The following is a 57,571-nucleotide window of genomic DNA, read 5'->3' as shown; positions in this document are numbered from 1 at the left end:
TTTTTTGTTATAAGGAGGTGCGAATTCCAATTCGCACCATTTTTTGAAAGAAGCAAAGCCGGACGGACCACATGCAAACTCTCAATCCTCAACCCTCAACCCTCGTTAGGGGAGGCCCATCCCTCTCCCTGGGAGGGGCTGTGGGAGGCCCTTTTTCCGGAAAAACCTTATCTTAGTAATCTCATTATTAAATCTTCTAATTTCTGACCATGACCGATTCATCAAAAGGATTGTTATATGCTATAACTACAGCCTCTTTATGGGGCGCGCTGGCTATTGTTTTAAAGATTTCTCTCAATTTTTTTGATCCCTATACTGTTGTTTGGTGGCGATTTACCATGGCCTTTAGTGTGCTCGCGGGTTGGTTTTTGATAAGGAAGCCCGGTTACTTAAGAATTTTGAAGCGACCTCCTCTTAAGTTGTTGCTGGCCGGTTTTCTACTTGGGGTAAACTATATTGGTTTTATGCAGGGCGTTCATTTTACAGGTCCTGCAGTTACTCAGGTAATGATCCAGGTTGGACCTTTAACTCTTGCTGTTATTGGATTTTTATTTTTTAATGAAAAACTATCCTGGTTAAGGGCAGTCGGTTTTTTGTTGGCTATTGTTGGATTTGTTTTTTTTTATTATCAGCAATTCCAGAGAATGCTGGGTGATACAGATCTTTTAAATCAAGGGGTTTTATGGATTTTATTTGGAGCGTGGGCCTGGACCGGCTATGCTGTTCTGAATAAAATCCTTGTGAAAACCATTCCGTCTGCTCAGATAAACCTTGTTTTATATGGTGTTCCTGCACTTCTGTTCATTCCTTTGGCCGATTTTTCCTCTTTGGCCTCGGTTAATTCAATTTGGGTTGCAGGGATATTGCTTTTTATGGGAGGGAACACTCTCGCTGCCTATGGCGCGTTATCGCTTGCTTTAAAATATACTGAGGCTAATAAAATTAGTATTATAATTACCTCCAATCCTGTTATTACTTTTGTTTTGCTGGAGGTGTTATTATGGGCTGATGTGGGATGGTTTGATGTTCCTTCAGTGGGTCTTCTTTCTTATGTTGGGGCCGTTATGGTTTTAGTAGGTGCCGTTTTGGCTATAGGCGTATTTTCAAAAAGAAAGAGAAGGAACAAGCATAAAACTTTGACTTCTTAATTCAATTGTATGAATTTATTTATTGCGTCAGGTTAAAATATGAACCATGATTTATTAAAATGAAACCGTTTGCATCCGGTATTTCCCAGTATTAAAAATCATTTTTTCTGCGGCTTTTTTTTTCTGAATGTTTCTTTTTAGCATCCAGACGTCTTTTCTTAGATGCTTTTGAAGGTTTCGTAGGAACTCTTTTTTTCACGGGCCTCAATCCCCATTCCAGCATATTGTAAAATCTTTTTACAGCTTGTTCCTTATTCCTGAGTTGGGAACGTTCAGTTTCTGCCTCAATGATGAGTTCACCTTTATGCGTTAATTTTGCTGCCAAACGGGATCTGAGCAATTCTTTTTCCCTGTTGGTCAGAATGGTTGAATCCTGAACAGAAAATCGTAACTCAACTTTCGAATTTACTTTATTTACATTTTGCCCTCCTGCTCCACTGCTTCGTTTGGCAGAGAAGGTTAATTCTTTTGTAAAATCTCTGGATGTGAGGTCTTTATCCATACTGTTTCGAATATATTATTGATATTGTAAAGTAAAATAAAATAAAAATAAATATTTACCATATTAAATTACAATTAAAATGTATAATTTAGGAAAACTAAAATGGTTTTCTGAATGTTGTTTGTTTTAAAATATCTGGAATTTTTCTTTTTTGGAGGAGTTCTTCTGGTTCTGGTTTTTTTGTTTTTTAATCGGAGGAAGGCCTTTAGGTTAGAAGGTGGAAACTGGTCGTTAAGTACAGCCAATTTACCTTATTTGGGAGCCAGATTTGGTGGCATATTTGCTTCGTTAATAATTGTGATAGGAGGATTTTGGGTTACCCGGGAAGCTGTTAATGACAGGGAAAATATAATTGAACAGCACCTTCAGAACAATACCCTTAACTTGGTAAGATCTTTTCATGCTGAGCATATCAATAAATTAAAATTTTCTCCTGGAGATGTTGAGTCTCCTTATTATCAAAGAATCTCCGAACAGTTAAAGAATTATTCATACTATTCCGGAATTGATGGTATTTATACGATAAAGCAAAAAGATTCACATTTCTTTTTTGGTCCCGGCAGCTATATGCCTGATGATGCGATGTATCGCGAAAGTGGTTCAGAATATCTTGATCCTCCGAATGAACTTCCAAAGGTTTTTGCTGAGAAGATTTCCTTAATAAGTGAATCCCAAAATAAGGAGAGGGATGATTATATTAGTTGTTATGCTCCCATGCTCACTGTTGACCGCTCCGAGGTGATGATGGTTTTGGGGCTGGATGTGGACAGAAAGGAATGGGAATATCAGGTTCATCGGGTGAAAATTTTGCCAATCGCTGCTTCGTTGGGTTTATTGATAATTGTGTTTGCCGGTTTCAGTCTTGTTTATCTTCGTAATAAACGAAAAGCAATATTTCCAAAAGAAAAGCTCCATTATTGGGAAGGGATTTGGGTATTTTGTGCAAGTTTGGTTATAACAGGTTACTCTGTAATTTCTTCGGTTAATGACGAAAAACTGTTTCAATACGGGGTGTTTTCACAAGTTGTTTCTTCCGAGGCAGAGTCTATCTCCGGAGCTCTTGATATGATAAGGCATACCATGCATGGAAGTGCTCAGTTGTTTGCCTCCAGCGACAGTGTTTCTGGCAAGGAATTTGGTTCCTATGTGAGTTATCTTCTTGAGTATCCGATGGTCCGGTCTGTGGGTTGGGTTAAAGAGCTATCCGGACGTGGTTTTTCGGTCGAATATGAATTGTCTTCTGATAGTTCCTTGTTTAATAAAGGGCATTACCAGGTAAGTGAGGATATTTTACGGTTTGGATCTGTGCTGGAAACGCTCTATACGGGTTTTATTTCATCTACAATGAGTTATTTCCGTAATGGAGATGAAAGGATTGATATGTTTCTGCGAACAACAGACAACGTAGAAAATACCTCCGGTTTTGTGTTTTTATCTCTTGATTTGGGAAAACTTGAAGAGAGTTTTTCAACAGGCAACTTTGTTCAAAATAAGTTTTTTCGTTCGGATGTGAAATTGGTTGATTATCGGGATCATTCGGATGACTATCGATTTAACTTTTTTTCTTTACCCGAAAATCAGAAAAGTGGTTTCAAATTGCATCTGCTGGAGTTCTTCTTTGGGAAAACATTTGCCATTTCCATTTCTGCCGAACAAGGTTTTTTTGATGCGTATCAAAGATTGGAATACAAGACCAATCTTTTATTTGGACTGATAATCTCTTTGTTTTTGTCCGGCTTGGTCGTGATTATGAGTAACCGGAGACTCATTCTTGAGAAACAGGTTGAGAAACAGGCTTCAGACCTGAAGAGAAGTGAAGAACGCTTTCGTTCTTTATTTTTCAATATGCTGGAAGGTGTTGCTTTTAGTGAAATGATTCGGGACGAAGAAGGCAATGCGGTTAACTATAAATTTTTGGAAATAAATAAAGCCTTTGAATCCTTAATCGGAATTACCAGTGAAGAGACCGTTGGGAATAACCAAATTGGGCTTTTTGGCGGGCTTCCATCGTATTTTGACAAGTACTGTGAAGTGGTTCGAGACCAGCAGGCAGTCATATTTGAAACTTTTTCGCAGGAGCATAATAAATACCTTAAAATATCGGCAGCACCCTGGGGCGATAACGGGTTTGCCACCATTTTTTCTGATATAACCCTTCGAAAAAAAGCAGAAGAAAGAGTTCGGAAAAGCGAGGAACGCTATCGCTTGATCTCTGAAAATGCTGAAGATCTTATCTGGCTTTACAACCCTCAGACCAATGAATTTGTTTATGTAAGTCCCTCGGTCAAAAAACTTACCGGTAAAGAATATCTTGATGTGGTAGGAAAAGATTTTGACTATGTTTTGAGTCCTGAATCATATGAGGAATTGAAACAACTGATGCCTTTACGGCTGGCCCGGTTTGCACAGGGAGATGAGGCCATGAGGGTAATCCGGTCACAGGTGCATGTGAAGAGTAAAATTGGGGGCTCGCTACCCATGGAAATGGTCACCACGCTTTTGTTGAATGAGCAGAATGAGGTAACTTTTGTTTTAGGGGTAGGCAGAGATATTACTGATCGTGTGACAGCCGAAGATGCATTGAGTGAGAGTGAGGAGAAATATCGCTTACTTGTGGAAAACCAAAGTGATTTGGTGGTTAAGGTGGATTGGGAAGGATACCTGACCTATGTTAGTCCTTCTTATTGTAAAATGTTTGGAAAATCGGAGGAGGAATTGTTGAATACCAAATTTATGCCTTTGGTACATCCACAAGATCAGGTAACCACCCTGGAGCAGATGAAGAAACTTGAAGATCCCCCACACAGGGTAAGACTTGAGCAACGTGCCATGACCAGTGACGGATGGAAATGGTTATCGTGGCATGATACGGCCGTTCTCAACGAGGAGGGAGCCATTGTTGAGATAATTGGGGTAGGCAGGGATATTACAGAACGCAAATTGGCTGAAAAAGCCCTTCAGGAGAGCCGTACCCTTTTGGAAAGGCAAAATGAGGAGTATGCTGCACTGAATGAAGAGTATCTGACAATGAATGAAGAGCTCACCCGTATTAATCAGGACTTGAGCCTGGCTATTGAACGTGCTGAGGAAAGTGAGAAACTTAAAACTGCATTTCTTCAGAATATGTCTCATGAAATCCGAACCCCATTGAATGCGGTTATTGGATTTTCCGAAATGCTTGGCATGGATTATATTACCAATGCCGACAGAAAGGATTTTACCGAAATAATCGTAAACAGCAGCAGGCAACTTCTTGAATTAGTTAATGATATTCTTACCATTTCTGCCATCGAGACAAGACAGGATAAGGTTGCTGTATCTCCAGTAAATATAGGAGAAGTTGTATCTGAACTTTATGCTGTATTTCGTCCCAAAGCTAAGGACAAAGGTATCCGGTTATCTGTAAGCAAAGGGGTTGCTGATGAGAAGGCGGTTGTGATGACTGATGAGCTGAAGTTACGGCAGGTTTTTATTAATTTGTTGGGCAATGCATTGAAATTTACCGATGAAGGAAATATCGAATTTGGTTTTGAGGAACAAGAAAATGCTTTTTACCGGTTTTTCGTAAAGGATACAGGTATGGGGATTTCTAAAACGATGCAGAAAAAAATCTTTGAGCGTTTTGTTCAGGCCGACAGTTCAGTTAAAGGACAATTTGGCGGTACGGGTCTTGGCCTTGCCATTTGCAAAGGGCATGTAGAACTTTTGGGGGGTGAAATTTGGTTGGAATCCACCCCCGGGGTTGGTTCAGAGTTCTGTTTTACACTTCCTGTAATGCCTGAATAATAGTATGTTTAAGGTTGCAGTTCCGGAGCTTCTTCCTCTTCTGCACCTTCCGGTTCAGTTGGATTGAAATAATTCATAAAACTTCTTAACCGGTTCTTAGACCCCAGTTGGAATACATAGTCAGGCTGTCCCATTCCGGTCTTCATTTTTCTCATGTCGATGTCAAGGGCCTGTATGGCCTTATTAAACTCATCCAGCGAAGAGAGAATCAGCATCTTCCCGTTGTTGTAGCTGTAGAAAAACCAGGTATTCTCATCGGCTTTGATATGAATTTCGAAAGAATTGCCTCCCCTGCTTCTTGAAATTAAAGCCTTTACTTCGACTTCTTTGGCAATGGACTGATTCTTTATCCAGCCAAGACTTGCTGTGCCGTTGGCAACATACGACCGTGACGGTGTATCCCATGTGAAATTTATATCTGTAAAGCACAGGGTATGTTGCAATTCAAGGGGCAAAACCTCTGATATGTCTGTAGTCGGCTGAATCAGGTCCGCCAGTTTATTGGCATCACCTCCATGCATCCACTCTCTCAATCTTTTTTCTGTGGTTTCCTTTTTGTGTTTTGCAATGGGTGCTTTTGATCCTCGTATGGCATTGGCCATTGTGTTGATGCTGGCATCATCGAGCATGAAATAAGTGCCGAATAAGGCATTGATGCTTATGCTGTCAGTCTCCCGGAAATGTTCAATTTTTCCTGATGAGAAAAGTTTTACCTGTTCCAGATCCAGACTGAAGTCCAGCTTTCCTTCTGCACTCACCGAGCAATCATCTTCATGGAAACGAATTATGTGCCCTGCAGAATCGGGATGTTCAAATTTTTCTTCGCTGGCAATCTCAAAACTGTTTTTATACTTGTTATACCTCAGAAACCCATTTGAACCTGCTATGGAAGCATTGTTTATTCTACGGTGTTTTTCAAGAAATGCACTGTAAACATGGGTTGAGTCGATCTGAAGCATTACATCATGGCTCAATCGTTCCAGTTCGGTATTGGTCGTACGCTCCCCAACAGGAATTCTCACCTGGTCCGGATCAATGGGGGCATTGAACCTTATGTAGTCCTGCGGACCCTTTTGTGAGCATGGGTGCAGCATCTGAGTTCCTCCATCAAAGGTGAGCAATGGGTCCTCTGCGGAGAGTTCAATATCCCCTTTATAAGCAAAATGATCGTCAAAAGTGAACAATTCGTTATCCTGAATGGTACCCTGGGCTGTTGTTCGTTGTTCATCATTAACTTCGATGTTATGAAAGTCCAGGGTGTATTGTTTTTCACTGCCATTAAGGAATTCATATTCTCCATACCCGCTGTAAGCAAATTTACCTTCAATTTTTACGTGAGCATTTTTGAATTTGTGAACTGACCCGCTTAATATAATCATCGTGGAATCGAGGGGATCCATTTCTGCATCTTTTCTGATATTGATGAAACCGTCGTTGAGTATTATGTCTGCATCTGCAACTTCTATGTTGGTAACCTCATTGGCCTGGATGGTTTTTGATTCAATATCGTAAACAGCCAGCGGGGCCAAAAACTCCAGTGAATCCTGTCTTCTGTGGGTGGATACAAAACGGTTTCCTTCTGATCCGCTGGCGCCCATGTAAATGTCGTTCTGATCCATATCCCAGGAAAACTCACTGATGTAGGCAAGATAGCGGTTTTCGGTAAATTCTACCGTGTTGCCCATGTCACGGGATGTGAAACGGCCTTGTCGCTCTTCAAAATCAAGTTGGGCTATCAGGTTATTGGTTTTAAAGGAGACTCCATCCATTTCTTCTCCTCCAATCAGGTTGAAATCAGCACTGTCGGCCATTAACGCATGATGGGTAAGATCCATCTCTTCGGATATCAGATTGGCAGTTGGCATATGTAGAGTTCCTCCTGCCTGAAGTCCTGAGGGGGTTAGCGTGAGGCCACCCTTAAGGGAGGTTTCGTTTTTGAAAATATGAAATTCTGATTGGGTGCTTTCTGTTAAAAGCTGGTCTTCCTGTGGCTTAAAAATGAGTTTCACGTTTTCGGCTTGTACATCAGGGTATTCAACTCCGGTAGTACTTGGCTCTATGTTGAATGAGCTTGCTATTCCGTTGGTTTCATCAGGAAGAAAAGTAAAGTCCTCCGATTCGGCAGAACTTGTCAGGTAATCGAGGCGCCCATTTCCTTTAAGTCCGCGGTTACTCAGATCTATTTCATTGGTAAATTGTGCTTTACCATTGTATATTGGATATCCTTCTGGAGGTGATTGTTTTACAAATCCCAAAGAATAATCTCTGCGAACCACGAGTTGGTCTTCCAACTCAGGGAATATATTGCTGACAAGCTTTCCGTCAAATACAATGTTTTTGAGATTTAATTCGTTGATACTGTCTATTTCAAACGGATCCAGTTCAAAGTAAAAATCTTCTGTATTGTAAGCCGCATTCTGGATATCGGGGCGGTCATAATAGACATAAGAATCTCTGTCGCTTACCAAAATAGGATAGTGCGGATATTCATTGATACCGGATTTGTTATTGGCGGTATCTATCTGCAAATATCCTGAGAGCCGGGCAACGGTATTGTCGATGGTTCTTAGTAATGGACGTCCGTACTGATCCAGCTGGTCTGTACCCACACTCATCCGCATGGAATCAATGTTTTGCATATCAATCCTGAAATCATCGTAGGTGAAGAGAAACCCGTTTCCGAAAAGTTCAATCATACCGGCCAATATTTGACCATTGAAGCTGAAATTTCGATTGTGCTTTAGTGTAATCTTTTCATCTTCAGGTAAAAAGACGACGTTTTGGTGATCGCTTATGGAAACGTTCTGAACGCCATTAAGGGCAAGGTCATAGTTTTTGAGGTCGAAAATAGCATTGGGAACACCTTCGTCAGTAACAGATCTGAATCTGATTACATCGTAATCTTTTTTACCCAGTCGGAACTTTATGTAGTCGGTGAGCCTTTCATTTATTTTTATCGAGTCGGTGTTGAAGTTGAAATCAATGAATCCGTGAAACGAAAGGGATAGGACCTGTTGACGAACCTGACTTTCAGGTAGATTGAGAAACCGGGCATAATCTCTGGCAGTGAAAGGTTTCTGATCGTTGTTGTAGTAGCAGTTCCGAAGACCGAACAATGGATGAATGGCATCCATTCCCTGAAGATAATTGAAGAAAGATTCACGATAAAAGCTGAGCGATTCAAAAAAGGAACGATTTTGGGCGGCACCATTGAGCATTCTTAGTTCCATGAAGTCTTTGTCAAGATTCCATTGAATAATTTCCGAGTTGATGCTGACATTGTGGTAGGTATCAAAAAAAGGACTTTGGCTGATTCCTTCTCCGCTCCTGATCAGGTACAAATTCCGGTCGGGAGCCATATACTTGAACTCCAGGCCGGGATGGTGAATTTCTCCGGTATCCAGGTGGATGGTTACTTCTGTTTCACGGCTCAGAATTTCATCAGTTCTCAGGGAAAATATTTTTGATTTGGCAGAAATAAACAAGGTGTCATTCCTGATAATGGAAATGGTGGCGGGATTCCGGTCGGTCCCTGAGCCCAGAAATTTTGCTCCGTGCTGCGAAAACCCTCCTTTGTAATTGAGGTTTGGATGAATGTTATTAATATTAAAAAGCTGGTCGTAAGATTCGAATTTTGGGTAAAGGCTGGAGGAGGGGTTTCGGATATGGGTTACTTTATGCTCTAAATCACCTTTGAGGGGCCCGTTGAAGTAGTGCTTGTTGTAAAAAACAGCATCCTTTACTGTAAAATCGGAATCACTCATATCTATTTGGTAGTGACCGAAGGTGGAATAAACTTTATTGGCTTCGAAACCACTTCGTTCCCAGGTAATGCGCCCGCTACTCCCACTCCAGATGCCTGTTAGGAGATTCAGTTTCCCGGAAGTATTATAGATTTCAATGCTGTCGGTGCGTGAATGGCATACCAATCGGGTTTCGGGAAGAGTTAAGGTGAGTGTATCCTTAATCAGTTGAAAACTGTATGCAGAGCTTCTGGAATACCAGTCGGTCCCGGGACCTCCATAAATTCTTTGCTGGTTGATAATCCCCCGGGTAATATTGAGCAGATCGTTAAAATGTCTTGTGTAGTATCTGGGTTGGTTAAGATAGGTTTTGGCCGCTTCACGCCAAATATGAAAGTTGTCGTTTATCTGATCCTGATCCACAAATATCTGCATGGTGGAGAGAAACAGATGATAGTCGGGAAAGGCGGTTGCTTTTTTGTCGTACAATAAATCCGAAATTTCCAGGATTACTGTTTTCGCTTGTTCGGGAGTTGTCGGGGAAAGCCAGAATTCTTCAAATTCATCAAGAAAATCATTGGCTCGCTTTTTCTCTGATGATATTTTGAATATTTCTTCAATTTTTTCGAGGTACCCGGCTTCTCCCGACTCACTGAAATACTGTGAATGAGAATAGGAGGGTGAAAAAAGAATCAGAAAAATGAAAATGTAAAAAAACTTTCTGTTGAAATGAGAAAGAAAGTTATTATTGTCGGGTAAAAGTGCAATCATCGAGCCTCAACTTTGAATTTATTTTTTCCTATACGATACAGCCATCCAATTGTTCTGTTCTTTTACTGATATTTGTTGCCAGTTGAGTTGGGAGGCTACAGCGTCAATTTTTGGGAGGTCTTCCCGGTAAAAACCACTCATGAAAATCTGAGCCCCTGATTTTGAGGTAAGGTCGTAGCGAGGCATATCTTCCAAAAGGATATTTCGGTTGATGTTGGCCAGAATGATGTCAAACTTCCGGCTTTGATCCAGAAAGGAGGCATCGGCCATTTGCACCTGCATATTTGAGATGTTGTTGATATTTATGTTTTCAATGGCATTCTCAACTGCCCATTTGTCAATGTCAATGCCCAGAATACTTTTTGCTCCGCGCATGGCAGCCAAAATGCCAAGTATTCCTGTGCCACAGCCCATGTCCAAAACTTCGGTGTCTGTTGACTCTGTCTCAAGAAGGTATTGAATCATTAGACTGGTGGTTTCATGATATCCGGTGCCAAAAGCCATTTTGGGTTCAATCAGAATTTCGTAACGGGGGGTAATGTCCGGTTTCTCATGAAACGGCGACCGCACAAGGCACTGGTCGCTTATCACAATGGGCTTGAAATAGTTTTTTTCCCACTCTTCATTCCAATTCTTTTCTTCCAGATCTTCGGCAGAGATTTCAAATTTATAGTCCGCCGCATTCAAAAAAGGCAATAACTCCCCATTGAGTGGGCTAAAAATATCTTCCTGAATGTAGGCTTCAAGACCTTCTTCAATTTCCATAAAACTGTCGTAACCAATTTCGGATAGTTGGGCGATAACAATTTCTCGGGCTGTTTCATCAGCAGGGGTGATTTTAATGATGATCTTTTTGTATTTCATGAAGGTCTGCATTTTTTGTGATCCGGATTTTGTAATATTAAACAATGTAAAATCATAAAAAAAGACCTGCACTTCCGAGAGGCAGGTCTTTTAACTTATAATTGTCATTAAAATGCAGCAATAATGCCCTGGAAGTCTTCAGCTTTGAGAGAAGCACCACCAATAAGGCCACCATCCACATCCGGATTGGCGAATAATTCTTTGGCGTTGGAGGGCTTGCAGCTTCCACCGTAAAGAATTGAAATTTCATCTGCAACCTCTTTACCATATTTGTCAGCAAGAGTCTTACGAATAAATGCATGCATTTCCTGTGCCTGATCAGGACTGGCAGTTTTACCGGTTCCTATCGCCCAAACGGGTTCGTAAGCCAGAACGATTTTTTTGAAATCATCGGCTGAGAGGTGGAAAAGTGCTTCTTCGATTTGTGATTTTACAATATCGAAATGTTTATCAGCTTCCCGCTCTTCCAATACTTCTCCGATACAAAAAATGGGAGTAAGTTCGTTTTTGAGCGCCAGGTCTGTTTTTGTTTTCAGAATGGCATTGTCTTCTCCGTAGTAAGCTCTTCTTTCGCTGTGGCCAAGGATAACGTACCGTGCTCCTGTTGATTTAACCATTTCGGCAGATACTTCACCGGTGTAAGCACCTGATTCCTGGTCGGCACAGTTTTGTGCAGAAACACCAATCAGATCCTGATCTACAGCTTTACATACTTCAGTCAGGTGAATAAAAGGAGTTCCAATTACCACACGGCAATTGGGCTTATTGGCACTCAAAATGCTCTGAAGTTCTTTTGCCAGTTCTACACCTTCCTGAAGGTTTTTGTTCATTTTCCAGTTTCCGGCTACAATGTTTTGTCTCATTGGTTCTTGTTTATGGTTTTACGTGATTTTAAAATAAATATCGATAAAAGGGCTATAAAAAATGCATGCCCCAGTAAAATCATTCTTGTCCTGTTTTGCTGTTGTTGTTTAAGTGCTGCACTCAGGGGATGTCTGATTTCTTCTGCATCCGGGAAATCATTGTAGTGCCATTTGCCAATCACTGTTCCATTGGAAATGAGTACGAGTCCGGGATTTGAGCGTATGATTGTTTTCAGGGTGGTTTCGTCTCCCTGGAGGAATTCTAAGTTTGTTTTGTGTTGACTGTTAAAATCCTCTGTTGTGGAAAGGGTTGAGGAGGTTACCACATAAAAAGGGACCTCCCTGCCTTGAGCAGCCTCATTTAGTTGAGCCAGATACATTGCCTGGTCATCTTTAACTTCAGTAATGACAGGTGAGATGGCCAGAAACAGGGGGCCTTTTTTTCCCATTAACTGATCCGTGATATTGCCGTTTTCGGGATGCTGTAATATAAAGTCATGGATGGGAGGAGTATATCCCTGACTAATCAGTTCGGTCCGGCTGTCCACAAAGACCCAGGCGGTGTCCTCGTAAGGGTAGTTTTCTTCGGTAAACTCAGTGGTCTCTCCGTTTTTTTCGAGGATAAAAGTGGTTTTGTATTCAGGTTGCGGGGCGTCTTCAGGATAAGACATTCCTTCCGGAAGATTGCTGCCGATACTGTAGGGTCGGAAATCGATTATTGGCAGATGGCGGAGACTGTAAATGGAAATCCCCGCAATATAAAACAAAACAACTATGGAGAAAATCAGCTGTATTGTAGGTGTGTATGGCGATTTTATTTGTTTTGTCGAAATAAAAAGGAGGGTTGCGAAAAGCATAATTACAATGTTTTTCCAAAATGTCTGCCAGTTGGTTAAAATAATGGCATCACCAAAGCATCCGCAATCAGAAACAGGATTGAACAAGGCCAGCACAAATGCAAGGATGGTAAAGAATGCCATGAAACCAAAAGATACCCGAATGGCGGGTTTTGGATATACATTGAAAATAAGGAGTGTACCGATCAGAAACTCAAATACAGCCAATGCAATAGCGGCCGGCATGGCAAGTGGGATCAGCCAGTCTAGGGAGAAAGCCTGAAAATAATCATGGAATTTTACTGCTCCTCCAACCGGGTCAACGGCTTTGACAAATCCGGAGAAAACAAATGTGCTACCAACAAAAATACGGCTAAAAAATCGCAACAGCTTCCACATATTAAATAATTGATTTTAGTTAGTTCAGCGTCTTTAGATTTTCTGAGTTTTCCGTAGCTTCTTCAGGAAATTCTAATTTTATGAGTCCAAAGACTGCATAATTAATCATATCCATATAATTGGCATCAATTCCTTCAGATACCAGCGTTTTCCCCTTGTTATCCTCAATTTGCTTGGTGCGGTGAAGCTTCATGAGAATAAGGTCAGTAAAAGAACTGATACGCATGCTACGCCAGGCTTCATCGTAATCGTGGTTCTTGTCACTCATCAGGCTTTTTGCCGTATAGATGTGCTTGTTGTACAACTCGATGGTTTTATCGGGATCCATGGTGGGCTGATCACAGGGACCCAGTTCAAGCTGAATAAGTCCCATAGTGGCATAATTGACAATTCCGATGAATTCAGACCTGATGTCTTCTTCTATTTTGGAAACTCCTTTGGTTTCGATACTCCTGATACGCTGGGCTTTTATGAAAATCTGATCGGTCATGGAACTGGGGCGTAAAATGCGCCAGGCAGTACCGTAATCTTTCATTTTTTTCTCAAAAAGATCGCGGCATAGTTTGATGACATGTTCGTATTGTTGATTGGTGTTTTGAGCCATAATTCAATTTTGAGCCGTAAAATTACAAAAAAGCTGTGGAACATGATGACATAAATCTTTTTATAATGATTCTTTACCTTGTATTCCTTAAGTAAATCCGGGAAATTGGAGTTCAATTGTAGGGAGCTGAAGCAACCCTAACGGTAAAAACGAGATTTTATCTGACATTAGCGAAATTTCGCGGAATGAAATTGTGCAATGTCAATAATGGACTTACTTATCTCAACTTTTGAAACGATTCATTTTTTTAAGTTAATTTGTGGTTTGAAATAAGAAACAAAGACATGAAGCAATACGAAGTTGAAAATAAATACCTGGTTTCAGAATTTACCATCAATTGCAACGGACGCCTGGTTGATTTAACACAACCTGCTGTAATGGGTATTATTAATATTACTCCTGACAGTTTTTATGAAAAAAGTAGAAAGAATTCTGCAGAGGCTGTCCTTCAGAGGGTGGAGCAGATTCTGGAGGAAGGTGGCAAAATGGTTGATGTGGGTGCTTATTCCTCACGTCCGGGGGCCGATAATGTTTCGGAAGAGGAGGAGTGGCAACGCTTATTGCCGGTTTTATCAGCCATCAGGAAACAGTGGCCTGATTTGTTGATTTCACTGGATACTTTCCGGGGACGGATTGCAGAAAAAGCGGTGGGTGACTATGGAGTGGATATAATCAACGACATATCTGCCGGACTGCTTGATGATTCAATGTTTGATACCATTGCCAGGCTAAATGTACCTTATGTTTTGATGCATATTCAGGGGGATCCTAAAAACATGCAAAAGAATCCTCATTACAAGAATGTAACCGGGGATGTGCTGTTGTTTCTGGCCCGTAAAATTGATGAACTTCGAAGTCGGGGAGTTTCGGACATCATCGTGGATCCCGGTTTTGGGTTTGGAAAGACCATTGATCATAACTACGAATTGCTGCATAATATTGAACAATTTAAGATGTTTGAACTTCCCTTATTGGTTGGGGTTTCCCGAAAATCAATGATTTACAAATTTCTTGGAGGTGGTCCGGAAACAGCATTGAATGGTACTACGGTATTAAATACCCTGGCACTGACAGGGGGCGCTAAAATTTTAAGGGTGCATGATGTGAAAGAAGCCGTAGAATGTGTTAATTTAGTATCAAAAACAGTACAATAGAAACTGTTGCTTCTCATTTTTTGAATTCAAAAAATAAAATATGACCTTCCTGGAAATACGGTTTATCGATTTGGTGGATATTTTTTTGGTAGCTTACCTGATGTATCGGCTTTATAAGCTGATTAAAGGAACGGTAGCACTGAATATTTTTATTGGAATTTTTGCTTTTATCGTTTTTTGGCTTGTCATCAAGTCATTAAATATGGATTTGTCCTCCACTATTCTCGATAATTTTGTGAATGTTGGTGTGTTAGCCATTATTGTTGTGTTTCAACAAGAGATAAGACGTTTTCTGCTTTTACTGGGGAGTAAATATAATTTACACAATAAATTCTCTTTTGATCGTTTTTTTGAGAGCAAATCGGCCGGAATGATGAATATCTATATCAAGCCGGTGGTTCAGGCGTGTGAAGATTGTGCAAGAACTAAAACAGGGGCTTTGATTGTTATTACTAAAAATTCGGAGCTTCTGGATTTTGTGCATACCGGGGAGTTATTGAATGCGGTAATTTCAAGGCGACTCATTGAATCTGTTTTCTTTAAAAACAGTCCCTTGCACGATGGTGCGGTAATCATCAACAGAAATAAGATTAAAGCTGCCGGGTGTATCCTTCCGGTGTCCCAGAATATGGAGCTCCCCAAACGTTTCGGATTGCGACACAGAGCAGGAATGGGTATTACAGAATCCACGGATGCTGTAGCCATTGTGGTTTCAGAAGAACGCGGACGCATCAGCTTTTTCCAAAATGGTCGGGGGGAATACAATATTTCTATAGAAGAACTGGAGAAAAGACTGGAGGAAGCAGGACTTACCAATTAATATGCTTTTATGATTGACTCTTTAATCACAGAAATGCCGGGATATAGTGAAGGGTGGTTGTTGTCCCTGGACTATAAACAGTACCTTCAGCTTGCTTTGATGGTAATTGCACTCGTGCTTATCTGGGTTTTTTCGAGACCCGAAAAAATGAGTTCCGGGGCTTCCGAGATGAAAAAAATCTTTATGATTACTCTCGCCTGGGTCATTCGGGGAGTGCTAACAACCGGTTTGGTTTTGTGGGCACTCAGTGTGTTGGGATTGAATCTCGGTGAGTTTTTTGGTACTCCGGTGGTAACCATTGCAGGTGAGATTCCTGTTTCGCCATTTTTCTTGTTCACCTTTGTGATTGGTATTTATTTATTGGTGGTTTTTAATAAATTTATTAAACGATTTATTGCAAAGGCTTCTGAGAAATGGCGGTTCGACAGAAATATTGCTAAGCAATTGCGCCGATTTGCAATGTTGTTGCTGTTCATTTTGCTGGGACATTTGTGGTTGCAACTTGCCGGCTCCTTTTTGCTTGATTTATTCAATGACCAGCTTTTTGCCATCAATGAAGTGGCAATTACTCCGGGGATCCTGGTATATACGCTCTTTATTCTTTATGGTGTTTCTCTGGGAATACGGCTTATTGAAGTTATTTATACCCGTCATGTACTTTCCAAAGGATTGAATATGGGTCAGTCGAAGACCGTATTCCAGCTTTTGAAGTATGCTTTGTGGGTGGTGGCAATTATTTTTACACTCGACTCCATAGGTATAAATATAACGGTTTTGGTGGCCAGTTCTGCTGCGCTTCTGGTAGGTCTCGGGTTTGGTATTCAGGGCTTGTTTAATGACTACATTTCAGGGTTGGTAGTGTTGTTTGAGGGACTCATCAAAGTTGGCGATGTAGTAGAAATTGAATCGGAGCTGATTGGTCGTGTAATGGATGTGGGACTTAGAACCTCTAAAATACTTACGCGGGATAACATTATTATGATAGTGCCCAATCATAACTTTGTGAGCGACAAGGTGATTAATTGGAGTTACAATGAACGAAAAACCCGCTTTCATGTGGATGTGGGAGTGGCTTATGGATCGGATGTGAGGTTGGTTGAAAAGCTGCTCATTGAAAGTGCTTTAGAGCAGGATGAGGTGATTAATGAGCCCAAACCACATGTCCTCTTCAGGGATTTTGGTAACTCTTCGTTGGATTTTCGGTTGTTTTTCTGGGTGGAAGAGGTGTTCTATGTGGAGATTCTGAAAAGTAAAATTCGTTTTACTATAGACGATAAGTTTCGTGAACATGAAGTGGTTATCCCTTTTCCGCAAAGAGATTTGCACCTGAAAACCGGCTGGGAGAAGATGGGGGACAGAGAGTGATTTCTTTAACTAAAAACATGCAGGCATGAATATAGCAATAAGCGGTATTACCGGATTGGTGGGGCAGGCTTTAGCTGAAAGATTGTTGAATGAAGGTCATTGTGTTACCGGAATAGGGCGCGCCGACTTTCGTCAGGATATATCTTATCTGCAGGATAAGTTAACTGGCGTGGATGTGTTGGTGCATCTGGCGGGAGCTCCAATTCTTAAAAGATGGACAAAAAAATGGAAAGAAACCATTCTCCGCAGCCGTACTGAGACTACCGGAAAACTTGTGGAGGCAATGAATGGAATGACACAATCGCCATCGGTGTTTGTGTCGGCTTCGGCGGTTGGTATTTATGATACTTTTGAAGTACATGATGAGTACTCCACCGAATATGCCGATGATTTTCTTTCGTTGGTATGTCAGAAGTGGGAAGCTGAGGCAATGCAGGTGGATACTTCAAAAATAAGACTTGCTGTTATTCGGCTGGGGATGGTTTTGTCTTCAGAAGGCGGAGCCCTGAAGCAAATGGCTCTTCCTTTTAAAATGGGTGTCGGAGGACGTATTGGTGATGGAATGCAGCCAATGCCATATATTCATATTGATGATTTAACAGCCGGTGTTGAATGGATCATAAACCATGATGATCAACGGGGCGTTTTCAATATGGTTGCCCCGCAAATGGTATCCAATGCTGAGTTTACTGCTGCGCTTAGTGCTGTTCTTAATCGTCCTGCTTTTTTTGTTATTCCTGAATTTGCATTGCGTTTACTTTATGGGGGAGCAGCAAGTGTTATTACCGAAGGGCAGAAGGTGGTACCTCACCGGCTTCCGGATAGTGGGTTTCAGTATCGCTATCCTGATATCCGACTGGCTCTTGGCGATTTGTTGAAAAAATAAAACGGGACACTTTTTGCATCCCGTTCTTGAAATTATTCTCATTTTATGTTTCAAACAGTTACTTCATCTAGTTGGGGGCCAGCTGTAACAAGAGCTTTTCCTTCTTCATTATCTGTGTATTTAACAAAGTTTTGGATGAATCTGGAAGCAAGATCTTTTGCTCTGTCTTCCCATTCTTCAACATTGCTGTAAGTATCTCTGGGATCCAGAATTCTGGGATTTACCTCGTCAAGAGCTACAGGTACTTCCAGATTGAATACGGGAACGGTTTTGGTTTCAGAGTGTTCAATAGAGCCGTCAAGTATTCGGTCGATAATTGCCCTGGTATCTTTTATGGAAATTCGCTTTCCCGTACCGTTCCAACCGGTATTTACCAGGTAGGCAGTGGCACCTGCTGCTTCCATTCTTTTTACCAGTTCTTCTGCATACTTGGTAGGATGAAGTGAAAGAAAAGCTTCTCCGAAACAAGCGGAAAAACAGGGAACCGGTTCAGTGATACCTCTTTCTGTTCCTGCGAGTTTGGCAGTAAATCCGCTAAGGAAATGATATTTGGTTTGTTCGGGGGTAAGTTTGGAAACAGGAGGCATGACCCCAAAAGCGTCGGCAGTGAGGAAGATGACTTTCTTTGCGTGCCCGGCTCTTGATACGGGCTTTACAATGTTATGGATGTGATAAATGGGGTAGGAGACTCTTGTGTTCTCTGTCTTGGAGGAGTCGGTGAAATCAATTTTTCCATTTTCGTCAACACCTACATTTTCCAGAAGAGCATCGCGCTTTATTGCTTGATAAATATCAGGCTCAGCATCTTTGTCAAGGTTGATGGTTTTTGCATAACATCCACCTTCAAAGTTGAAAACACCATCGTCGTCCCATCCGTGTTCGTCATCTCCGATCAGAGCTCGTTTAGGATCTGTGGAAAGTGTGGTTTTTCCTGTGCCGGAGAGACCAAAGAAAATAGCCGTGTCCCCTTCTTTTCCAACGTTTGCAGAACAGTGCATTGCTGCAATTCCTTGCAGTGGAAGCAGGTAGTTCATCATGGCGAAAATACCTTTTTTCATCTCCCCGCCATACCATGACCCGCCAAGCACATGCATTTTTTCGGTGAGGTTAAAGACTGTATAAACTTCAGAGTTTAATCCATGTTCTTTCCATTTGGGATTTACCGTCTTTGCTGCATTCAATGAAACAAAATCGGGCTCTCCATAGTTTTCAAGTTCCTCCTCTGTGGGGCGGATGAACATATTTTTTACGAAATGTGCCTGCCAGGCAACTTCCATAATAAACCGAACTTTTAATCGGGTGTCGGGGTTGGCCCCACAGAACGTATCCATCACATAAAGCTTTTTTCCTGAAAGCTGTTGAATGGTGATCTCTTTCAGTTCTTCCCAAACCTCTGGTGAAGCAGGCTTGTTGTCGTTGGGGGCATGTTCCGAAGTCCACCAGATGGTGTTTTTAGTGGTTTGATCTTTTACAATATACTTGTCCTTAGGTGAGCGCCCTGTAAATACTCCTGTATCTACTGCAACTGCATCCAGTTCTGTGACAATACCTTTTTCATAACCTTCCAGGTTGGGGTTGGTTTCATCTTTAAAAAGGATTTCGTAAGAGGGATTGTGGACAATTTCTTTTACGTCCGTAATTCCATACTTTGTTAAATTTGGCTTTTGCATATTAAAGTTTTTTTACTTTTTGTAATACTCTTATGATGAGTTTTTTAAATCAAATCAAATCAAAAGTATAAAAAATACATTAATAAAGAAAAAAATCATTAAATGAATTTAATATTTATGGGCTGTTTTGTTTTAAATTGTTGGTTTAAAGTGTTTTAATTGCCGTGATTGACAAAATAATGTCTAAATGAAATGAACAAGAGTTTATATGAATTAGAATGACACAAATTTGAGAGAAATAATTGTTAAATTCAAGACATAAAAAGGTATTTAAGTATTAAATATATTTAAAACAAGATGTAGATGCAGTGGTGAGATTTTCTTTATCTAAGGTAGAACAGATGATAGAGCGTTTTATTAGATGCCGGGAGTGTCGTGAGAATCAATATGAATAAGGTAATTTATAAAGGTAAGTCAGCAGGCAGAGAGCAAAATGCCCGGAAAAAGCTTATTTTTCCGGGCATTTAATTTTTTTTATTATAGTAATATATATCAGTAGGTTTTCTGATTAGGATCTTGGATGGTACTGGATGATGGTATTTTTAAGGTATTCCTTGTCTAGGTGTGTGTAAATTTCTGTGGTGATAATGGATTCATGTCCAAGCATTTCCTGAACAGCCCTGAGGTTTGCACCTCCGTCGATCAGGTGTGTAGCAAAGGAATGCCTAAAGGTATGAGGGCTGATGTTTTTCTCAAATCCAAGTTTTTTGGTGATGTTTTTGATAATTGTAAAAATCATCACCCTTGACAATTTTTTCCCCCTCCGGTTAAGGAAAAGAATGTCTTCATGATCCGGGTGAACATTCAGGTTTCGGCGATATTCACTCAGGTAGAGGTTGATTTCCTTAATGGCCTTAGTGCTTATGGGAACCAACCGTTCTTTGCTTCCTTTGCCTTCGATTTTTACAAATCCTGATTCAAAAAACAAATTGGATATCTTTAAGTCAATCAGCTCTGAAACTCTGAGTCCGCAACTGTAAAGTGTTTCCAAAATAGCTTTATTTCTTTGTCCTTCAGCTTTTTTAGTATCTACGGCATTGATGATGGTATCAATTTCCTCAACGGATAGTATTTCAGGAAGTTTACGACCCACCTTAGGAGTTTCCAGCAAAGCAGTGGGATCCCGGTCAACTTTCTCTTCGATCAACAAGTATTTATAAAAAGATTTGATGCCGCTGATAATCCGTGCCTGCGTTCGTGGACTGATTCCTTTTCCGTTGACCCATTCAAGCATTTGTTTGAGGTGATCTAGTACAATTCGTTCCGGACTCAGGTCGTATTGTTTTTCCTTGAGAAACTGAACCAGCTTATACAGGTCAGTTATATAGGCGTGAATGGAATTGTCCGATAGTCCTTTTTCAATTTTCAGATAATTCTTAAACCCTTCAATTTCATTTTCCCATTTCATCATTTCTATGATTTGTTTTTATGGAGTGTCATCTGATTTTAATCATTTGGTATCTTCACGCACAATGGTCAGTTTTTAATAAGCAATATAAAATACCAAAATGATAATATTAGGTTAAAGTTGCAAAAAAATTTTATGTAAATGCAAATATTTTGTCTATTAATTTGCCATATAAACCTGAAATGTAATATATTGTTACAACAGGTAAAACAATGATTTGTTCTTTTGTGTATTAACAGGCTCTATTACAGTATATTTGGAAGCATTTTCAGGTTACTTTTTTTATTTTGCACCATTGTCGTATTTTTGCATCGGTTTAAATATTTAGTTTTATGAACATCCTCATTATCAATGGCCCGAACTTGAATTTATTGGGCGTACGGGAACCAGATACTTATGGGAACCAATCTTTCGATGACTATCTCTCTATCTTACAAAAAAAAATTTCTTCTGTTAAGATTGATTACTTCCAATCCAATTCTGAGGGTGAAATTATTAATAAAATTCATAAGTCGGGTTTTAGTGTCGACGGGATAGTCCTCAATGCTGGTGCTTATACGCATACATCGGTAGCTATTGCCGATGCAGTCTCGGCTGTAGCAGCTCCGGTGGTTGAAGTGCATATATCCAATGTGTTTAAGCGGGAAGAGTTCAGGCATCACAGTTTTTTGTCCCCTGTTTGTAAAGGGGTAATTGCGGGGTTTGGACTGGATTCGTATCGGCTGGCCATTGAATCTTTAATGTAGAGTTGAATAATCATATTTTTTATCTGAAAAAATAACAAGGAATGAAGAAATTCACCAAAATTGTGGCAACGGTGTCCGATCAACGATGTGAGGTTGATTTTGTCAGGGGACTTTTTGAAGCGGGAATGAATGTGGCTCGTCTGAATACTGCCCATCTGGATTTTGAAGGTATTAACAAAATTGTTACCAATATCAGGGAGGTGTCCGATGAGATTGCTATCCTGGTTGATACGAAGGGGCCCGAAGTGAGAACCACCATCTCTGATGAAGACATTGAGTTGAAGACAGGTTCTGAGTTATTGTTGGTGGGTGATCCGGATAGTAAAACAGATGAACGAAAAATCTGTGTTTCTTACCCTCATATTGCTGATGATGTTTCAGTGGGTAGTCATATCCTGATAGATGATGGCGAAATTGATCTTGAGGTAATTGAGAAGGACAATGGAGAACTCAAGTGTAAGGTTATGAACGATGGTACCCTCGGGAGCAGGAAGAGTGTGAATGTTCCGGGGGTTCGAATCAACCTGCCTTCGCTGACACAGCGAGATAAAGGGTTTATTCGCTATGCCATCGAGAATGAAATTGATTTTATTGCTCACTCTTTTGTGAGAAATAAGGAAGATGTAATCGAAATTCAGAAGATTCTGGATGAGCACGAAAGCCCTGTGAAAATTATTGCCAAGATCGAAAATCAGGAAGGTGTTGAAAATATTGATGAGATTCTTGAGAATGTATATGGTGTAATGGTGGCTCGTGGAGATTTGGGAATTGAAATTCCGCAGGAAAAAATACCGGGCCTTCAGCGCCAGCTTATCCGTAAGTGTGTGGAAGCAAAGAAGCCGGTTATCGTTGCTACCCAGATGTTGCACTCAATGATTAAGAATCCCCGGCCCACAAGAGCAGAAGTAACCGATGTTGCCAATGCCATTTATTATCGGACCGATGCGATTATGCTTAGCGGCGAAACAGCTTATGGAGCTTACCCCGTGGAGTCGGTAAAAACTATGGCCAGCATTGCCCGTGAGGTAGAAGCAGCTAAAGATAGTAGAAATGATATTCCGGTGGATGTGGTAAAGCATGATATTACCGCTTATCTGGCCGATACAGCAGTGAAAGCTTCACGTGAACTCGATATTAAGACTGTCCTGACCGATAGTCTTACAGGAAAAACTGCGCGTTATCTGTCGGCTTTTCGCGGACAGAATGCTGTGGTTGCTTTGTGTTACAATAAAAGGGTAGGTCGTGAGCTTGCCTTGTCGTACGGGGTTTTTCCTGAGTTAACCGAGGCAGGTAGTTCAAAGGGAGAAATTTTGAAGAAAACATTGAACCGGCTTCAGGAGGTTAAGGTAATCAACAATGAGGATTTGATTGCCTATCTGGGGGGTAGTTTCGGTATCGGTGGTGGTACCACTTACCTTGAAATTGTTACCGTGGAAGCTCTTTTGAAGAAAACAAACCGGTTTGTCGAAAATGAAGAGTAATTTTTTTAAATAATTACTATTTTATCAACCGCCAATTTATCAAATAGTTAAATTGGCGGTTCTTTTTTTAATGAAAAAAAAGGTCAAGAAAATTGCATTTTGTATTGCAGGAATGAAAAGAACCGTTATCTTTGCAACGCTTTAAAACAAAAGGGTAGCGCTCTTTTCTGGTCTGGTAGTTCAGTTGGTTAGAATGTCGGCCTGTCACGCCGAAGGTCGCGGGTTCGAGTCCCGTCCAGACCGCCACCAGAAAATATTAAAGAGCTCCCTTTTGGTCTGGTAGTTCAGTTGGTTAGAATGTCGGCCTGTCACGCCGAAGGTCGCGGGTTCGAGTCCCGTCCAGACCGCAAAAAAAAAGTCACTGATTTATTTCAGTGGCTTTTTTTTGTTTCAGGAGATGTGAGTTCGGACCACATGCAAAACCTGGGTCTAGTTCCTTTTCGCACCACTAAAAAGTTTTGTTGTCGTTCTTTTTGTTTTGTCTTGTTTATCCCCTGGAATGAATTCCAGGATTATAAGATGGGGCGCTCCTATGGAGCTTTGACGATGTTTTAATCCCAATATGCACGATACATGCCGTTGTCGGGGATTTAATCCCTGGGCTTGGAGATTCAATTTGTTGTTCAGGGGTTTTGTTGTGGCCTTTTTGTTTTCTGTTCGCTGGAATGAGCTGTAGAATTATAAGATGAGTCGCTAAGATGGAGCTTTGATGGCTTTGTAGTGCCATAGGCACGGTTCATATTGCTGGTCTGGGATTTCAATCCCAGAGATTTAGTTTTCGGGCAGATTTCCGACTTCATCGATTATTTGTGCTGAAAAAACGAAAAGTTTACTTTCCCGTAATTGCGTTGTTGCCAAAAATTGGGATGATCTTCGAAGTTGTTATCGGGACCATGTTCTAAAATGAATATGCCTGATGATTGAAGAGCTTTGGATTTGATTATAATGGATGGTAATTCCTTCAAATGAGGTAGGCTGAAGGGAGGATCAGCGAAAATCAGGGAGTAGGCTTTGTTTTCTTTTTGGAGGTATTTAAACACATCAGCTTTTACGATTTTGATGATTCCGGATAATCCAAATGCTTCAGAGGTAGTCTTTATGAATTTGAAGTGGGGAAAACTTTTTTCCACGGTGGTTACCGAAATTGCTCTACGAGAGGCAAACTCATATGAAATTGCTCCTGTGCCACCAAATAGATCCAAAACTTCCTGGTCCTCAAACGAAATCAAATTGTTCAGGATGTTGAACAGGCTCTCCCTTGCCTGATCTGTTGTTGGACGGGCTTTGAATGAGGCTGGTGGCGAGAATCGTCTGCCTTTTAATTTTCCACTAACTACACGCATCCTGCAAGACTGAAAAGGTTATGAAACTGGTGGCCGGGAATATCTCTGAATAGGTAACTGTACTGAAAACCGGATGGAAGCCCGGGTTGCTTAATATGTTTAAGGTATTTCCCAAGCTTCTGTTTAATTGCATCAGATGAAGGGTGATGACCAATAAATAGTACTTCTGCCGTGGAGGGGGATATCTGTAATTGTTCGAAGACAAAAAGGGTAAAATAAATGAGATCATCTTCCCCGTTTATCTCAAAGGTGTTGCAAAGCCTCAGATTATTTTTTTCCAGAACCACCAGGTCAAAGAAGCGGTTTTGAACGTTTATTATTACCTGACTTTTGCTGTTTCCCGGTCTGCTAACGGCCAGTTTTGTCTCTGTCATGGGGACATACTGATGAAAGAACAGTGGTTCCGGAAATTGACGCTTAAAGAGACTTTTGAGCCTTTCGGGAATGGTGAAAATAGTGCAGGCATCTGCCATTTTCATATTGGTATGGGCAATGTCATTTCCTGACGGAATCTGGTGCGTGAAGCTTAACCATTTGTGGGCTTCGTCGGGCTGAAAAAGGCCTGATGGAACCAGTGTTGAAACCGGCGAGGGAATCAGAACAAAAACTTTTTTATAGGGTAAGTTTAAGAGTTCATTGTCCCTGAAGATCTGTTCGGCAATTTCCGGAAGTTCTTCAGGTGTCAGATTTTTAAATGCAAAATGCCGAAATTGTACATATTTGTTCCTGACAGGATCGAGTGTACAAAAAGAAAATCCATCCAGGCTTGCCTGGATGGATAAAAAATATGACGATGTAATCGTTGTATCGTAAGTTTCGTCAACCACAGAGAGGTCAGGAATCATAAATAAAATTTTTGTTATTCCCAGTTACCGGCGCTGTTATTGGCCTCAGTGAGTGAACCAACTTTCAATCCCGGATATCTTTCGTACGCAAGGTCTGCATCGTTCAGGTTAATAATTTCCTGCTCTTCAAGACCATTGAGGTAAGTGTTGTTGTGTACTTTTGCTTCAAAAATTGGAACTTCAACCCCGGAAGCTGTATTGATTGTTGTGGCCTCCATTTGGAATTCTTCTTTGCTGGTAAATGGTACGTACCTTAGTGAGTCTGGGATGAAGTTTTTGTTGAAAAGTGAATCTTTTACAGAAACAAAAATAGTATCCCTTTTGATGATTCCTCTTTTCAGAGCTTCTAACTCGGTCATTCCTGCTTCCAGCATGCTGTCAGTCAGACGTCCTTCCATTTTAACAAGACGAAGAGAATCATTGTTGATAAACTCAATGAGGGTGTCAAAGCTGCCGGTAAATTTCCCGTTCAGAGTTTTATAGGCCCGTTGAGCTTCGCGGATTCCTTCCAGTCTTTCAATTACTTTTTCTTTCCTTTCGTTGTGTGCCTGCTTGAATCTTACTGGCTTTTGAATGCTCTCTACACACAGATAACCCAATGCAAGAATGGCAACTGTCAGAATAATCTGGATTGCTGTTTTCATTATTTTTCGGATTTTGTTTTTTATTTGAAAGCACAAATTTATAAAAAAAATCAAACCTTCATTTCTTTATCTGAAATAATTCGCAAATCTTTGTGCATTATTGTTTCAGCGCTTGTAAAATATGGTATTGAAGTGGAAATGAAATCAGGCTGTTTCGAGGTACAAATTGGTTGGATATGCTGCAGGATTTTTTAAAGACAAAACTGATTGATGGTTTAGGTTTTTTGCCTACTGCGTCACAGGAGGAGGCAGCCGGTGTACTCGGAGAGTTTCTGGCAACACCAACGGACCGGTCTGCCTTTATTTTAAAAGGATATGCCGGAACCGGAAAGACTACCATGGTTAAGGCGGTTGTACAGGTACTTTCGGAACTGAAACAGAAAGCTTTTTTGTTGGCTCCAACCGGACGCGCGGCGAAAGTTTTGTCCAATAGTGTGGGAATGCCTGCTTATACCATCCATAAAAAAATTTACCGGCAACAGTCATCCAGGGACGGGTTTGCCGCTTTTGATCTGAATAAAAATCTTCATAAGGATACTTTATTCGTTGTGGATGAGGCTTCTATGATTGCCAATGATGGAAGTGCCAGCCTTTTTGGGTCCGGTCGTCTGCTGGATGACTTACTGAAGTTTGTTTTTTCTGCTTCCAATTGCAGCATTCTGTTTATCGGAGACGACGCACAGCTTCCACCGGTGGGTATATCTCTTAGCCCGGCTTTGGAGAAGGGGAATATTGAAGCTTATGGCCTTATGGTTTACAATGCCACACTCACTGATGTGGTTCGACAAAAGGCAGACAGCGGTATTCTTACCAACGCGACTCATTTACGCGACATGCTTGGGAGCGGTGTTCAGGACGGCTCTTATCCTGCTTTTGTGGTTGATGAATTTCCTGATTTTTTTCGCATTACCGGTGCTGAGCTGATGGAGGAACTCGACTATTGTTACAGCCATTTTGGTCAGGAAGAGACTTTGGTGGTATGTCGTACCAATAAAAGAGCCAACCTTTACAATCAGGGTATCCGAAACTCCATGCTTTTCAGAGAGGAGGAGCTTACCGTTGGGGATTATCTTTTGGTAATGAAAAACAATTATCATTGGGTTAAAGAGGATGATAAAGTTAATTTCATTGCCAATGGTGATATTGCAGAGGTGGCACGAATTACCGGCCATCAGGAGCTTTACGGGCGCAGGTTTGCTGATGTGGTGCTGCGGCTTGTAGATTATAAAGAGGTGGAACTGGATGTAAAGATTCTGATGGACTCAGTTTCGCTTCCGGGTGCCGGTCTTAGACAGGATGAGCAGGAAGCTTTCTTCTATAAGATCATGGAAGATTATCAGGATGAACCGGATTCCAAAAGACGCTTTGACAGCACCCGGGAAAATGACTTTTACAATGCTTTACAGGTGAAATTTGCCTATGCAATGACCTGTCATAAATCTCAGGGTGGCCAGTGGAAAGCAGTTTTTGTAGACCTCGGATATTTTACGGAAGAGTATCTCTCTAGGGATTTCCTGAGGTGGCTTTATACTGCCATAACCCGTGGTACTGAGCGGGTTTACCTGGTTAATTTCCCGGATGCATTTTTTGGGGATTAGGCAATATAAAAAAAGGGTTATGCAGGAAGCAAAACCCTTTTACAAAATTCACTTTTCTTCTATTCGCCCACTTCCATGTCGGTCATGATGCTGTCTATCTTTTTCAGTGCTTTGGCCGATACAGAGTTAAACTCCTCCCGGTTCTTCATATTGTCTCTCACTTCAAAATAGAACTTTATTTTTGGTTCTGTTCCGGATGGACGAACCGAGACTTTGGAACCATCCTCTGTAAAGAACTGCAGTACATTTGAGGTGGTGGGTTTATCGGTAATGTCGGTCGTTTCTCCTGAGATAAGATTTTTTGCTTTTAAGGTCAGATAGTCCTTCATCAGGCTTACCTTTGAGCCGCCAAGTTGTGCCGGAGGGGTGTCTCGGAATTTTTTCATCAAAGCTTCAATCTCTTCTGCACCGCTTTTGCCTTTACGCACGATGTATTTCATCTTTTCCTGAGAGAATCCGTTTTCGATGTAAATATCTTTCAGCAAGTCATAAACCGATTTGTTCTGATCTTTTGCCCATGCAGCAATCTCACTAATCATAACAATCGAACCCACGGAATCTTTATCTCTGACATAATCACCGGGCATAAAACCATAGCTTTCTTCGCCTCCGCAAATGTATTTTTTGATGCCCTCGTTTTCGCGAATCACCCCTGCGATCCATTTAAAGCCGGTATATGTGTCAAAACATTCCACACCTGCTTGATCGGCAATGGTCTTTATTAGTTCGGAGGTAACGATGGTTTTAACGGTAAATTCTTTTCCTGTAAGCATTCCCTTTTCTTTCCATTGGTTCAGCATATACCAGGTGAGCAGTATGGCAGTCTGGTTTCCGTTGACCAGCACGAACTCATTCTCCTCGTTACGTACGGCAATACCCAGACGGTCTCCGTCGGGATCGGTTGCTATAACAATGTCGGCATTGGTTTCTTTTGCTTTATTGATGGCCATTTCCAGGGCTGCCGGTTCTTCCGGATTGGGAGAGATCACAGTGGGAAAATCGCCGCTTACCACGTCTTGTTCAGGAACATGAATCACGTTTTTGAATCCCATCCGTTCCAGGGCTGCAGGCACCATTTTTACTGTTGTTCCATGAATAGGACTGAATACAATCTTCATGTCCTTTTGCCTTTGTACCACATCCGGATTAAATGAAAGTGCTGTTACTTCCTGAATGAATTTTTCATCCATGGCGGCCCCGAGCGTTTCAATCAGTTCTTCGTTGCCATCAAATTTTATGTCTTCCACATCAGTGATGCTTTGGACTTCATTGATAATGTTTTTGTCGTGTGGTCCCAGTATCTGTGCACCATCTTCCCAGTAAGCTTTATATCCGTTGTACTCTTTGGGGTTGTGAGAAGCGGTAAGAATGATGCCACTCTGACACTTGAGTTCTCTAATGGCATAGGAGATTTCCGGAGTTGGCCTCAAATCTTCAAAAATAAATGCCCGAATTCCATTTGCCGAGAATATATTTGCAGCTGTTTCAGCAAAATAGCGACTGTTGTTCCTGCAATCGTATCCAATGACTACTTTTATTTCCGGGAGATTACTGAACTCTTTCTTCAGATAATTGGCCAGTCCCTGAGTGGCAGTCCCTACAGTATAGCGATTCATGCGGTTACTTCCAACCCCCATAACTCCCCGCAAACCACCGGTACCAAATTCCAGATCTTTGTAGAAAGCATCAATCAACTCTGAGGAGTCGTTTGCATCCATCATCTTTTGTACTGAAGCTTTTGTCTCATCATCATATTTTCCGTTAAGCCATTGATTTGCTTTTTCAATTACTTGTGCAGGGATTTTTTCTTTAGTCATGACAGTATGTTTTTAGTTTTATTCTTATTTTTTTCTGGTGCAATATTTTTTTGGGAAGCCTGATGATACAGGTCTTTTCCCATTAACAGGGGCAGCTCGCGGATGGTTTGAGAAAGTTAAACTTCATGCTTATTACATTATAATTTTCTGAGGCATTTTCTCAGGCTATCCTGCCAATGTGTAATTTCTATATCATAAGTCTGTTTTATTTTAGACTTGTCCATCACTGAGAAGTATGGTCTGGGAGCAGGTGTGGGAAACTGGTCCGATTCAACAGGGGTAACCTTACATGAGATGCCTGTTTCATGAAAAATGGCCTTGGTGAAATCGTACCAACTGCAGACTCCCTCATTGGAAAAATGGTAAACTCCCGGAATAAATTCTTTTTTATCTGTAACAACCTTTTCTATGATAGTGAGAATGGTATTTGCCAGATCGTCGGCCAGGGTAGGGGTGCCCACCTGATCGAAAACCACATTCAGCGAATCCCGTTCCCTGCCCAGCTGTAGCATGGTTTTTAAAAAGTTTTTTCCATAGATAGAATAGAGCCATGAAGTTCGGATAATAATACTTTGAGGTTGTTGTTGCAACACATCCAGTTCGCCCTGAAGTTTTGATTTTCCATAAACTGAATCTGGTGTCTTAGAATCATCAGGTTTCAGGGGCTGGAAATGGGTTCCGCCAAATACATAATCGGTTGATATGTGTATGAAGTATGCTCCCATTCGTGCTGCTTCTGCTGCCAGTTCATTGGCGGCTTCGGCATTTAATCGCCATGCGGGGGCAGTATCTGTTTCCGCACGATCCACTGCGGTATAGGCAGCGCAATTAATGATGAAGTCGAAATTCTTGTCTTTAAAATAATTGCTGATGGCTGATGCATCCATTAAATCCAGTGTATCAACAGTGGTGTGGAAAAAATCAGCCCATTGTATATTTTCTGCTTGCTCTGTTAGTGTGCTTCCCAGTTGACCTTCACGTCCGATGATAAGTATTTTTTTCATAAAGTTCTTTAGTGTCTGAATACAAAATTACGTTCAGCTTCCTTAAATGAAGGAAGTGCCTGATCTTTTCCCGATACGATGGCTTCCTGTTCGGGAATCTGCCAGTCTATATTTAACTGAGCATCGTTAAAGTTGATTCCTCTCTCAGCTTCCCGGTTGTAAAAATTGTCACATTTGTAATGGAATAGTACCTCCTTGCTCAAGACAGAGAAGCCGTGAGCAAAGCCGCGGGGAACAAAAAACTGACGGCGGTTTTTCTCAGAGAGTTCTATGGAATAATGTTCGCCAAAGGTGGGAGAACCCTGCCGCAAATCTACTGCGATATCAAGCACCGTTCCTTTCAGGACCTGGATGAGTTTTGCCTGTGAATAAGGCGCAAGTTGATAATGGAGTCCCCTGATTACACCGCGTACCGAAGAGGAAATGTTGTCCTGTATAAACCGGGTGTCAAATCCTGCTGCTATATATCTTTCCTGATTGTAGGATTCAAAAAAATATCCCCGTTGATCTTCAAAAACGTCGGGTTCAATGATTAATAAGCCGGGAATTTTTGTTTGCAATATCTGCATATTCGCTATTATAATTGTTTTTGAATGGTTCTCAGATTCTGATTGGCAATCTTAATCAGATACTGTCCGTATTCATTTTTTTTCAGGGGTTCAGCCAGTTTTAGTAATTGCTCGCGGTTGATGTACTCCCTTTTGTAGGCAATTTCCTCGATACAGGCCACTTTCAATCCCTGACGGTTTTCGATGGTGGCAATAAAATTGGAAGCCTGCAGCAAGCTATCGTGTGTTCCGGTGTCCAGCCATGCCATACCGCGTCCGAGAAGTTTTGTCTTAAGCCTGTTTTCTTCAAGATAAAGTTTATTCAGATCGGTGATTTCCAATTCTCCCCGGGCACTGGGTTTTAACTTTTTAGCTTTTTCAACCACATCAGGTGGATAAAAATAGAGTCCTGTAACTGCATAATTTGATTTGGGATGATCCGGTTTTTCCTCAATGCTCAGAACTTTGCCCTGATCATCAAATTCGGCCACTCCATATCGCTCCGGGTCATTGACGTAATATCCGAAAATAAAGGCATTGTCTTCCCGGGGAGATACTTCATTCAGAATCCGGCTGAATTCATAACCGTAGAAAATATTGTCACCCAGAATCAGACTCACGGGAGAATCTCCGATAAAATTCTCTCCTATGATAAATGCCTGGGCAAGTCCGTCGGGCGAAGGTTGTTCTGCATATTCAATTTTTAATCCCCACTGGCTGCCATCGGCAAATAGTCGTTTGTACAATGGAAGATCGTGAGGAGTTGAAATAACCAGTATTTCCCGTATGCCGGAAAGCATTAAAACCGACAGCGGATAATAGATCATGGGCTTGTCGTAAACCGGAATGATCTGTTTTGATATGCTTTGGGTGGCCGGATACAACCTGGTTCCTGAACCTCCTGCCAGAATAATTCCTTTATAATTAGACATGGTGTGGTTTTCTTAGTAAATCATCAAAATATTCAATGGTTTTAGAAAGACCCTCTCTAAGCTGCACCTTTGGCTCCCAGTTGTTGAGTTCTTTTTGTGCCAGAGAGATGTCCGGTTTGCGCTGCGTCGGGTCATCTTCAGGCAAAGCCTCATGAACAATTTTTGATTTTGAACCTGTCAGATCCAGAATTTCGTTGGCCAGCTCAATCATTGAAAACTCGTTGGGATTTCCGATGTTTACAGGACCGTGGAAGTCCTCTCTGGACACCATCATGCGTTGCATGCCTTCGATGAGGTCATCCACATACTGGAAACTGCGGGTCTGGCTGCCATCCCCGAAAATAGTAATGTCTTTCCCTTTAAGAGCCTGTACAATGAAATTGGAGACTACCCGGCCGTCATTGGGGTTCATTCTTGGGCCATAGGTGTTAAATATGCGGATAATCTTGATGTCAACTCCGTTTTGTCTGTGGTAGTTGAGAAAAAGACTTTCGGAACATCGTTTTCCTTCGTCGTAACAGGAACGAACCCCGATGGGGTTTACATTCCCCCAATAATCTTCGGTTTGGGGATGAATGAGGGGATCGCCATAAACTTCACTGGTGGAAGCCTGTAGAACTTTTGCCCTGATTCTTTTGGCCAGCCCAAGCATATTGATGGCGCCCATCACAGATGTTTTGATGGTTTTGATGGGGTTGTACTGGTAGTGAATGGGTGATGCCGGACAAGCCAGATTGTAAATTTCGTCCACCTCTACAAAATAAGGGTGCGTCACATCATGACGCACCATTTCAAAGTAGTGATTATCCATCAGGTGGTGAATGTTTTGTTTGGCACCTGTGAAAAAATTGTCCAGACAAATAACATCATGTCCCTGTTCAATAAGCTTATCGCACAAATGCGACCCGATGAAACCGGCACCTCCGGTGACAAGAATTCTTTTCATAACTTTTATTTAGTTTCAGCAAGAAAACCAAGGCTCTAGTTAGAGTCAGTCCATAAACCAAGCGTTTTTCACGTGTTTGAAATAGAAAGTTCAAATTCAAGGCGTGTGAAAAATCTAAACCGCAGTCCCGAAGTAGCTTTTGTAAGGTTTTTTAAACAAAAAACCAACAAAAAGCACAATCGGGATGAGGATTTAGATTTTGAGCAACAACGCAGAAGTTGGATTTTATAGACAAACACTATTTAATCTCTTTTTGAGACCGGCCAATGCCAAAGTAATCGAATCCGTTTTCATTCATTTCATTCATATCATAGATATTCCGACCGTCGAAAACAACTTTGTGATTCATCAGTTTTGACATAACTTTATAATTAGGTATCCTGAATTCGGGCCACTCAGTCAGGAGCAGAAGAGCATCAGCATCAATCAGAACGTCATAAGGATCCTGCCCGTAGGTAATTGAATTTCCAACCTCTTTTTTTGCTTCATCCATGGCTACCGGATCGTAGGCTTTTATTTTGGCTCCAGCTTCAATCAATTCTTCAATAATAACTTTGGAAGGGGCCTCCCTCATGTCATCAGTATTGGGTTTAAAACTCAGTCCCCACAGGGCAATGGTTTTTCCTTTAACATCGTTGTTGAAGTAGTTTTTTACCTTGGCTGCGATGATTCTTTTTTGGTCTTCGTTGATGTTTTCGACGGCTTCCATTAATCGCAGCGGATAATTGTAGGAATGGGCAGTACGGATAATTGCTTTTACATCTTTGGGGAAACAACTGCCTCCGTATCCAATACCCGGATAAATAAATTTATTTCCGATTCGACTGTCACTTCCAATGCCTTTGCGTACCATATTTACATCAGCTCCTACCAACTCGCACAAGTTGGCGATATCGTTCATGAAACTGATTTTGGTGGCCAGCATTGAGTTGGCTGCATATTTGGTGAGCTCTGCCGATGGGATGTCCATAAAGAGAATAGGGTGGTTGTTGAGCAGGAACGGTTTATAGAGTCTGCGAATGACTTTTTCGGCCTCTTCCGAATCAGTGCCTACCACAATACGGTCTGGCTTCAGGAAATCGTCGATGGCATTTCCTTCTTTCAAAAACTCTGGGTTGGAAGCTACATAAAACGGAATGTCTGAATTACGTTTATCCAATTCTGCTTTTACTGCGGCTCTGACTTTTTCTGAAGTGCCGATGGGCACCGTACTCTTGGTTACCACCACCATGCTCTGCGTAATATGTTTGCCGATTTCTGATGCAACAGCCAGTACATAGCTTAAATCTGCGCTTCCATCTTCACCGGGAGGTGTTCCAACAGCAATAAAGATAACCTCTGCCTGATCCAGACTTTCTTTCAGACTGGTTGAAAAATGCAATCTGCCTTTTTCAACATTGTTTTTTATCATAGTCTCAAGTCCGGGCTCATAAATTGGAACAACTCCTTTTTTGAGGTTATTGATTTTTTTCTCATCAATATCCACACAGGTAACGTTTACGCCTGTATCTGCAAAACAAGTTCCGGTAACCAGGCCTACGTAGCCTGTTCCTACAATAGATATTTTCATAAATTGGTGTTTAAATTATTGCTTCAGTTTTCAAAAATAGAAAAAATATTTCGGTGAAACAGTATGAAACCCTTATTTCTCAAAACTGCCACAACGCGGCATAAATAAAAGAACCGGGCGTTTAATTCAATCTAAATATTTACAACCTAAAACGGTTCAACTGTTGGGGAGTTTTGATTCCTCAAATCTGCCATTAGCAGTTCCTGTTTATCGGGATAAGTGCATCAATAAAATAGCTGCAGGGTAAAAGGTAAAACTTAATGTCAGGAAATATACGAAAATGTCCGAAATTGTGCAGGACTATTTGACGTATGGACTTGTCCTTGACATTGTGCACGGAATCCAATAAATTTCACAATGATTGGTGGAGTAATTTTTGTCAGAGGTTTCATCCTGTAAAAAGGCAGGCTCAAACAAAACTGCAGCAGGGAATAGTGGACTATTTCCAAGTAAGTTAGCAAATAAAATTAAGGGATTGTTCTTGTTTTGTTGGAAAAGTTCCTATTTTTGCACCGATTTTTTATCAATATAATGTCTAACTAATAGATTTTGCGAGGTTTAATTAATGGCAGAATTAGAAAATGAAAACTTACAGGAGCAGAACAATGCTACTCCTGAAGTAAACGAAAAAGTTGAGGACAAGAAGCCTCAGGTTGAAACTGTTGAAACAGCAGATGCTGACTTTGACTGGGACAAGTACGAAAACGGTGATTTGGTTGAAGAAGCCAAAGGTTCTGAAAAAGAAGAACTGGAAAAGCTTTATGACAAAACTTTGTCAACCATTACCGAAAAAGAAGTGATCGAAGGAACCGTTATCGCGATGAATAAGCGCGAGGTTGTTATCAACATTGGTTTCAAATCTGATGGTATTGTTAGTCGCAACGAGTTTCGTTACAATCCCGACCTTAAGGTGGGAGATCAGGTAGAGGTTTATGTGGAAAGCCAGGAAGACAAAAAAGGTCAGCTGGTGCTTTCACACAAAAAGGCCCGTGCCCTCCGTTCCTGGGATCGTGTGAACGAAGCCCTCGAAAAGGATGAGGTAATCAAAGGATACATTAAATGTCGTACCAAAGGAGGTATGATTGTTGATGTATTTGGCATTGAGGCTTTCCTTCCGGGTTCACAAATCGATGTGAAGCCTATCCGTGACTACGATATGTACGTGGGTAAAACCATGGAATTCAAAGTGGTTAAAATTAACCCCGAATTCAAAAACGTTGTTGTTTCACACAAAGCGCTTATCGAAGCCGAGCTGGAACAGCAGAAAAAAGAAATTATCTCCAAACTGGAGAAAGGTCAGGTGCTGGAAGGTACTGTCAAAAACATTACTTCCTATGGTGTATTTATCGACCTGGGTGGTGTTGACGGACTTATCCACATCACAGATCTTTCCTGGGGACGTGTTTCGCATCCCGAAGAAATTGTTCAGCTTGACCAGAAATTGAACGTGGTTATTCTCGACTTTGATGACGAGAAAAAACGTATTGCTCTTGGTCTTAAGCAGCTTACAGCTCATCCGTGGGATTCACTGGATACCGAGCTTAAAGTGGGCGATGTAGTGAAAGGAAAAGTGGTTGTGATGGCCGACTATGGTGCTTTTGTTGAAATAGCTCCAGGTGTTGAAGGTCTTATTCACGTTTCTGAAATGTCATGGTCGCAGCATCTTCGCAGTGCTCAGGACTTCCTGAAAGTTGGCGATGAGGTGGAAGCTCAGATTCTTACACTGGATCGTGAAGAGCGTAAGATGTCTCTGGGTATGAAGCAGCTCAAGCCGGATCCATGGGATAACATCGAAGAGAAGTATCCGGTTGAAAGCAAGCATAAAGCAAAAGTCAGGAATTTTACTAACTTTGGTGTGTTTGTTGAAATCGAAGAGGGTATTGACGGTTTGATTCATATTTCTGACCTGTCATGGACCAAGAAAGTGAAGCATCCTGCTGAATTTACCACTGTTGGTGAAGATATCGAGGTGGTTGTACTTGACATCGACAAAGAAAACCGTCGTTTGAGCCTTGGTCATAAGCAACTTGAAGAGAACCCGTGGGATGTCTTCGAAACCATCTTTACTGTGGATTCAATTCATGAAGGAACCATTGTTGACGTATTTGACAAAGGTGCTGTTATTGCTTTGCCTTATGGTGTTGAAGGTTTTGCCACTCCCCGTCATCTTGTGAAAGAGGATGGTAGCCAGGCCAAAGCAGATGAGAAGTTGCAATTCAAAGTGATTGAGTTTAACAAAGGTGCCAAGCGCATTATTTTGTCTCACTCACGCGTTTTTGAAGATGAAAAACGTTCTGAAGAGCAGACTGCTAAGAAAACTCAGGCCAAAACTGCCAAAAAAGGAGTTAAGAAACTTAAGGACAGTCTGGAAAAAACCACACTGGGGGATATCTCAGAACTTGCTGCTTTGAAAGATCAAATGGAAGCTGACGAGAGTGGTTCTAAAGACAAAAAAGAAGAATAGTCATATTTTTAAGGGGGCGATAATATATGGACTTTAAAATTGATAAAATTGATGATTTCATGGTGGTAAAGGTGTTGAAAGAAAAACTCGACACCAATGTAGCACCAAATCTTAAATCAGAAATTGTTTTACTTTCCGGGAACGGAGAAAAAAACATTCTTCTCGATCTAAGTAAATGTAATTATTGCGATTCATCAGGATTAAGTTCCATATTAGTCGCCAACCGGTTGTGCAAAAATGCTGATGGTGCGTTTGTGATTTGTGGTTTGCAACCTGCCGTGGAACGGCTTATTGCAGTGTCGCAGTTGGACACCGTCCTGAACATCGCTCCGGATATCGATGAGGGTATCCAGATGATGAGACAATCCATCGGTAAAAAATAGGTGTGTTTATGGGAATTTCTGTCACAATTCTTGGCAGTAACTCAGCACTTCCCACATCCGAACGAAATCCAACCGCCCAGGTGCTTAATGCATCGGGGCGGTTTTTTTTGATTGATTGTGGTGAAGGTACGCAGATGCAGTTACGTCGGAACAGAGTGCATTTTGGGAAAATTGACCATGTGTTTATTTCTCATCTTCACGGGGATCATGTTTTTGGATTGCCAGGTTTGATCTCTTCTTTTGGACTCCTGGGGAGGACTAAAGATTTGCATATCCATGGAGTAGTTGATCTGGAGACTGTTCTGCGTCCGGTAATAGACTATTTCAGCAAAGAACTGCCGTTCAATATTGTCTTTCATCGCATCAATCCCCTGGAGAAGGAGTTGATTTATGAAGATGCGGTACTGGGGGTTTCTACCTTTCCTGTGGAGCACCGGATACCTACAGTTGGTTTTCTGTTTAGAGAGAAGCCAAAAGAGCGAAAGATCAATAAGCCGGTGTGCGACTTTTATAATGTTCCTTTACGCGTTTTGCCGAAGTTAAAACAGGGGGCGGATTTTATGAGGGACAACGGGGAGCAAATTCTCAATGAGAAACTTACATTTCCGGCGCCTCCATCGCTGTCTTATGCTTTTTGTACCGATACGCTACCTCTTCAATCAGTGGCGGAGGTAGTTAAAGGGGTTGATATGCTTTATCATGAGGCAACTTTTATGTCGGATCAGGAAGGACTTGCAAAAAAGACTTTCCACAGCACTGCCAGACAGGCAGCAGAAATAGCTCTTGAGGCAGGGGTGAAGAAATTACTGATTGGTCATTTCTCCTCCAGATACCGCGATTTATCTCCTTTGCTGGCCGAAGCCAGAGAGGTATTTCCTGATACTGAAATAGCAGGGGAAGGGGTAACCTTTGATATTTGAATTGATTGGAGGGGGCTCAGGATTTGATAAATCGTTGAAAGGGTTGCTGATTTGTTTTAGTGGCTCATAATCATGTGATTCCCCTGTTTTGTGGCTTGAAGAATAAAAATAACGGGAGTCTCCAATGAAGCAGGCTCCCGTTAATTATTATGGAGGGTGACAATTAAAGTTTTATTTTACCTTTGATTAGTGTCATTGAGTGAGGCGGGAAAGCATAAGTTACGGTTTTCCCTTTTGCTTTAATATTTTCCAGTTTTTTGGTTTCTACATTGGTTTCTCCAAAGTCATTTTTTGCTTTAATATCCGGACCGTTTACTTCATAAATCTCCAATGATCCTGCAAATTCCCCTGTTTGGGCAATCAGATCGGTTGTGATGGCGTTATCTTTGTGCCGGTTTACTACGGCAATGGTTATTTCATCATCCTGATAAGTAGCCGATACATCCAGATAGGGTACATCCGTTTGCTTGGTAGTTGTTTCTCCCAAACCAAGATGGAATTCCTCTGTGTCATAAGTCTCACAATCAACAAACAAGTCAAGAGAGGTTCCGTACATATTGTTGGCAAACAAAGCCAGCGGATAATAGATGGTTTGCTTGAACATATCGTCTTTGCTGGTAAAAATGGGGCCAATTACATTGACCAACTGTGCCATATTTGCCATTTTTACAACATCTGCATTTCTGATAAAAGCATTGAGCATCCCTGATATCACCAGGGCATCTTCCAGGTTGTAATGTTCTTCCAGGGCACGGTCTCCCACCATATTGGCTCCGGAGCGGGCCCGATACCATACGTTGTATTCATCCCAGGCAATGTAAATAGGATCTTCGGTATGGTCGCGTCGCAGTGTTCTTTGCATTACTTCATTGATCATCCCTTTCACTATTTTGGTACGCTCCTCAATGACCAGGGGTGTGGACATGAAATTGTAATAGTTGTCATCAGGGTTACCTACATAAATATGCAATGCAATGTAATCGATGTAATCCTTTAATTCTTCCAGAATGGTTCTGTTCCATTCATCCGGATTGGCATCGGGTCTATAGTTGGATGAACCGGCAGCAATAAGCTTTATGTCGGGGGAGGTGAGGCGCATGAGTTTTCCGGCTTCACGTGCTTTTTTAGAGTAATCAATGGCATTCAGATGACCCATTTGCCAGTAGCCGTCCATTTCGTTTCCAAGACTCCAGTACTTAATGTTGTGAGGCTCCGGATAACCGTGTTTCTTTCTGAGTTCTGCATAGTAGGGACCTTCTTTAACATTGGTATATTCCACCCATTGTTGTGCTTCTTTAATCGTTCCGGTCCCCAAATTTACTGCAAAATAGGGTTCTGTTCCCAGTTCTTTTGCGTAAGTCATAAATTCGTTGGTTCCAACTTCATTGGTTTCCAATCGTTGCCAGGCCAATTCCAGCCGTTTGGGACGGTCAGAACCCACTCCGTCTTTCCAGTTATAGTTCGATACAAAGTTACCTCCGGGGTAGCGAAGTAGCGGTATGTTTAGGCCTTTTGCGGCTTCCATTACATCTTTTCGAAAACCATTTTCATCAGCAAGGGGACTGTCGGGGTCATAGATTCCTCCATATACACATCGCCCCAGATGCTCCACAAAGTTTCCGTAAATGTTTTTGTTTACCTCTCCAATGGTGCGTTCCACGTCGATCTTTATTCGTGCATTCTGTGCACTTTGTGTCATTCCGGGGGGAAGTGAGGCAAATGTCAGAATGGCAATCAGGATGGTTTTTAGCAGATAACTTTCTTTCATAGTGATGTTGTTTTTTTGTGATAAATGATTTTTAACAAATTTAAGTTTCCTTTTACCGGCTGTGGAGGACAAACAGGTATTAGAGGTAGATGAATGTTTTGGCAATGGCTTTTTATGTGATTTGTTGGAATCTGACAGGTAGGTCGCACTTAAAAAGAACTGAAAATACAGACATTCTCCTTATATTTGCATTGATTTTTTAATCCCATAACACTCAATCTTCATGCAGGAAAAAATTCTTATCCTGGACTTTGGCTCTCAATATACGCAGTTGATTGCCCGACGTGTCCGTGAACTCAATGTTTATTGTGAAATACATCCGTTTAACAACTTTCCGGAGCTGGATGATGCCGTAAAAGGTGTAATTCTTTCCGGAAGTCCCTCCAGTGTGAGGGGGCAGAATGCTCCTGTACCTGATTTGAGTAAAATCAAAGGCAAATTACCTTTATTGGGGGTATGTTACGGAGCGCAGTTTATGGCACAGAATTACGGGGGCCTGGTAGAGGCTTCCGATACCAGGGAATATGGTCGTGCTAACCTGAAATTTATTGACTCTGAGAATGAGTTGTTCAGGGAAATTGAAATAGGCTCTCAGGTTTGGATGTCACATGGAGATACCATTATGAAACTCCCTGAGAACTTTAAGATTGTGGCAAGTACCGGAGATGTTGAGGTCGCTGGCTATAAAGTTGAAAATGAGAAAACCTTTGGCATTCAGTTTCATCCCGAAGTATATCATACAACTCAGGGCCTTCAGATATTAAGCAACTTTGTGGTTGATGTATGCCGCTGCAGTCAGGACTGGACTCCCGCTTCTTTTGTGGAGGAGACCGTGGAGGCATTGAAAGAACAACTTGGAAACGACCGGGTTGTTTTAGGTTTGTCGGGGGGCGTGGACAGTTCGGTAGCCGCTATGTTGCTGCACAAAGCCATTGGAAAAAACCTCACTTGCATCTTTGTTGACAACGGCCTCTTGCGAAAGTATGAATATGAGAATGTGCTTGATTCCTACAAACACATGGGATTAAATGTGGTGGGTGTTGATGCAAAGGATCTTTTCTTAGGCGAATTGAATGGTGTTTCTGAACCTGAAGAGAAACGGAAAATAATTGGCCGCGTATTTATTGAGGTTTTTGATGTAGAAGCCAAAAAAATAACCGGGGTGAAATGGCTTGCCCAGGGTACCATTTATCCTGATGTGATTGAATCGGTATCGGTCAATGGTCCCTCAGCAACCATTAAATCTCATCATAATGTGGGCGGATTGCCCGAAAAGATGAATCTGAAAGTTGTTGAACCTCTTAAGCTTCTCTTTAAGGATGAGGTACGAAGAGTCGGGCATGAGTTGAAAATTTCGCCTACCATTCTGGGGCGTCATCCGTTCCCCGGACCGGGTCTGGCCATTCGTATTCTGGGTGAGATTACCCCCGAAAAGGTATCTCTTCTTCAGGATGTGGATTACATTTTTATTGAAGGGCTTCGTTCGCATGATTTGTACAATCAGGTATGGCAGGCCGGTGCTATGTTATTACCTGTTCAGTCGGTGGGCGTAATGGGCGATGAAAGAACTTACGAAAGTGTGGTTGCACTCAGGGCCGTGGCTTCTACTGATGGGATGACTGCAGATTGGGTGCACCTGCCTTATGAATTTCTGGGGCGCATTTCCAATGAAATAATAAACCGTGTCAAGGGAGTAAACAGGGTGGTTTACGATATTAGTTCAAAACCACCTGCGACCATTGAATGGGAATAAAAATATTTTTTATGCGATTTTATTTCTTGTTTGCTGCATTATTGCTGATGCTTTCTCCGGTAAGTGCTCAGCTGGATGATCCGGAGCTTGATAAACTAAGGCTTTCGTGGCAGTTGATATCTACTTTTTATGTGGACAGTGTGGATACTCATGAAATGGCCGAAGAAGCCATTGTTGCCATGCTGGAGAAGCTGGATCCACACTCGGTGTACATTCCTGCCGAAGAAGTGGAAGCCATGAATGAGCCTCTGGATGGTAATTTTGAGGGCATAGGCATCGAGTTTATGATTCTGAAGGATACCCTGACGGTGGTGGCAACCATTCCCGGTGGTCCCTCGGAGAAAGTTGGCCTTATGGCCGGTGACAGAATCACAGAGATTGACGGACAAAATGTAGCAGGCATTGGATTGGCCAATAGTGATGTTTTTGACCTTCTTCGTGGCCCCAAAGGATCTGAGGTTAGGGTTAAAGTATTCAGGAATGGTCAGGTTCTGAGTTTTATTATAGAAAGAGATAAAATACCCATCTTTAGTCTGGAGGCAGCTTACAAAATGTCCGGGGAAACCGGTTACATTAAAATATCCCGTTTTGCCCAGAGTACACACCGGGAATTTGTAAAAGCGCTTAAGGAGTTGAAAGAGATGGGGATTGATAACCTGGTGTTGGACTTGAGAGGCAACGGCGGTGGATATCTTAAGGCAGCTCTGGACATTGCCGACGAGTTTATTGGCGGAGAGAGTTTGTTGCTTTATACCGATGGTATGGCCATTCCCCGGTCGGAATATCATTCTCATTCAGGAGAACTTTGGGAAAAAGGAAACCTGGTGGTGCTCATTGATGAAGGTTCTGCTTCTGCCAGCGAAATCGTTGCAGGTGCTGTCCAGGACTGGGATCGGGGCGTGGTAATGGGGCGTCGAAGCTTTGGTAAAGGGCTTGTTCAACGTCCGTTTTCGTTGCCTGATGGTGCCGAAATCCGGCTAACGATTGCCAAATATTATACGCCATCAGGGCGAAGCATTCAAAAATCCTATGATGAAGGTTTGGATGAGTACCATGCCGAAATATATGAAAGGTTTCAGCATGGAGAAATGATGCATTCCGACAGCATAGATATGCCTGATAGTTTGACTTATCGTACTTTGAAATCGGAGCGTATGGTGTTTGGTGGAGGAGGCATTATGCCTGATATTTTTATACCTATGGACACCGCTTACTACACACCCTATTACCGGGATCTGGTAGCATCAGGATCTGTTAATCGCCTGGTGATGGATAAGCTTGATGACCACCGGGAGGAATGGTTGAATGAATTTGGTTCTTTCGAAGATTTTAAAGATAATTTTAAAGTTCCGGGTGAATTTATTGAACAGCTTGCTCAAAGGGCAGAGGTTGCCGGTATTGAACCTGATGAACAGCAGCTGGACACTTCGTTGGTCTGGCTTAATTTGCAGATAAAGGCGCTTATTGCACGTAATTTATGGAGTACCAGTGAATATTATCAAACACTGAATCCGGCGTTGCCTTTTTTCGATACTGTCTTGGAGGTCATTGAAGATCAGGCGGCCTATAAAAAGGTACTTGAGAATGATAATTGACTGGTTGATTGCTCATTGGATTGAATTGCTGGGAACAATCTTTGCGTTGTTGTATCTTTATCTTTCTGTACGTGAGAATATCTGGCTATGGGTGACAGGTTTTGTCAGTTCCTTTTTCTACTTAGTGTTGTTCCTGGATGAGCGGCTTTATGCAGATATGTCTCTTCAGGTTTACTACCTTGTGATAAGTGTTTACGGATGGCTGGCCTGGAAAACCGGGCGAAAAGAAAGTGGAAAACCCAAAATGCCTGTCTCCGGGGTTAATAAATCATTGGCCTTAAAATTACTTATTACAGGAGTTTTGATATACGGTGTGGTTGTGATTGCATTGCTAAAGTTGCCTGAACAAATGGGCATTCCCACTTCAGATCTGCCTTATTGGGATGCATTTACCACCACCGGAGGAATTGTTGCAACCTGGATGCTTGCCCGTAAAAAAATAGAGCATTGGTTGGTTTGGGTGGTTGTGGATCTGGTAAGTACCGGGATGTATCTTTACAAGGGATTAACCGTGACTGTTGTTTTGTACATTGTTTATACCCTGGTTGCTGTTGTTGGCTATCGTGAGTGGAAACAGCAGATGATGGTGCGTGACCGGGAGATACAACGGCGAGGGTAGGAAGTTAAACCCGGATACTGAATAAAGTGAAAAGCTATGACTGCCATTGTTATTACAGGACCCGAATCTACAGGAAAGTCAGCTTTGACTAAAGAATTGGCTGAACATTTTCAGGGGCATGCCGTTGAAGAATATGCAAGACAACATGTAGAAAATACCGGAGGTTCCTATTCTTTTGCAGATGTTGAGAAAATTGCACATTACCAGGTGCTTGAATATCATAAGATGGATTCAGTGGTAAAGGCAGAGGAATTCGTTTTTTTTGATACCTTTCTGATAATTACAAAGGTGTGGTTTCAGGAAGTTTTTTCTTGTTGTCCTGTCTGGATTGATAAAGCGATAAAAGAGTTAAAGCCTGACCTGGCTCTTTTGTGTATTCCGGATTTGCCATGGGAGGATGATGGAATCAGGGAAAATCCGGACAGCCGGGAATATTTGTTTGACTGTTATCTGAAGGAACTGGAATACTACCAAATTTCTTTTTCTCTGGTGGAGGGGAGTGGTGTTCACAGATTGAACAGTGCCTTGAACGGTCTTTCAGCAAGAGGGTTTTCTGTTCATCCGATTCCTTAATGCAGAAAGGTGTTATTTGAGAGATTTTTAAATAGAAGTTAGGTGAGAATGAAGGTGTTCTTTTGTTCTCTAAAATTGATAATTAACTTATTGTAGAATTTAAACGAATGAAGCTTTCATGATTTTTGAATTATGAAAATCAAAAATAAAGAGATAATCTCAAAATCATGGGATGTTTAATCTTACCAATCAGTTAAATAAAATTTAAGCGAATGAAACGAGCATGGCAACGATTGCCCCAAAAGAATATGTATAAATCCTTGCATGCGAGTTCCATCCGTTCTCAAATTTTTTAATTGGTTTTTTGTCAGTTAATTACAAAATTTCAAACGAATGAAACGTGCATGGCAAGGGATGCCACAAAAGACAATGTATAAATTCCTTTCATGCGAGTTCCATCAGACCAATAACTTAGATAAATTATATACTGATGAATTATCTGGAATATCCCAAAAGACTTAAAGCAACCATTGAACAGTTGTCGCGTGAGGAATCATACCAATCGGTTTGTCACCGGCACTATCCCGATCAGCCAATGCCTTCTTCCAGAGTATTGGGTGAGATTGTTGATCTACTGCGTGAGATAGTTTTTCCGGGGTATTACGGTGATTCACCAACTCGTCCTGCCAGTATCAGCTATTATATCGGGGTGAATGTGGAGAAACTTTACGATTTGCTTCGGCAGCAGATTTATGCAGGTTTATGTTTCGATTGTCACCATACCAACAGAGAAGACTTGCTGCACCGCAAAGACCGGGCGGCAAAGATTACACTCCAGTTTATTGAAAAGTTGCCGCAGATCCGTCATCTGCTGGCCACTGACGTGGAAGCAGCCTATGTAGGCGACCCTGCTGCACAAAGTAGCGCAGAAGTAATCTTTTGTTATCCGGCCATTCGGGCCATTACCAATTACCGAATCGCTCATGAATTATTACAACTTAAAGTTCCGCTGATTCCGAGAATTGTTTCCGAAATGGCACATTCCGAAACGGGAATCGATATTCATCCCAGGGCCAGCATTGGTCACCATTTTACTATAGATCACGGAACCGGTGTGGTTATCGGTGCTACCTGTATTATCGGTAACCACGTGAAAATTTATCAGGGAGTGACCCTGGGGGCAAAGAGTTTTCCTCTTGATGAAGATGGTAATCCAATTAAAGGTATTGATCGTCACCCGATTGTGGAAGACAATGTGATTATTTATGCTCAGGCGACCATTCTTGGACGTGTTACCGTAGGGGCCAACTCTGTAATTGGAGGTAATGTCTGGCTGACAACTTCAGTTCCTCCCGAGAGTAAAATTATTCAGGAAAAGTATCGTCATTCCGGTTTTATGGGGGGCGATGGAATCTGATTTATCATGTAAATGCTTTCTTTTGCCATATTCTGAGCTTTATTTACCAAAAAAAAGAATATTTGTGTTTTAGTTTGTTCAGAAATCGTTAAACTTCGGAACTTAAAAGTTCAAAAAAATATATAAATTTTTATCTTTGTAAAGAACTAATGCAAGATATTAAAATGGGTTTCAATCTTGAGGAATGGTACGCTCACAAGTTGCAGGGCGATGTGATTTTTAAATATACAGGAAGTATTTCTCCGGAGATGATTACCCATGCTCTTGATGCTGTAGAAAACAGCCCTTTGCTCACGAAAGAAAGACTGCAGACCCGAAAAAAAGTCTATAATGTTTTTGTAGAATGTATGCAGAATCTTTATCATCATGTTGATGCCCCTCCGGCTGGACTTTCAGCAGGTGGATCTCCTAACTTTGGCATCGCGTGTCTTGTTCATGATGGTTCATTTTTCCGGGTTACCACCGGGAATTTTATTCTGAGATCAAAAGTCAATTTTATAAAAGATCGCATAGAACAGCTTAATTCTCTCTCAGATGAAGAGGTGAGAATGCTTTATCGCGATATTTTGGGCAATGAAGCTCTCTCCGAAAAAGGCGGAGGAGGCTTGGGAATGCTTGATATTGTTAGAAAAACAGGTAATAAACTGGAATATTTTTTGTATCCTTACGACGGAGAACATATTTTCTTTTCTTTGGACGTGTACATAAGTTAATAAAGATATAATTGCCATTATGGAAACAATTATCCGTGAAGATACACCCAAAACTCCCTACGTTAAGCTTGACGGGGAGAAAGGTGTGGTTGAGATCAAGGGCCGGTCAATTCCCGAGAATTCAGTAGAGTTTTATAAACCGCTGATCGATTGGATTGATGAGTATGGTGATGATCCCAAAGATAATACGATTATCAATATTCAATTGGAATACTTCAATACCAGTTCTTCAAAGTGTATTCTTGATATTTTTAAGAAACTGGAATTGTTGTTTAAAAAGGGTTTTAAAGTTCAGGTAAACTGGTACTACGAAGAGGACGATGAAGATATGTTTGAGGCAGGAGAGGATTACCAGTCCATTATTAATCTTCCCTTTAAAATGATTGAAATGGAGGAGTAAATCCGAAAACGGATACTCTTTTCTTTTTTTAAATTATATAGCCGGATGCTCCGGCTGAATATAGGTAATCCCGCTTAAGGGGTTACCTATTGTTTTTCCGGGGTAATGCTTTCTTACTTCCGGAGATTAGTTTTTTCAGGAACTGGCTGTAGAGAAAAATGAAAAGCAGCAAATTCATTGTCCACATCACAAAAAGATTAATCCAAAGTGTAGGGATCTTATAGCTTCCGATGTTTTTATAGGGGGCAAGAAAGTGAGCTTTAACGAAAGGATGATTTGGGTCCTTATAAATAGCGTCAAATTTTTGAACAAATGAATTGTTATGCCGGATGATCCGCTTGGAAAAGAAATCATCTGTCCCTCTTACAAATCGCTCAAGTCCTTGATTGTGGTGCTGATTTCTTAAAGAGGTCAGGTAATGATTACCTTCATTCGGATGCTGTTGTATCAGTTTTCGCCGCTGTTCTTCATGTCTTTTGTCTGCCTCATTGTATAACCCCACATAAAACCGTTGAACGTCTGATGTAAATTTATTTGCTTCGTTCAGGAAACTGTCGATGGAGACATCTTCCTTAAAAACAGGTGGAATAATGTTTTTTTCAACCGGCAGTTCTGCTGCCGCTTTTTTACTTTCACTCTCCAATAAGATCCGGATGTCACTTGTTTGTTCCTCTTCTATACTGTTTTTTAAGCGGGTCAGTTCATTCCGAAAAGCCGGAACCCAGTAATCTTTATAGTAATTGGCTTTACTTTTTAGCTTATCGAAAACAAAGAATTCCTTTTGATAATTGTTATGGGTAAACTGATGAACCGCCATTGCTTCAAAAGCCCAGCGTGCGGTTATTGTTTCGCCGTACCAGGGTATTTCGGATACGGACGAGAAATGCGGATTTAAGCGGTCATAGGATACAAAAACACCGCTCAGAATAAGTTGGGGGATTATAAGGAAAGGAATCAAAATATAGATGTTAACTGTCTTTTTAAGACTGTCTGATATGATTAACCCCAATAGGTTGGCAAATATGGCCGAGGTAAACAATACAAGCCAGAATGGCCAAAACATATTTTGTATTTCCAGAATCGTGTTTCCGATAAAGGTAAATATGGCTGTTTGGATGGCCGATAAAATGGCCAGTAGAAAAACTTTTGAGAATAAGTAGCTTAGACGGCTGAGGTTGAGGAAGGCTTCCCGCTTAAGTATTTTTTTATCACTTATAATTTCTTCGGCACTGACCGTTAATCCAACGAATATGGAGATGATTACCGAAATGATAAGGAAGGTAACCAGGTTTGGATTGTTGTAAAGCAGATATCCGGGTTCCTGTTGGGCTTCGGGTTGAAAGTAATAAAGCAAACTTGCCAGAATAAATGCTAAAACAGGCATTTCCAGCAGATTGATTAAAATGTATTGAGCATTTGCCAGTTTGGATTTTAAATCGCGGATGAAAAAAATGCCAAGCTGTCCCAGCCGGCCGGGTATTTTGAAATTTATTTCAGGCAGTGGCAATCTTTTTTCTTTACGCTCCCGGCTTGACGGGTATTGTTTCTTGAAGAGCTGAAACCATTCAAGGGGTGAGGTTTTTCGCGCCGGGGTGGGGGTTCCGTATTCATCCAGTACACTGGAGTTGATAATGCTCAGAATCTGTTCGGGATTTACATTTCCACATACGGGGCATTCGCTTTCATCCCTATTGGCATGGTTGATACACGATTTAAAGTAGTTGATGGCCCCCACGGGATCACCGTTGTAGATCAGGTATCCTCCGGTGTCCAGCACCAGAAGCTGGTTAAACATTTTGTATATCTCGGAAGATGGTTGATGAATGACCACAAAAATCAGTTTTCCCTTAACCGCCAGATCCTTGAGCAAATCCATGATGTTTTCAGAATCTCTTGACGACAGGCCGGAGGTTGGTTCATCCAGAAAAAGAACTGAGGGTTCGCGTATCAGTTCAAGGGCGATATTTAGGCGTTTTCTCTGCCCTCCACTGATTTTTTTGTTCAGGGGAGAGCCCACTTTCATATTCCTGATTTCATAGAGGCCAAGTGAGCTGAGCAATTGAATGACTTTCTCTGTTATCTCTTCCTCACTAAGATGGTCAAAACAGAGTCTGGCATTATAATACAGATTCTGATATACAGACAAATCTTCAATTAGCAGGTCGTCCTGTGCTACGTAACCAATCAGTCCGTTTACTTTTTCCGGGAAAAGGTGAAGGTCTATTCCATTCATTAGAATTTCTCCTGATGATGGAAGATAGATCCCGGTAAGAACATTGATGAGCGTGCTCTTTCCTGCTCCTGAATCCCCCATAATGCCAACAAGCTGTCCTGAGTGGCTTGCAAAACTCAGAGGGTGAAGACCGGCATTTCTTTTGGTGTCGAAGCTGAAAGAGATGTCTCTTACGTCAAAAACAATGGGAGATTCGTTGGCCTTAAAATTAAAATGGGTGGCAATGTCACTGAAGGTTACCGGAGTACCATGTTTGTAACGGATTGAGCCTCCCGGTCTCAAAAAGTGGATGTGGTGGGGAAGGAGCACCTGTCCGTTGATGGTAAGTTCGGTGCTTTCACTGGTTTTGAGAAGACATAGAGATACGGAACTTACATAAAGAACAAAAATCTCAGTATTTAAAAATTCCCGATAAATGTATTTTTCTTCGCGCCGTCTTCTTTTTTCTCCCCCGATAATCAGGTGATTGTCTTCGGGCTCTTTTTCGGTACTTACAATGAAATGATGGATGGACAGAAATTCTTCCCTGTAAATATTAAAGGTTTCGGCAACCGTTTCGGCAAACTCGAATTCCACCTCCGACATCGCTTTCTTTCCTGAGTCGAGAAATTCAAGCAACTGAATGATTACGATGATTTTTTGGTAATGCGTGAGTTCTTCATTGATGGCCGTGGCAATGCGAAGAACTTTTACTGAACTTGCGGCATAAAGTTTAGGAATCCGGGTTTTTTCTTTTGTTTTTTCCCGGTAGGTCCTTCTGTGATTATCAAAAAGATGGAGGTATTCCTCAATGAGTTGTTGATTGAGTTGTAAAGAGAGATAATTTTGCACAACTTTTCTTCCCGAAGTGGCATCCTGTTCCGGAGCTGCCACTAAAGCAAAAAGTTGCATCAATGCTTTTAAAATACCTTCACTCATGGTATTTAATCATATTCTCCAATGCATGAATGAGCGGATTTCGAAAAGTCCGGTTACGCCTTTTTTTTTTGAGGAGTCATTTTGTTGATTCCTCATTATCAGATAATAACTCCGGGCGAAAAACGGTTCGCTTTGAATTTGGCAAAGTTTTTACTTTTCGGAATAAACTCATGAATAGATTTATTGAGCATTCTTAAAGCCGATGAGCACAAGAGCCAATCCTGAATCTCCGCTGCCTGGCATCAGACCTGCTTCAATAATGCACTCCATATTCCCTTCCATTTTAAAATCCCATGAAGAAGAGAAGTTTTGATGTGTGCTGGAAAACAAAATGTTATTGTTTGTATCATAAACCGAGAACCATATTCTTTTATCTGTCGGGGAACAGGTGGCGATCCGGTATATGTTCCCTTCGAATAAAGTGGTTCGGAATTCAGCAACTTCTGATCCTGTCAGAAGTGCCTTCATGGGTTGGCTGTTGTGAACAAACCCGTTCTGAATCTGCAGTAAACAGTCGGCGTATATTTTTTCTGTTGGCTGAGAATTTGTTCCGGATGTAAACAATACCGAAAAAAATAATACCAGAAAAAATGTTATTGTTCTATTTGATTTCATGAATAAAAGCTTAGATAATATTATAGCCCTCAAATGTCTTTACCCAAAGTTATTTAAAAATTCAGATAAATAACGGTTTTAGCCAAAAATAATTTTTTGTGGTGTTAATTAAGAATTGAGTTTTAGCATGATTTATTGACTTCGTCGATCTTCGATTCAGAAGTTTTCGTTATGAGATGTTTAAACACCAAAAAAAATAGGCAACCGCAGAGAAAATTGATGAAGGAAATAGTGAACTATTTTCAAGTCAATTTCATTGAGGACTGCCGAATTTTGCAGGTAGTTGAACATTGTAACAGATAATTTATGAAACGAAGTTCGATACAGTCAATAATCCAGATTAGTCTGTCAGAAAGTGCAGTTGAGTTATTTTATACGGAAAATAAATACCAGGGGTTACATTGGTGTGAAAATACATCTAAGTTATTGGTCTGATGGAACTCGCATGCAAGATTTTATACATTCTCTTTCGAGGCAATCCTTGCCATGCTCGTTTCATTCGTTTTAATAGAAAACCGGATTGCCCGGTTGTTCCGGAACAAAATCCCTGAAGTTTTTCACGGATTCTCCACTGGTTCTGAAGCTGAATGGAAGTTCCCCTTCCGGAACCCTTGGCATGATCGAGAGTCTTATTTGCAGAGTGTTGAACACCAGATTGTCGTTTCGGATTCTTAACCCACCGCCAAAACTAAAATAAGGGGTGTGACTGAAGAGTCCATGGTCTTCGTTTTCCCGAAGAAAGGCTGTGTCGAAAAAAGTAAAGAACGCAAACTTGAACCCCAGGGGTTCCATGGGAGTAAAAAATACTTGTTCTGTTTTCAATACGGCTTTCTCCAATCCCCTTATGGTGTTTCTGTATTCAAATCTGTGCAGTCCGTTAACGTCTTCGTCAATGGATAAATATTCGCCTTGTTTTCGGTGCAGGCCTGTGACATACTGCAATTCCAGGAAGCTTCTCATTTTGCTCTGACCAACATTTATTAGTGGGGTAATGTATTCGCCCGAGAGTTTTAGATACCCTTGTTCGGGGTTCCCTTTTTGGAAAAAAGAACCAATATCTCCGCTTAGATAGAGGTAACCTTTGGAAGGAATCAATGCCCGACCGGAACTGTAATGCAGTGCCAGAAAATGCCTGGCGGTATCTGTGGCTTCATGATAACCATAAGATAAGCCTGCAAGCATTCCGTGCGGAACATCTTCGGTGCGGCCGAACGAATATATCAGATTGTTTTTGTAGTAACCCCGACGCGAAAATGCCAGCCCTCCATAATAGAATTTCCCACCTGAAAACAGAGGAGAGGCAGGTGGAGTGTCAAACAATTCTATGTCCAGGTGACGCCCCAGAATATAGATGTTCGATCGAAGTGGTGAATCCGGATTATTCAGCAGGAAAGAGCGTCCTATGTAAAAGTTTTTGCGAAGATAGTCTAACGGTGGTTCCCATTCCATGGCTGGATATTCAAATATTTTAGGACTAATGAATGACCTGTTTATGGATATTTCTCCGGCATATTTGATTTCCGGAAGAACAAAATCTTTTTTCAGGATCCCACTGATCATTTCCAGATTCTCGATGTGGGAATAATCGATTTCAAAATCCAGGTATTCTCCAAATATATTTTCGGCACCAAAAGTTTCCCGGAATCCCCAGGTGGATATGTCGATGGTAGGGGTAACCAGGGTGTGGGACAATGAAAAACCGCGACCGAAAAGATTTTTGTTGATCAGCGTAAAAGAGGGGTTTTGGTCTGTAAGTCCCAGTGAAATTGCATGTGGGTATCTGTCTTGTACATAAATACTCACATTTACCGATTCTGGGTTTTCGGGATGTGGCCATATAATTATTCTCACATCATTGATGAAGGAAAAAGAACGTAACAGACGCTCACTATCTGTGATGTCGGTGGTTGAAACACTCTGTCCCTCACTGAATGTAATGGTTTTTAAAATAACTCCTGATGCGGTTTCGAATCTCAGTTTATTGCCTAAGCGTGCAATCCAGGAATCGGCAACTGAAACAGTGTCTTCCACCGAGCCGCCAAAAGGCTGAATGTGCCTGACATCGATATGACTAATTGTTTTGCCCTTGTAGTCGATGAATTCTTTTTGTGCAGAACCACTGCTCGATTCGGATTCCTCAATGCTGCTTTTTACCAACCATTCATGGAGTTTCCGGCTGAAAATGTTTCTGTTCGAATAATTTTTCAGGATGTCCTCAATGGTTTTTCCTTGCAACGGTGTTTCCCGTGTATTGGGCTGTACAAATTGTATAGTGGTGTCGTTTCTAATGATGGTGAGGGTGTCTGGTGTTTGTGAATGAATGTTGGTGGTCGAAAACAATAGGATGAAGAGGGAAAATTCGAAGAAAAATAAATTTCTGAAATCCCGTTTAAAATGTTGTATTTTAGTAAGAATATATGGTTTGAATGTTGTTGTCATTGGTCTCAGCTTTGAGAAACAGCCTCGTTTTTGCTTTTACTAAAATAGGAATTTTTTAATCATTTCAATTTGTGTTTTTGACCAGAGATAAATTCCGTGGCTGAAAAAATGGCACGCAAAAGGCGCTTTTTGCGTCAAATTGACGTATTGCCGCTTGTGGCAGGATGCTTGAAAGCGCTTAAGCAGAAGATTTATTTATGAATCGATGATCAACGAAGTCAATAAATCAGTCCTCCTAGAAGCGGGGCTTTTCCTTTAAGGGAAAACATAATGTCGCATTGAAAAGGTGAAGGTTTGTTTTAAAAGGCGGAAGGTCTTTAAGAAATAGCCTGGTACAACGCCCCAGGAGAATTGTAATAAAGAGAGGAGGTGGGGGATAACTCTAAACTCTCAGGCTTCCAGTCTGTTTACGCCTTAACCTGTTTTAGGTATGAGGTAGGGTTAAGAGTACATTCTGTTTTTGAATAATAAAACCAAAAGATATGAATCTGAATCAATTTACTATAAAAGCACAGGAGGCCATACAACAGGCCTTTCAAATTGCCGGTGGTTATCAGCATCAGGCAATAGAAAACGGGCATCTGCTTAAGGGAGTGCTTGAAGTTGAAGAAAATATTACCCGATTTCTGTTTAATAAAATGGGGGTTGGGCAACTTGTGCCTGTTTTGGATAAGATGATAGAATCTTACCCCAAAGTGAGCGGTGGCGATCCTTATTTAAGTCGGGAAGCCAATGAAAGTCTGCAAAAAGCGGTTGCTTTTTCAAAGGAGATGGGTGACCAGTTTGCCAGTATTGAACACCTGTTACTGGGGATTCTCAAAAGCGGGGATCAGGTTTCCAAAATGATGAAAGATGCCGGAGTGACTGAAAAAGGACTGAAGCAGGCAATTGAAGAGTTGCGTAAAGGCAGCAAAGTGGATAGTCAGTCGGCTGAAGATGCCTTTAATGCTCTGGGACGCTTTGCCATTGACCTCAACGAGCAGGCCAGGAGTGGTAAGCTGGATCCCGTAATTGGGCGCGATGATGAGATTCGTCGTATACTTCAGATACTATCGCGAAGAACCAAAAACAATCCCATTTTGATTGGGGAACCGGGTGTGGGAAAAACGGCCATTGCAGAAGGTCTGGCTCATCGCATTATCAATGGAGATGTGCCTGAAAACCTGAAGAGTAAAAGGATATTTTCGCTCGATATGGGGGCCTTGGTTGCAGGTGCCAAATATAAAGGTGAATTTGAAGAGCGGCTCAAAGCTGTTGTCAAAGAGGTGGTTGGCAGTGACGGGGAAATTGTGCTGTTTATCGATGAAATTCATACTCTGGTGGGTGCCGGAAAAAGTGAAGGTGCCATGGACGCTGCAAACATTCTGAAACCGGCTCTGGCAAGAGGTGAGTTGAGAGCTATTGGCGCAACTACATTGGGAGAATATCAGAAATACTTTGAGAAAGACAAAGCGCTGGAACGTCGTTTCCAGATTGTGATGGTGGATGAGCCGGATCTGGCTTCTGCCATATCCATTTTGCGCGGGCTGAAAGAACGGTATGAGACTCATCATAAGGTGAGAATTAAGGATGAAGCCATCATTTCTGCTGCAGAATTGTCTAAACGATATATTTCCGATCGGTTTTTGCCCGATAAGGCCATTGACCTGATTGATGAAGCTGCTTCCAAGTTGCGTCTTGAGATGAATTCAGTTCCGGAAGAAATCGATGAAATTGAACGAAGAATTAAGCAGTTGGAAATTGAACGTGAGGCCATCAGGCGAGAAGGCGACACGAAGAAAGTCAATGAATTGAGTGAGGAGATCTCCAATCTGAAGGAAGAACGCAACGGTTTACGAGCCAGATGGGAAGAGGAAAAAGGCATCATTGAACAAATTCAGAAAAACAAGGAGGCCATAGAGCAGTATAAGTTTGAAGCCGATCGTGCCGAGCGCGAAGGTCTTTATGAAAAAGTGGCTGAATTGCGTTATGGAAGAATCAAGGAGGCCAATGAAACCATTGAAAAGTTGCAGCGTCAGTTGGCCGAGCGTCAATCGCAGAATGCCATGATTAAAGAGGAGGTAGATGCCGAGGATGTGGCTCAGATTGTGAGCAGGTGGACAGGGATTCCTGTTACCCGAATGCTTCAGAGTGAGCGCCAGAAGTTACTTAAGCTCGAAGATCAATTGCACAAGCGGGTGATTGGTCAGGACGAGGCGATTGCGGCCGTTGCTGATGCTGTCAGACGAAGCCGGGCCGGGCTGCAGGATGTACGTCGTCCTATTGGTTCGTTTATCTTTCTGGGGACTACCGGGGTCGGTAAGACTGAGTTGGCCCGGGCACTTGCCGAATTTCTATTTGATGATGAGGATCTGATGACCCGTATTGATATGTCTGAATATCAGGAGCGACATTCTGTTTCCAGGCTTATCGGAGCTCCCCCCGGATATGTGGGGTACGACGAAGGTGGCCAGTTAACCGAAGCCGTCAGGCGGAAACCATATTCGGTGGTTTTACTTGATGAAATAGAGAAAGCACATCCGGATGTGTTTAACATCCTGCTGCAAGTGCTGGATGACGGAAGATTGACAGACAATAAAGGCCGTCATGCCGATTTTAAGAATACCATCATTATTATGACTTCCAACGTGGGCTCACATCTGATTCAAAAGAATTTTGAAGATGCTGGAGCTTCCGGATTTTCGGGAGAGGTTGTGGAGAAAACACGCCAGGAAGTGATGACGCTATTGAAACAAACCATTCGACCGGAGTTTCTGAACAGAATCGACGATATCATAACTTTCTCGCCATTGTCTAAAGAGGAGATACGTGAAATAGTCAAGCTTCAGTTTGAACAGATTGCCAGACTTCTGAAGACACAGGATGTATCTATTGAGATGAGTGAGGAGGCCATTGATTATCTGGCCGGGGTGGGATATGATCCACTGTTTGGTGCCCGACCCATAAAACGGGCCCTACAGAGGTTTGTACTTAATGATTTGTCTAAAAAGTTACTGGCGGATGAGGTTGATAAAGAGCAGCCAATTCGCGTTGACTTTAAAGATGGTGGTTTGACTTTTGCCAATTAATCGGTACATGAAAAACTATGAGTCCATCGGAGATTTGATCCGGTGGACTTTTTTTATAACCGGGAATTTGTGTAAAATGATTGGCCGGGAATGATGGTTTTTAGCAACCGCTATTTGAAATCAAACACCTTATCGAGTTTCATCAGAGCCAGCAAATCCATTACTTCTTTATTTACATCTGTAAGGTAAAACTCGCCGTTGTGCTGCCTTGCAGTTTTTAGAGCCGAGATGAGAACACCAATGCCCGTGCTGTCAATAAATTTAATGTTTTGGAGACTTAGGGTAAAGCAAATTTCTGAATCATCAAAATTTTTATTGAGTTGCTCCTTAACCCCGGTGGCGATGGTCGCATTTAACCGATCTGTATCCACAAGTGTTCCTGTGATTTTATTGTTCTCCCGGGTTACTTTGAGAAGTGTATCCATCATTCCTTTATTTCAGATTTAAGTTCTTTTCCTGCTTTATTTATGGTGATTTTGAATCTTTCAATGAGTTCGGCCACTTTTTCAGGGGTGGTGTTTTCATTTATCCATTTTTGCCGTTCTTCATCGTACCCTTTGAGATTCTTTTCCAGTTTTTCAGACTCTTTTACTTCTTTTTCGGTAGCGTCAGACTTCTTTTTAACTTCCTGAACAAAGATCTCTTTTGCAATTAGCTCCAGGTTTTTTAAATCAACATTGCCCAACTCTTCCATTCCCATTGATAATACCGATGATTTTGCTTTGTGGGCTATGGCTGCTACATTCCTCCAGTCTTTTTCTTCAAAACTTTTATCTAATCCTTCTGTAAACTCCGGAATCTGATCCAGGAAAATGGTAATTAATTCATTTATTATGCCTTCATCATCCCCTGCAATACTTTGTAAATAGGACAAGTTTACGAATTCATGTTTGTTGGACATATCTAGTTGTTTTCATATTTTTGAATGGTACAAATCTAATAAAAATGATGTCATCAGCGAAATGCAACAGAAGATTACGATTTTGTAACCCTTCAGTTTTATTTTTTTCAACCTGCTTTATTGACTTTGTTATATTCGAGTCATGAATTATTGGTGAATAAATCAGGTAAAATCATGTTCATTTTATCATTAACGTAAATTTACAAATAATTGTCATTCTTTTAAACACTTTTTTTCGTTTAAATTTGTGCTAGTGTGAAGTTAAGCATCGTCTGACGGGCCAAGCCTTGCTCTTTCTACCTTGTGCTTCTCAAGAAAAAGTCTCACGTAGCTGCGGCTATGCTTACTTTTTTGTTGATTTGCACAAGGTGAAAAATAGCTGCGGCTTACCCGAGATTCTACACTTTACATGACACTAGCCTACCTTATACATAAGGCAGGTAAGATGTAAACAGGCTGAAAGCCTGAGGGCAATAGCCCCGGGCAACGCCCTGGGTTTTGAGGTATTCCTCATGCCCCCTCTCATTATTGGTCGTGACCAATAATGAGAGGGGGGGGG

43 protein-coding genes and 2 tRNA genes are annotated in these 57,571 nt (G+C 41.5%); 22 read left to right on the top strand and 23 right to left on the bottom strand.

The window, feature by feature from the left end:
* Positions 1-209 precede the first annotated feature (209 nt).
* Positions 210-1,148: a DMT family transporter gene (locus W7W_RS0118005; RefSeq protein ID WP_010665053.1), complete on the top strand. Its 939-nt coding sequence runs from the start codon at positions 210-212 to the stop codon at positions 1,146-1,148.
* A gap of 91 nt (positions 1,149-1,239) precedes the next feature.
* On the opposite strand, the gene arfB is transcribed toward W7W_RS0118005, so the two are convergent.
* Positions 1,240-1,650 (bottom strand): alternative ribosome rescue aminoacyl-tRNA hydrolase ArfB, encoded by a 411-nt coding sequence (arfB, locus tag W7W_RS0118000; RefSeq protein WP_010665052.1) that lies wholly within the window; start codon positions 1,648-1,650, stop codon positions 1,240-1,242.
* Positions 1,651-1,764: 114 nt separating this feature from the next.
* Between arfB and W7W_RS0117995 the strand changes: the two genes are divergently transcribed.
* Complete coding sequence (locus W7W_RS0117995) at positions 1,765-5,436, top strand: PAS domain-containing sensor histidine kinase (protein ID WP_010665051.1); 3,672 nt, start codon at positions 1,765-1,767, stop codon at positions 5,434-5,436.
* A gap of 8 nt (positions 5,437-5,444) precedes the next feature.
* On the opposite strand, the gene W7W_RS0117990 is transcribed toward W7W_RS0117995, so the two are convergent.
* The 5 genes from W7W_RS0117990 to W7W_RS0117970 form a co-directional block, all read right to left on the bottom strand.
* Complete coding sequence (locus tag W7W_RS0117990; RefSeq protein ID WP_010665050.1) at positions 5,445-9,950, bottom strand: hypothetical protein; 4,506 nt, start codon at positions 9,948-9,950, stop codon at positions 5,445-5,447.
* 18 nt (positions 9,951-9,968) lie between these two features.
* Positions 9,969-10,814, bottom strand: coding sequence for a 50S ribosomal protein L11 methyltransferase (prmA, locus tag W7W_RS0117985; protein ID WP_025007043.1), 846 nt, complete (start codon positions 10,812-10,814; stop codon positions 9,969-9,971).
* 107 nt (positions 10,815-10,921) lie between these two features.
* The gene (gene tpiA / locus W7W_RS0117980) at positions 10,922-11,677 is read right to left on the bottom strand and encodes a triose-phosphate isomerase (RefSeq protein WP_010665048.1); all 756 of its coding nucleotides are present in this window, start codon (positions 11,675-11,677) and stop codon (positions 10,922-10,924) included.
* On the bottom strand, positions 11,674-12,912 hold the full coding sequence (locus W7W_RS22475; protein ID WP_010665047.1) for a BT_3928 family protein: 1,239 nt from the start codon (positions 12,910-12,912) through the stop codon (positions 11,674-11,676). The genes tpiA and W7W_RS22475 overlap by 4 nt, the downstream gene beginning before the upstream one ends.
* Before the next feature lie 19 nt (positions 12,913-12,931).
* Positions 12,932-13,516: a DUF1599 domain-containing protein gene (locus tag W7W_RS0117970; RefSeq protein ID WP_010665046.1), complete on the bottom strand. Its 585-nt coding sequence runs from the start codon at positions 13,514-13,516 to the stop codon at positions 12,932-12,934.
* Between the two features lie 284 nt (positions 13,517-13,800).
* On the opposite strand from W7W_RS0117970, the gene folP reads away from it, so the two are divergent.
* From folP to W7W_RS0117950, 4 genes are read left to right on the top strand one after another with little or no spacing between them, the layout of a single operon-like run.
* A complete protein-coding gene (gene folP / locus W7W_RS0117965; protein WP_010665045.1) occupies positions 13,801-14,670 on the top strand; it encodes a dihydropteroate synthase in 870 nt (289 codons plus the stop codon).
* A gap of 40 nt (positions 14,671-14,710) precedes the next feature.
* Positions 14,711-15,490, top strand: coding sequence for a diadenylate cyclase CdaA (gene cdaA / locus W7W_RS0117960; protein ID WP_010665044.1), 780 nt, complete (start codon positions 14,711-14,713; stop codon positions 15,488-15,490).
* Between the two features lie 9 nt (positions 15,491-15,499).
* Positions 15,500-16,855, top strand: a complete 1,356-nt coding sequence (locus W7W_RS0117955) for a mechanosensitive ion channel family protein (protein ID WP_010665043.1) — start codon at positions 15,500-15,502, stop codon at positions 16,853-16,855.
* 25 nt (positions 16,856-16,880) lie between these two features.
* Positions 16,881-17,741 carry a TIGR01777 family oxidoreductase gene (locus W7W_RS0117950; RefSeq protein WP_010665042.1) on the top strand — a complete coding sequence of 287 codons (861 nt, stop codon included), beginning with the start codon at positions 16,881-16,883 and terminating at the stop codon, positions 17,739-17,741.
* Between the two features lie 50 nt (positions 17,742-17,791).
* Here the strand turns inward: W7W_RS0117950 and pckA are convergent, their stop codons facing one another.
* Both pckA and xerD read right to left on the bottom strand, forming a co-directional pair.
* A complete protein-coding gene (pckA, locus tag W7W_RS0117945) occupies positions 17,792-19,411 on the bottom strand; it encodes a phosphoenolpyruvate carboxykinase (ATP) (RefSeq protein ID WP_010665041.1) in 1,620 nt (539 codons plus the stop codon).
* Between the two features lie 508 nt (positions 19,412-19,919).
* Complete coding sequence (xerD, locus tag W7W_RS0117940) at positions 19,920-20,819, bottom strand: site-specific tyrosine recombinase XerD (protein ID WP_025007045.1); 900 nt, start codon at positions 20,817-20,819, stop codon at positions 19,920-19,922.
* A gap of 332 nt (positions 20,820-21,151) precedes the next feature.
* Between xerD and aroQ the strand changes: the two genes are divergently transcribed.
* The 4 genes from aroQ (at position 21,152) to W7W_RS0117920 (ending at position 23,393) form a co-directional block, all read left to right on the top strand.
* Positions 21,152-21,565: a type II 3-dehydroquinate dehydratase gene (gene aroQ, locus W7W_RS0117935; RefSeq protein WP_010665039.1), complete on the top strand. Its 414-nt coding sequence runs from the start codon at positions 21,152-21,154 to the stop codon at positions 21,563-21,565.
* Between the two features lie 41 nt (positions 21,566-21,606).
* A complete protein-coding gene (pyk, locus tag W7W_RS0117930; protein WP_010665038.1) occupies positions 21,607-23,046 on the top strand; it encodes a pyruvate kinase in 1,440 nt (479 codons plus the stop codon).
* 169 nt (positions 23,047-23,215) lie between these two features.
* Positions 23,216-23,292 (top strand) — tRNA-Asp (locus tag W7W_RS0117925).
* 27 nt (positions 23,293-23,319) lie between these two features.
* Positions 23,320-23,393 (top strand) — tRNA-Asp (locus W7W_RS0117920).
* Positions 23,394-23,849: 456 nt separating this feature from the next.
* On the opposite strand, the gene W7W_RS0117915 is transcribed toward W7W_RS0117920, so the two are convergent.
* From W7W_RS0117915 to W7W_RS0117905, 3 genes are read right to left on the bottom strand one after another with little or no spacing between them, the layout of a single operon-like run.
* On the bottom strand, positions 23,850-24,389 hold the full coding sequence (locus W7W_RS0117915; RefSeq protein ID WP_010665037.1) for an RsmD family RNA methyltransferase: 540 nt from the start codon (positions 24,387-24,389) through the stop codon (positions 23,850-23,852).
* Positions 24,380-25,234, bottom strand: coding sequence for a DUF3822 family protein (locus tag W7W_RS0117910; RefSeq protein WP_010665036.1), 855 nt, complete (start codon positions 25,232-25,234; stop codon positions 24,380-24,382). Before W7W_RS0117910 ends, W7W_RS0117915 begins: the two co-directional genes overlap by 10 nt.
* Positions 25,235-25,248: 14 nt before the next feature.
* Positions 25,249-25,878: a hypothetical protein gene (locus W7W_RS0117905; protein ID WP_010665035.1), complete on the bottom strand. Its 630-nt coding sequence runs from the start codon at positions 25,876-25,878 to the stop codon at positions 25,249-25,251.
* A gap of 176 nt (positions 25,879-26,054) precedes the next feature.
* Between W7W_RS0117905 and W7W_RS0117900 the strand changes: the two genes are divergently transcribed.
* A complete protein-coding gene (locus W7W_RS0117900; protein WP_010665034.1) occupies positions 26,055-27,476 on the top strand; it encodes an ATP-dependent DNA helicase in 1,422 nt (473 codons plus the stop codon).
* 59 nt (positions 27,477-27,535) lie between these two features.
* Here the strand turns inward: W7W_RS0117900 and W7W_RS0117895 are convergent, their stop codons facing one another.
* From W7W_RS0117895 to W7W_RS0117860, 6 genes are all read right to left on the bottom strand, one after another.
* Entirely contained in the window at positions 27,536-29,293 is a 1,758-nt protein-coding gene (locus W7W_RS0117895; RefSeq protein WP_010665033.1) for a phospho-sugar mutase, read from the bottom strand.
* 137 nt (positions 29,294-29,430) lie between these two features.
* Complete coding sequence (rfbD, locus tag W7W_RS0117885; RefSeq protein ID WP_010665032.1) at positions 29,431-30,297, bottom strand: dTDP-4-dehydrorhamnose reductase; 867 nt, start codon at positions 30,295-30,297, stop codon at positions 29,431-29,433.
* A gap of 8 nt (positions 30,298-30,305) precedes the next feature.
* On the bottom strand, positions 30,306-30,866 hold the full coding sequence (rfbC, locus tag W7W_RS0117880) for a dTDP-4-dehydrorhamnose 3,5-epimerase (protein WP_010665031.1): 561 nt from the start codon (positions 30,864-30,866) through the stop codon (positions 30,306-30,308).
* 8 nt (positions 30,867-30,874) lie between these two features.
* Positions 30,875-31,777: a glucose-1-phosphate thymidylyltransferase RfbA gene (gene rfbA / locus W7W_RS0117875; protein WP_010665030.1), complete on the bottom strand. Its 903-nt coding sequence runs from the start codon at positions 31,775-31,777 to the stop codon at positions 30,875-30,877.
* Complete coding sequence (locus W7W_RS0117870) at positions 31,770-32,723, bottom strand: UDP-glucuronic acid decarboxylase family protein (protein WP_010665029.1); 954 nt, start codon at positions 32,721-32,723, stop codon at positions 31,770-31,772. The genes rfbA and W7W_RS0117870 overlap by 8 nt, the downstream gene beginning before the upstream one ends.
* Positions 32,724-32,961: 238 nt before the next feature.
* On the bottom strand, positions 32,962-34,293 hold the full coding sequence (locus W7W_RS0117860; protein ID WP_010665028.1) for a UDP-glucose dehydrogenase family protein: 1,332 nt from the start codon (positions 34,291-34,293) through the stop codon (positions 32,962-32,964).
* A gap of 565 nt (positions 34,294-34,858) precedes the next feature.
* Between W7W_RS0117860 and rpsA the strand changes: the two genes are divergently transcribed.
* Genes rpsA through W7W_RS0117845 form a run of 3 tightly spaced genes read left to right on the top strand, consistent with a single transcriptional unit; the run spans position 34,859 to position 38,060 of the window.
* Positions 34,859-36,757, top strand: coding sequence for a 30S ribosomal protein S1 (gene rpsA, locus W7W_RS0117855; protein WP_010665027.1), 1,899 nt, complete (start codon positions 34,859-34,861; stop codon positions 36,755-36,757).
* A 26-nt stretch (positions 36,758-36,783) separates the two neighbouring features.
* On the top strand, positions 36,784-37,140 hold the full coding sequence (locus tag W7W_RS0117850; protein ID WP_010665026.1) for an STAS domain-containing protein: 357 nt from the start codon (positions 36,784-36,786) through the stop codon (positions 37,138-37,140).
* An 8-nt stretch (positions 37,141-37,148) separates the two neighbouring features.
* A complete protein-coding gene (locus tag W7W_RS0117845) occupies positions 37,149-38,060 on the top strand; it encodes a ribonuclease Z (protein WP_010665025.1) in 912 nt (303 codons plus the stop codon).
* Positions 38,061-38,223: 163 nt separating this feature from the next.
* Here W7W_RS0117845 and W7W_RS0117840 read toward each other — a convergent pair whose 3' ends face one another.
* Positions 38,224-39,828 (bottom strand): alpha-N-arabinofuranosidase, encoded by a 1,605-nt coding sequence (locus tag W7W_RS0117840; protein WP_010665024.1) that lies wholly within the window; start codon positions 39,826-39,828, stop codon positions 38,224-38,226.
* A gap of 223 nt (positions 39,829-40,051) precedes the next feature.
* Between W7W_RS0117840 and guaA the strand changes: the two genes are divergently transcribed.
* The 7 genes from guaA to W7W_RS0117805 all read left to right on the top strand — a co-directional run bounded on the left by guaA (position 40,052) and on the right by W7W_RS0117805 (position 46,838).
* Positions 40,052-41,581 carry a glutamine-hydrolyzing GMP synthase gene (gene guaA / locus W7W_RS0117835; RefSeq protein WP_010665023.1) on the top strand — a complete coding sequence of 510 codons (1,530 nt, stop codon included), beginning with the start codon at positions 40,052-40,054 and terminating at the stop codon, positions 41,579-41,581.
* An 11-nt stretch (positions 41,582-41,592) separates the two neighbouring features.
* Positions 41,593-43,176 carry a S41 family peptidase gene (locus W7W_RS0117830; protein ID WP_025007046.1) on the top strand — a complete coding sequence of 528 codons (1,584 nt, stop codon included), beginning with the start codon at positions 41,593-41,595 and terminating at the stop codon, positions 43,174-43,176.
* Positions 43,166-43,795 (top strand): nicotinamide riboside transporter PnuC, encoded by a 630-nt coding sequence (pnuC, locus tag W7W_RS0117825; RefSeq protein ID WP_010665021.1) that lies wholly within the window; start codon positions 43,166-43,168, stop codon positions 43,793-43,795. Before W7W_RS0117830 ends, pnuC begins: the two co-directional genes overlap by 11 nt.
* A 36-nt stretch (positions 43,796-43,831) precedes the next feature.
* A complete protein-coding gene (locus W7W_RS0117820; protein WP_010665020.1) occupies positions 43,832-44,368 on the top strand; it encodes an AAA family ATPase in 537 nt (178 codons plus the stop codon).
* Between the two features lie 430 nt (positions 44,369-44,798).
* The gene (epsC, locus tag W7W_RS0117815; RefSeq protein ID WP_010665019.1) at positions 44,799-45,725 is read left to right on the top strand and encodes a serine O-acetyltransferase EpsC; all 927 of its coding nucleotides are present in this window, start codon (positions 44,799-44,801) and stop codon (positions 45,723-45,725) included.
* A 149-nt stretch (positions 45,726-45,874) separates the two neighbouring features.
* On the top strand, positions 45,875-46,438 hold the full coding sequence (locus W7W_RS0117810; protein ID WP_010665018.1) for a SiaB family protein kinase: 564 nt from the start codon (positions 45,875-45,877) through the stop codon (positions 46,436-46,438).
* A gap of 19 nt (positions 46,439-46,457) precedes the next feature.
* The gene (locus tag W7W_RS0117805; protein ID WP_010665017.1) at positions 46,458-46,838 is read left to right on the top strand and encodes a DUF1987 domain-containing protein; all 381 of its coding nucleotides are present in this window, start codon (positions 46,458-46,460) and stop codon (positions 46,836-46,838) included.
* 82 nt (positions 46,839-46,920) lie between these two features.
* Here the strand turns inward: W7W_RS0117805 and W7W_RS0117800 are convergent, their stop codons facing one another.
* From W7W_RS0117800 to W7W_RS0117790, 3 genes are all read right to left on the bottom strand, one after another.
* Positions 46,921-49,989, bottom strand: a complete 3,069-nt coding sequence (locus W7W_RS0117800; protein WP_010665016.1) for an ATP-binding cassette domain-containing protein — start codon at positions 49,987-49,989, stop codon at positions 46,921-46,923.
* 180 nt (positions 49,990-50,169) lie between these two features.
* Positions 50,170-50,604, bottom strand: a complete 435-nt coding sequence (locus W7W_RS0117795; protein WP_010665015.1) for a hypothetical protein — start codon at positions 50,602-50,604, stop codon at positions 50,170-50,172.
* Positions 50,605-51,108: 504 nt separating this feature from the next.
* Positions 51,109-53,043, bottom strand: a complete 1,935-nt coding sequence (locus W7W_RS0117790) for a hypothetical protein (protein ID WP_010665014.1) — start codon at positions 53,041-53,043, stop codon at positions 51,109-51,111.
* 482 nt (positions 53,044-53,525) lie between these two features.
* Between W7W_RS0117790 and clpB the strand changes: the two genes are divergently transcribed.
* Positions 53,526-56,111 carry an ATP-dependent chaperone ClpB gene (gene clpB / locus W7W_RS0117785; protein ID WP_010665013.1) on the top strand — a complete coding sequence of 862 codons (2,586 nt, stop codon included), beginning with the start codon at positions 53,526-53,528 and terminating at the stop codon, positions 56,109-56,111.
* Positions 56,112-56,221: 110 nt separating this feature from the next.
* Here clpB and W7W_RS0117780 read toward each other — a convergent pair whose 3' ends face one another.
* Positions 56,222-56,539: an STAS domain-containing protein gene (locus W7W_RS0117780; protein ID WP_010665012.1), complete on the bottom strand. Its 318-nt coding sequence runs from the start codon at positions 56,537-56,539 to the stop codon at positions 56,222-56,224.
* On the bottom strand, positions 56,536-57,012 hold the full coding sequence (locus W7W_RS0117775) for an Hpt domain-containing protein (protein ID WP_010665011.1): 477 nt from the start codon (positions 57,010-57,012) through the stop codon (positions 56,536-56,538). The genes W7W_RS0117780 and W7W_RS0117775 overlap by 4 nt, the downstream gene beginning before the upstream one ends.
* Between the last annotated feature and the right edge of the window lie 559 nt (positions 57,013-57,571).

It is taken from the genome of Marinilabilia salmonicolor JCM 21150, assembly GCF_000259075.1.
In the GTDB taxonomy this organism is placed as follows: Bacteria; Bacteroidota; Bacteroidia; order Bacteroidales; family Marinilabiliaceae; genus Marinilabilia; species Marinilabilia salmonicolor.
The sequence above is the reverse complement of the archived record's forward strand: the minus strand, read 5'-3'. Positions and strand labels throughout refer to the sequence as shown.

Coding starts and splice junctions, on each gene's coding strand:
- W7W_RS0117870 (WP_010665029.1), bottom strand. CDS start 32,723: ATGAAAAGAATTCTTGTCACCGGAGGTGCCGGTTTCATCGGGTCGCAT.
- tpiA (WP_010665048.1), bottom strand. CDS start 11,677: ATGAGACAAAACATTGTAGCCGGAAACTGGAAAATGAACAAAAACCTT.
- rpsA (WP_010665027.1), top strand. CDS start 34,859: ATGGCAGAATTAGAAAATGAAAACTTACAGGAGCAGAACAATGCTACT.
- W7W_RS0117895 (WP_010665033.1), bottom strand. CDS start 29,293: ATGACTAAAGAAAAAATCCCTGCACAAGTAATTGAAAAAGCAAATCAA.
- xerD (WP_025007045.1), bottom strand. CDS start 20,819: ATGAAATGGGAAAATGAAATTGAAGGGTTTAAGAATTATCTGAAAATT.
- W7W_RS0117850 (WP_010665026.1), top strand. CDS start 36,784: ATGGACTTTAAAATTGATAAAATTGATGATTTCATGGTGGTAAAGGTG.
- pckA (WP_010665041.1), bottom strand. CDS start 19,411: ATGCAAAAGCCAAATTTAACAAAGTATGGAATTACGGACGTAAAAGAA.
- aroQ (WP_010665039.1), top strand. CDS start 21,152: ATGAACATCCTCATTATCAATGGCCCGAACTTGAATTTATTGGGCGTA.
- folP (WP_010665045.1), top strand. CDS start 13,801: ATGAAGCAATACGAAGTTGAAAATAAATACCTGGTTTCAGAATTTACC.
- W7W_RS0117840 (WP_010665024.1), bottom strand. CDS start 39,828: ATGAAAGAAAGTTATCTGCTAAAAACCATCCTGATTGCCATTCTGACA.
- epsC (WP_010665019.1), top strand. CDS start 44,799: ATGAATTATCTGGAATATCCCAAAAGACTTAAAGCAACCATTGAACAG.
- W7W_RS0117910 (WP_010665036.1), bottom strand. CDS start 25,234: ATGATTCCTGACCTCTCTGTGGTTGACGAAACTTACGATACAACGATT.
- W7W_RS0117810 (WP_010665018.1), top strand. CDS start 45,875: ATGCAAGATATTAAAATGGGTTTCAATCTTGAGGAATGGTACGCTCAC.
- arfB (WP_010665052.1), bottom strand. CDS start 1,650: ATGGATAAAGACCTCACATCCAGAGATTTTACAAAAGAATTAACCTTC.
- W7W_RS0117775 (WP_010665011.1), bottom strand. CDS start 57,012: ATGTCCAACAAACATGAATTCGTAAACTTGTCCTATTTACAAAGTATT.
- W7W_RS0117795 (WP_010665015.1), bottom strand. CDS start 50,604: ATGAAATCAAATAGAACAATAACATTTTTTCTGGTATTATTTTTTTCG.
- W7W_RS0117900 (WP_010665034.1), top strand. CDS start 26,055: ATGCTGCAGGATTTTTTAAAGACAAAACTGATTGATGGTTTAGGTTTT.
- rfbD (WP_010665032.1), bottom strand. CDS start 30,297: ATGAAAAAAATACTTATCATCGGACGTGAAGGTCAACTGGGAAGCACA.
- rfbC (WP_010665031.1), bottom strand. CDS start 30,866: ATGCAGATATTGCAAACAAAAATTCCCGGCTTATTAATCATTGAACCC.
- cdaA (WP_010665044.1), top strand. CDS start 14,711: ATGACCTTCCTGGAAATACGGTTTATCGATTTGGTGGATATTTTTTTG.
- W7W_RS0117955 (WP_010665043.1), top strand. CDS start 15,500: ATGATTGACTCTTTAATCACAGAAATGCCGGGATATAGTGAAGGGTGG.
- W7W_RS0117915 (WP_010665037.1), bottom strand. CDS start 24,389: ATGCGTGTAGTTAGTGGAAAATTAAAAGGCAGACGATTCTCGCCACCA.
- W7W_RS0117990 (WP_010665050.1), bottom strand. CDS start 9,950: ATGATTGCACTTTTACCCGACAATAATAACTTTCTTTCTCATTTCAAC.
- W7W_RS0117995 (WP_010665051.1), top strand. CDS start 1,765: ATGTTGTTTGTTTTAAAATATCTGGAATTTTTCTTTTTTGGAGGAGTT.
- pyk (WP_010665038.1), top strand. CDS start 21,607: ATGAAGAAATTCACCAAAATTGTGGCAACGGTGTCCGATCAACGATGT.
- prmA (WP_025007043.1), bottom strand. CDS start 10,814: ATGAAATACAAAAAGATCATCATTAAAATCACCCCTGCTGATGAAACA.
- W7W_RS0117970 (WP_010665046.1), bottom strand. CDS start 13,516: ATGGCTCAAAACACCAATCAACAATACGAACATGTCATCAAACTATGC.
- W7W_RS0117805 (WP_010665017.1), top strand. CDS start 46,458: ATGGAAACAATTATCCGTGAAGATACACCCAAAACTCCCTACGTTAAG.
- W7W_RS0117845 (WP_010665025.1), top strand. CDS start 37,149: ATGGGAATTTCTGTCACAATTCTTGGCAGTAACTCAGCACTTCCCACA.
- clpB (WP_010665013.1), top strand. CDS start 53,526: ATGAATCTGAATCAATTTACTATAAAAGCACAGGAGGCCATACAACAG.
- W7W_RS0117820 (WP_010665020.1), top strand. CDS start 43,832: ATGACTGCCATTGTTATTACAGGACCCGAATCTACAGGAAAGTCAGCT.
- rfbA (WP_010665030.1), bottom strand. CDS start 31,777: ATGTCTAATTATAAAGGAATTATTCTGGCAGGAGGTTCAGGAACCAGG.
- W7W_RS0117790 (WP_010665014.1), bottom strand. CDS start 53,043: ATGACAACAACATTCAAACCATATATTCTTACTAAAATACAACATTTT.
- W7W_RS0117860 (WP_010665028.1), bottom strand. CDS start 34,293: ATGAAAATATCTATTGTAGGAACAGGCTACGTAGGCCTGGTTACCGGA.
- pnuC (WP_010665021.1), top strand. CDS start 43,166: ATGATAATTGACTGGTTGATTGCTCATTGGATTGAATTGCTGGGAACA.
- W7W_RS0117830 (WP_025007046.1), top strand. CDS start 41,593: ATGCGATTTTATTTCTTGTTTGCTGCATTATTGCTGATGCTTTCTCCG.
- W7W_RS0118005 (WP_010665053.1), top strand. CDS start 210: ATGACCGATTCATCAAAAGGATTGTTATATGCTATAACTACAGCCTCT.
- W7W_RS0117800 (WP_010665016.1), bottom strand. CDS start 49,989: ATGAGTGAAGGTATTTTAAAAGCATTGATGCAACTTTTTGCTTTAGTG.
- W7W_RS22475 (WP_010665047.1), bottom strand. CDS start 12,912: ATGTGGAAGCTGTTGCGATTTTTTAGCCGTATTTTTGTTGGTAGCACA.
- W7W_RS0117780 (WP_010665012.1), bottom strand. CDS start 56,539: ATGATGGATACACTTCTCAAAGTAACCCGGGAGAACAATAAAATCACA.
- W7W_RS0117905 (WP_010665035.1), bottom strand. CDS start 25,878: ATGAAAACAGCAATCCAGATTATTCTGACAGTTGCCATTCTTGCATTG.
- guaA (WP_010665023.1), top strand. CDS start 40,052: ATGCAGGAAAAAATTCTTATCCTGGACTTTGGCTCTCAATATACGCAG.
- W7W_RS0117950 (WP_010665042.1), top strand. CDS start 16,881: ATGAATATAGCAATAAGCGGTATTACCGGATTGGTGGGGCAGGCTTTA.